Origin of the sequence: Streptomyces sp. NPDC020742 (genome assembly GCF_040641675.1) — a bacterium.
Taxonomy (GTDB): domain Bacteria; phylum Actinomycetota; class Actinomycetes; order Streptomycetales; family Streptomycetaceae; genus Streptomyces.
The window spans coordinates 1-56,438 of record NZ_JBFAEA010000025.1; the positions used below are offsets into that span (position 1 = coordinate 1).

Annotated in this window: 52 protein-coding genes (1 of these 52 running past the window's edge); 26 read left to right on the top strand and 26 right to left on the bottom strand. The window is 71.9% G+C overall.

The window, feature by feature from the left end; all coding sequences use genetic code 11:
• From AB0G84_RS29785 to AB0G84_RS29830, 10 genes are all read right to left on the bottom strand, one after another.
• Positions 1–4,140 (bottom strand): amino acid adenylation domain-containing protein (locus tag AB0G84_RS29785; RefSeq protein WP_361327469.1); only part of this gene is annotated, 4,140 nt, incomplete at its 3' end.
• A gap of 130 nt (positions 4,141–4,270) precedes the next feature.
• Positions 4,271–5,188, bottom strand: coding sequence for an ornithine carbamoyltransferase (locus AB0G84_RS29790; protein WP_361327472.1), 918 nt, complete (start codon positions 5,186–5,188; stop codon positions 4,271–4,273).
• Between the two features lie 12 nt (positions 5,189–5,200).
• Positions 5,201–8,053, bottom strand: a complete 2,853-nt coding sequence (locus tag AB0G84_RS29795) for an amino acid adenylation domain-containing protein (protein WP_361327475.1) — start codon at positions 8,051–8,053, stop codon at positions 5,201–5,203.
• Positions 8,050–9,546 (bottom strand): argininosuccinate lyase, encoded by a 1,497-nt coding sequence (argH, locus tag AB0G84_RS29800; protein WP_361327478.1) that lies wholly within the window; start codon positions 9,544–9,546, stop codon positions 8,050–8,052. The genes AB0G84_RS29795 and argH overlap by 4 nt, the downstream gene beginning before the upstream one ends.
• Positions 9,543–10,784, bottom strand: coding sequence for an ATP-grasp domain-containing protein (locus AB0G84_RS29805; RefSeq protein ID WP_361327481.1), 1,242 nt, complete (start codon positions 10,782–10,784; stop codon positions 9,543–9,545). The genes argH and AB0G84_RS29805 overlap by 4 nt, the downstream gene beginning before the upstream one ends.
• Positions 10,781–11,839, bottom strand: coding sequence for a cysteine synthase family protein (locus AB0G84_RS29810; RefSeq protein ID WP_361327484.1), 1,059 nt, complete (start codon positions 11,837–11,839; stop codon positions 10,781–10,783). Before AB0G84_RS29810 ends, AB0G84_RS29805 begins: the two co-directional genes overlap by 4 nt.
• Before the next feature lie 25 nt (positions 11,840–11,864).
• Positions 11,865–12,614 carry a hypothetical protein gene (locus tag AB0G84_RS29815; RefSeq protein WP_361327487.1) on the bottom strand — a complete coding sequence of 250 codons (750 nt, stop codon included), beginning with the start codon at positions 12,612–12,614 and terminating at the stop codon, positions 11,865–11,867.
• A 202-nt stretch (positions 12,615–12,816) separates the two neighbouring features.
• The gene (locus AB0G84_RS29820; protein ID WP_361327490.1) at positions 12,817–15,834 is read right to left on the bottom strand and encodes a condensation domain-containing protein; all 3,018 of its coding nucleotides are present in this window, start codon (positions 15,832–15,834) and stop codon (positions 12,817–12,819) included.
• Positions 15,835–16,097: 263 nt separating this feature from the next.
• Positions 16,098–17,888: a phosphatidylglycerol lysyltransferase domain-containing protein gene (locus tag AB0G84_RS29825; protein ID WP_361327493.1), complete on the bottom strand. Its 1,791-nt coding sequence runs from the start codon at positions 17,886–17,888 to the stop codon at positions 16,098–16,100.
• Positions 17,889–18,113: 225 nt separating this feature from the next.
• The gene (locus AB0G84_RS29830; RefSeq protein ID WP_361327496.1) at positions 18,114–18,443 is read right to left on the bottom strand and encodes a hypothetical protein; all 330 of its coding nucleotides are present in this window, start codon (positions 18,441–18,443) and stop codon (positions 18,114–18,116) included.
• Positions 18,444–18,502: 59 nt separating this feature from the next.
• On the opposite strand from AB0G84_RS29830, the gene AB0G84_RS29835 reads away from it, so the two are divergent.
• Complete coding sequence (locus AB0G84_RS29835; protein WP_361327499.1) at positions 18,503–19,633, top strand: FAD-dependent monooxygenase; 1,131 nt, start codon at positions 18,503–18,505, stop codon at positions 19,631–19,633.
• A gap of 156 nt (positions 19,634–19,789) precedes the next feature.
• On the opposite strand, the gene AB0G84_RS29840 is transcribed toward AB0G84_RS29835, so the two are convergent.
• The 5 genes from AB0G84_RS29840 to AB0G84_RS29860 all read right to left on the bottom strand — a co-directional run bounded on the left by AB0G84_RS29840 (position 19,790) and on the right by AB0G84_RS29860 (position 23,201).
• Entirely contained in the window at positions 19,790–20,218 is a 429-nt protein-coding gene (locus AB0G84_RS29840; protein ID WP_361327502.1) for a lasso peptide biosynthesis B2 protein, read from the bottom strand.
• Positions 20,215–20,466 carry a lasso peptide biosynthesis PqqD family chaperone gene (locus tag AB0G84_RS29845; RefSeq protein WP_361327505.1) on the bottom strand — a complete coding sequence of 84 codons (252 nt, stop codon included), beginning with the start codon at positions 20,464–20,466 and terminating at the stop codon, positions 20,215–20,217. The genes AB0G84_RS29840 and AB0G84_RS29845 overlap by 4 nt, the downstream gene beginning before the upstream one ends.
• Positions 20,450–22,285 carry a lasso peptide isopeptide bond-forming cyclase gene (locus AB0G84_RS29850; protein WP_361327508.1) on the bottom strand — a complete coding sequence of 612 codons (1,836 nt, stop codon included), beginning with the start codon at positions 22,283–22,285 and terminating at the stop codon, positions 20,450–20,452. The genes AB0G84_RS29845 and AB0G84_RS29850 overlap by 17 nt, the downstream gene beginning before the upstream one ends.
• 33 nt (positions 22,286–22,318) lie before the next feature.
• Positions 22,319–22,453: a lasso RiPP family leader peptide-containing protein gene (locus tag AB0G84_RS29855; RefSeq protein WP_361327511.1), complete on the bottom strand. Its 135-nt coding sequence runs from the start codon at positions 22,451–22,453 to the stop codon at positions 22,319–22,321.
• 238 nt (positions 22,454–22,691) lie between these two features.
• Complete coding sequence (locus tag AB0G84_RS29860) at positions 22,692–23,201, bottom strand: hypothetical protein (protein ID WP_361327514.1); 510 nt, start codon at positions 23,199–23,201, stop codon at positions 22,692–22,694.
• 577 nt (positions 23,202–23,778) lie between these two features.
• Between AB0G84_RS29860 and AB0G84_RS29865 the strand changes: the two genes are divergently transcribed.
• Both AB0G84_RS29865 and AB0G84_RS29870 read left to right on the top strand, forming a co-directional pair.
• Complete coding sequence (locus AB0G84_RS29865; protein ID WP_361327517.1) at positions 23,779–24,660, top strand: glycerophosphodiester phosphodiesterase family protein; 882 nt, start codon at positions 23,779–23,781, stop codon at positions 24,658–24,660.
• Positions 24,661–24,962: 302 nt separating this feature from the next.
• The gene (locus tag AB0G84_RS29870) at positions 24,963–26,243 is read left to right on the top strand and encodes an acyltransferase family protein (RefSeq protein ID WP_361327520.1); all 1,281 of its coding nucleotides are present in this window, start codon (positions 24,963–24,965) and stop codon (positions 26,241–26,243) included.
• A gap of 184 nt (positions 26,244–26,427) precedes the next feature.
• On the opposite strand, the gene AB0G84_RS29875 is transcribed toward AB0G84_RS29870, so the two are convergent.
• Together AB0G84_RS29875 and AB0G84_RS29880 are read right to left on the bottom strand one after the other, a co-directional pair.
• Positions 26,428–26,853, bottom strand: coding sequence for a RidA family protein (locus tag AB0G84_RS29875; RefSeq protein WP_361327714.1), 426 nt, complete (start codon positions 26,851–26,853; stop codon positions 26,428–26,430).
• A 413-nt stretch (positions 26,854–27,266) separates the two neighbouring features.
• Positions 27,267–27,986 (bottom strand): spheroidene monooxygenase, encoded by a 720-nt coding sequence (locus tag AB0G84_RS29880; protein ID WP_361327523.1) that lies wholly within the window; start codon positions 27,984–27,986, stop codon positions 27,267–27,269.
• Between the two features lie 137 nt (positions 27,987–28,123).
• Here AB0G84_RS29880 and AB0G84_RS29885 point away from each other — a divergent pair, with 137 nt between their 5' ends.
• A complete protein-coding gene (locus tag AB0G84_RS29885) occupies positions 28,124–28,735 on the top strand; it encodes a TetR/AcrR family transcriptional regulator (protein ID WP_361327526.1) in 612 nt (203 codons plus the stop codon).
• Positions 28,736–28,840: 105 nt separating this feature from the next.
• Here AB0G84_RS29885 and AB0G84_RS29890 read toward each other — a convergent pair whose 3' ends face one another.
• The gene (locus tag AB0G84_RS29890; RefSeq protein ID WP_361327528.1) at positions 28,841–29,860 is read right to left on the bottom strand and encodes an alpha/beta hydrolase; all 1,020 of its coding nucleotides are present in this window, start codon (positions 29,858–29,860) and stop codon (positions 28,841–28,843) included.
• 192 nt (positions 29,861–30,052) lie between these two features.
• Positions 30,053–31,732 carry a bifunctional 3'-5' exonuclease/DNA polymerase gene (locus AB0G84_RS29895; RefSeq protein ID WP_361327529.1) on the bottom strand — a complete coding sequence of 560 codons (1,680 nt, stop codon included), beginning with the start codon at positions 31,730–31,732 and terminating at the stop codon, positions 30,053–30,055.
• A gap of 387 nt (positions 31,733–32,119) precedes the next feature.
• Here AB0G84_RS29895 and AB0G84_RS29900 point away from each other — a divergent pair, with 387 nt between their 5' ends.
• The 8 genes from AB0G84_RS29900 (at position 32,120) to AB0G84_RS29935 (ending at position 37,834) form a co-directional block, all read left to right on the top strand.
• Complete coding sequence (locus AB0G84_RS29900; RefSeq protein ID WP_361327531.1) at positions 32,120–32,365, top strand: chaplin; 246 nt, start codon at positions 32,120–32,122, stop codon at positions 32,363–32,365.
• A gap of 243 nt (positions 32,366–32,608) precedes the next feature.
• On the top strand, positions 32,609–33,019 hold the full coding sequence (locus AB0G84_RS29905) for a rodlin (protein WP_361327534.1): 411 nt from the start codon (positions 32,609–32,611) through the stop codon (positions 33,017–33,019).
• A 405-nt stretch (positions 33,020–33,424) separates the two neighbouring features.
• Positions 33,425–33,616: a chaplin gene (locus AB0G84_RS29910; protein ID WP_361327716.1), complete on the top strand. Its 192-nt coding sequence runs from the start codon at positions 33,425–33,427 to the stop codon at positions 33,614–33,616.
• Between the two features lie 266 nt (positions 33,617–33,882).
• Positions 33,883–34,170 (top strand): hypothetical protein, encoded by a 288-nt coding sequence (locus AB0G84_RS29915; protein ID WP_361327537.1) that lies wholly within the window; start codon positions 33,883–33,885, stop codon positions 34,168–34,170.
• Positions 34,171–34,504: 334 nt separating this feature from the next.
• The gene (locus tag AB0G84_RS29920) at positions 34,505–34,915 is read left to right on the top strand and encodes a rodlin (protein ID WP_361327540.1); all 411 of its coding nucleotides are present in this window, start codon (positions 34,505–34,507) and stop codon (positions 34,913–34,915) included.
• A gap of 518 nt (positions 34,916–35,433) precedes the next feature.
• Positions 35,434–35,844 carry a rodlin gene (locus AB0G84_RS29925; RefSeq protein WP_361327543.1) on the top strand — a complete coding sequence of 137 codons (411 nt, stop codon included), beginning with the start codon at positions 35,434–35,436 and terminating at the stop codon, positions 35,842–35,844.
• Between the two features lie 142 nt (positions 35,845–35,986).
• Entirely contained in the window at positions 35,987–36,589 is a 603-nt protein-coding gene (locus AB0G84_RS29930; protein ID WP_361327546.1) for a chaplin, read from the top strand.
• Between the two features lie 399 nt (positions 36,590–36,988).
• Positions 36,989–37,834 (top strand): nitrilase-related carbon-nitrogen hydrolase, encoded by an 846-nt coding sequence (locus tag AB0G84_RS29935; RefSeq protein WP_361327549.1) that lies wholly within the window; start codon positions 36,989–36,991, stop codon positions 37,832–37,834.
• An 18-nt stretch (positions 37,835–37,852) separates the two neighbouring features.
• On the opposite strand, the gene tatA is transcribed toward AB0G84_RS29935, so the two are convergent.
• Positions 37,853–38,050, bottom strand: coding sequence for a Sec-independent protein translocase subunit TatA (gene tatA, locus AB0G84_RS29940; protein WP_361327552.1), 198 nt, complete (start codon positions 38,048–38,050; stop codon positions 37,853–37,855).
• A 417-nt stretch (positions 38,051–38,467) separates the two neighbouring features.
• Here tatA and rpmG point away from each other — a divergent pair, with 417 nt between their 5' ends.
• The 5 genes from rpmG to AB0G84_RS29965 all read left to right on the top strand — a co-directional run bounded on the left by rpmG (position 38,468) and on the right by AB0G84_RS29965 (position 41,027).
• Positions 38,468–38,632: a 50S ribosomal protein L33 gene (gene rpmG, locus AB0G84_RS29945; protein ID WP_361327555.1), complete on the top strand. Its 165-nt coding sequence runs from the start codon at positions 38,468–38,470 to the stop codon at positions 38,630–38,632.
• A gap of 7 nt (positions 38,633–38,639) precedes the next feature.
• Positions 38,640–38,891: a type B 50S ribosomal protein L31 gene (locus AB0G84_RS29950; protein ID WP_361327558.1), complete on the top strand. Its 252-nt coding sequence runs from the start codon at positions 38,640–38,642 to the stop codon at positions 38,889–38,891.
• Positions 38,891–40,042, top strand: coding sequence for a GTP-binding protein (locus AB0G84_RS29955; protein ID WP_361327561.1), 1,152 nt, complete (start codon positions 38,891–38,893; stop codon positions 40,040–40,042). Before AB0G84_RS29950 ends, AB0G84_RS29955 begins: the two co-directional genes overlap by 1 nt.
• Positions 40,043–40,167: 125 nt before the next feature.
• Positions 40,168–40,404, top strand: coding sequence for a 30S ribosomal protein S18 (gene rpsR, locus AB0G84_RS29960; RefSeq protein WP_361327563.1), 237 nt, complete (start codon positions 40,168–40,170; stop codon positions 40,402–40,404).
• 383 nt (positions 40,405–40,787) lie between these two features.
• Positions 40,788–41,027 (top strand): DUF397 domain-containing protein, encoded by a 240-nt coding sequence (locus tag AB0G84_RS29965; protein ID WP_361327566.1) that lies wholly within the window; start codon positions 40,788–40,790, stop codon positions 41,025–41,027.
• An 83-nt stretch (positions 41,028–41,110) separates the two neighbouring features.
• Here AB0G84_RS29965 and AB0G84_RS29970 read toward each other — a convergent pair whose 3' ends face one another.
• The gene (locus AB0G84_RS29970; protein ID WP_361327568.1) at positions 41,111–41,593 is read right to left on the bottom strand and encodes an ATP-binding protein; all 483 of its coding nucleotides are present in this window, start codon (positions 41,591–41,593) and stop codon (positions 41,111–41,113) included.
• A gap of 314 nt (positions 41,594–41,907) precedes the next feature.
• Between AB0G84_RS29970 and AB0G84_RS29975 the strand changes: the two genes are divergently transcribed.
• The 4 genes from AB0G84_RS29975 to AB0G84_RS29990 all read left to right on the top strand — a co-directional run bounded on the left by AB0G84_RS29975 (position 41,908) and on the right by AB0G84_RS29990 (position 45,827).
• Entirely contained in the window at positions 41,908–42,771 is an 864-nt protein-coding gene (locus AB0G84_RS29975) for a helix-turn-helix transcriptional regulator (RefSeq protein WP_361327571.1), read from the top strand.
• 84 nt (positions 42,772–42,855) lie between these two features.
• On the top strand, positions 42,856–44,313 hold the full coding sequence (locus AB0G84_RS29980) for an aldehyde dehydrogenase family protein (protein WP_361327574.1): 1,458 nt from the start codon (positions 42,856–42,858) through the stop codon (positions 44,311–44,313).
• Positions 44,314–44,541: 228 nt separating this feature from the next.
• Entirely contained in the window at positions 44,542–45,096 is a 555-nt protein-coding gene (locus tag AB0G84_RS29985) for a DinB family protein (RefSeq protein ID WP_361327577.1), read from the top strand.
• Positions 45,097–45,161: 65 nt separating this feature from the next.
• A complete protein-coding gene (locus tag AB0G84_RS29990; protein ID WP_361327580.1) occupies positions 45,162–45,827 on the top strand; it encodes a PadR family transcriptional regulator in 666 nt (221 codons plus the stop codon).
• 149 nt (positions 45,828–45,976) lie between these two features.
• Here AB0G84_RS29990 and AB0G84_RS29995 read toward each other — a convergent pair whose 3' ends face one another.
• The 3 genes from AB0G84_RS29995 to leuE all read right to left on the bottom strand — a co-directional run bounded on the left by AB0G84_RS29995 (position 45,977) and on the right by leuE (position 48,933).
• Complete coding sequence (locus AB0G84_RS29995) at positions 45,977–47,392, bottom strand: glutamate decarboxylase (protein ID WP_361327583.1); 1,416 nt, start codon at positions 47,390–47,392, stop codon at positions 45,977–45,979.
• 14 nt (positions 47,393–47,406) lie between these two features.
• Positions 47,407–48,030, bottom strand: coding sequence for an NAD(P)H:quinone oxidoreductase (gene wrbA / locus AB0G84_RS30000; protein ID WP_361327586.1), 624 nt, complete (start codon positions 48,028–48,030; stop codon positions 47,407–47,409).
• Positions 48,031–48,264: 234 nt separating this feature from the next.
• Positions 48,265–48,933, bottom strand: a complete 669-nt coding sequence (gene leuE / locus AB0G84_RS30005) for a leucine efflux protein LeuE (protein ID WP_361327588.1) — start codon at positions 48,931–48,933, stop codon at positions 48,265–48,267.
• A 115-nt stretch (positions 48,934–49,048) separates the two neighbouring features.
• Between leuE and AB0G84_RS30010 the strand changes: the two genes are divergently transcribed.
• A complete protein-coding gene (locus tag AB0G84_RS30010; protein ID WP_361327591.1) occupies positions 49,049–49,807 on the top strand; it encodes a MerR family transcriptional regulator in 759 nt (252 codons plus the stop codon).
• A gap of 40 nt (positions 49,808–49,847) precedes the next feature.
• Here AB0G84_RS30010 and AB0G84_RS30015 read toward each other — a convergent pair whose 3' ends face one another.
• Complete coding sequence (locus AB0G84_RS30015) at positions 49,848–50,216, bottom strand: YbjQ family protein (protein ID WP_361327594.1); 369 nt, start codon at positions 50,214–50,216, stop codon at positions 49,848–49,850.
• Between the two features lie 198 nt (positions 50,217–50,414).
• On the opposite strand from AB0G84_RS30015, the gene AB0G84_RS30020 reads away from it, so the two are divergent.
• Both AB0G84_RS30020 and AB0G84_RS30025 read left to right on the top strand, forming a co-directional pair.
• A complete protein-coding gene (locus AB0G84_RS30020) occupies positions 50,415–51,131 on the top strand; it encodes a VTT domain-containing protein (protein ID WP_361327597.1) in 717 nt (238 codons plus the stop codon).
• Between the two features lie 188 nt (positions 51,132–51,319).
• Positions 51,320–53,026, top strand: a complete 1,707-nt coding sequence (locus tag AB0G84_RS30025) for a threonine/serine exporter family protein (RefSeq protein WP_361327600.1) — start codon at positions 51,320–51,322, stop codon at positions 53,024–53,026.
• A gap of 140 nt (positions 53,027–53,166) precedes the next feature.
• On the opposite strand, the gene AB0G84_RS30030 is transcribed toward AB0G84_RS30025, so the two are convergent.
• Positions 53,167–53,658 carry an inorganic diphosphatase gene (locus tag AB0G84_RS30030; RefSeq protein WP_030567880.1) on the bottom strand — a complete coding sequence of 164 codons (492 nt, stop codon included), beginning with the start codon at positions 53,656–53,658 and terminating at the stop codon, positions 53,167–53,169.
• A gap of 125 nt (positions 53,659–53,783) precedes the next feature.
• Between AB0G84_RS30030 and dacB the strand changes: the two genes are divergently transcribed.
• Positions 53,784–55,322 (top strand): D-alanyl-D-alanine carboxypeptidase/D-alanyl-D-alanine-endopeptidase, encoded by a 1,539-nt coding sequence (gene dacB, locus AB0G84_RS30035; protein ID WP_361327603.1) that lies wholly within the window; start codon positions 53,784–53,786, stop codon positions 55,320–55,322.
• A 120-nt stretch (positions 55,323–55,442) separates the two neighbouring features.
• On the top strand, positions 55,443–56,438 hold the 5' portion of the coding sequence (locus AB0G84_RS30040) for a zinc-dependent metalloprotease (protein WP_361327606.1). 150 nt of this gene lie beyond the right edge of the window; only the first 996 of its 1,146 coding nucleotides appear in the window; it begins with the start codon at positions 55,443–55,445; the stop codon falls past the right edge of the window.

Genomic DNA, 56,438 nt, shown 5'->3' on the forward strand with positions numbered 1-56,438 from the left:
GCCGACCAGGTCGGTGAGTCCTTCGTCGGTGCGGCCGGCGACGGGGACGCCCACGGGTATGTCGGTGCCGGCGCCCACGCGGTTGAGCAGTGCGGTGAAGGCGGCCTGGACGACCATGAAGACACTGACGCCGCACGCACGGGCCAACTCCGCGACCTGCCGGTGCGTGTGCTCGTCGAGCCGTAGGGGGACCACTCCGCCGCGGTGGCTGGGTGTCGCTGGGCGGGGACGGTCGAGGGGGAGGGTCAGCAGGTCGGGGCTGTGGTGGAGTTGCTGTCGCCAGTAGGAGAGTTGGCGGGCGGCGAGGCTGTCGGGGTCGTCCTCGTGTCCGAGGAGTTCGCGTTGCCAGAGTGCGTAGTCGGCGTACTGGACAGGCAGCGGCTCCCAGTCGGGCTGCTCGCCGGCGCATCGGGCGGCGTAGGCCTGGGAGACGTCGCGAACGAGGGGAGCCAGGGACCATCCGTCACAGGCGATGTGGTGGATCACCAGCAGCAGCACATGCTCGGTGTCGGAGAGCGCGAACAGCCTGGCCCGCAGCGGGAGATCCGCCGACAGGTCGAAACCGCGACCACCCTCGGCGGTCAGCAGCCCGGCCAGCTCCTCCTCACCGGCGACCGGCAGCACCCGGAAGTCCATCGCCAGCTCGGACGCGTCCACGATCCGCTGAACCGGCTCGCCGTCGACCGCGGCGACGAGCGTGCGCAGGCTCTCGTGGCGCAGGACCACATCCTGGAGTGCCGCGCGTAACGCATCGCGGTCCAATGCCCCCGACAGGCGTAGGGGCATGGCCATGTTGTAGGTGCCGCTGATTCCTTCCAGGCCGGAGAGGAACCACAGTCGTTGCTGTGCGAAGGAGACCGGCAGGACTTCCGGTCTGGGGGTGGTGGCGGTCAGGGCCGGGCGGGTGCCGGCGCCCGCTTCGACGAGGGTGGAGAGTGCGGCCACGGTCGGTGACTGGAACAGGGCCCGTACGGGTACGTCCACGCCGAACACTCCGCGGATGCGGCTGATCAGCCGGGTCGCCAGCAGTGAATGCCCGCCCAGTGCGAAGAAGTCGTCATCGATGCCCACGCGGGACGCACCCGACGTACCCGATGCGCCCGACGTACCCGATGTGCCCGTTGTGCCGTGTGCGCCGTGCAGTCCCAGGACTTCGGCGAACAGGCCGCAGAGGATCTCTTCGCGCGGGTTGCGTGCGGTACGTCCTCCGATGGCGCTGGCATGGTCCGGTGCCGGGAGGGCTCGTCGGTCCAGCTTGCCGTTGCCCGTGAGCGGGAGGGCGTCCAGCACCATGAACGCCGAGGGCACCATGAAGGCCGGTAGCGCCCCTGCCGCGAAGGTCCGCAGCTCGGCGACGTCCAAGGCGTCCCTGGTATCCGCAGCGTCCACGGCATCCCCGGCGGTGGGGACCACGTACCCCACCAGCCGGCGGTCCCCGGCGCGGTCTTCGCGTACCACCACGGCGACTTGGCCGACGTCCGGGTGTCGGGACAGGACGGCTTCGATCTCGCCGGGTTCGATGCGGAAGCCGCGGATCTTCACCTGGTCATCGGCGCGTCCGAGGAATTCCAGTTCGCCGGTGGGCGACCAGCGCGCCACATCGCCGGTGCGGTACATCCGTGCACCGGAGCCCGTGAAGGGGTCGGCCACGAAGCGTTCGGCGGTCAGGCCCGGACGCCCGAGGTAGCCCCGTGCCAGCCCCGCACCCGCCACGAACAACTCACCGGCCACCCCCACCGGCACCGGACGCAGACCCGCATCCAGCACATAGACCCTGAGGTCGGGAAGGCCGACGCCGATGACGCTGCCCGGGGTGCCGGCGGCGTCGTCCTCGGTCAGCGGGCGATGGGTGACGTGCACGGTCGTCTCGGTAATGCCGTACATGTTCACCAGCGCGGGTGCGTCGTCGGCGTGCCGGGCGTACCACGGGGCCAGCTTGGCGGGCTCCAGGGCCTCCCCGCCGAAGATCACGTACCGCAAGGTGAGGGCGGCGTCGCTGTGCTCCTGGTCCGCCTGGATGAGCTGGTAGAAGGCGGACGGGGTCTGGTTGAGCACGGTGACCCGGTGGGCGGCCAGCAGCTTGCGGACCTCCGCCGGTGAGCGGCTGGTGTCGTAGGGGACCACGACGAGACGTCCGCCGGTGAGCAGGGATCCCCAGATCTCCCACACCGAGAAGTCGAAGGCGTAGGAGTGAAAGAGCGTCCAGACGTCGTCCGGCCCGAAGCCGAACCAGTGTTCCGTGGAGCGCAGCAGGCGGATGACGTTGCGGTGCGGGACGACCACGCCCTTCGGCCGGCCGGTGGAGCCCGAGGTGTAGATCACGTAGGCGGCCTGGTCGGGGGACCGCCGGACGTCCGGCCGGGTGGCGGGCCGGCGGTCGAGGTCCGCGGTGACCGCGTCGTCGTCGAGGCGTACGGGCTCGGTGGCCGCCGGCAGCCGGGACGCCGTGGAGCCGTCGGCCAGCACCACGACCGGCCCGGTGTCGGCCAGCATTCCGGCGATCCGCTCCGCCGGGTAGTCCGGGTCGAGGGGCAGGTAGGCCGCGCCCGACTTCAGGACGGCCAGGATCGCCACGACCTGCTCGGCCGAGCGTGCCAGGGCCAGGGCGACGAACCGCTCGGGTCCCGCGCCGCGCTCGATGAGGTGGTGCGCCAGCCGGTTGGCCCGGGCGTCCAGCTCCCGGTACGTCAGCCGGACGTCCTCGAAGACCAGCGCGGTCGCGTCGGGGGTCCGCCCGGCTTGGGCCTCGAACAGCTCGGTGATCGTGCGGCGTTCCTCGTCGTACGCCGTCCCGGGCTGCCGAGCGGCTCCGCTCCACTCCTCGAGGACCTGGTGCCGCTCGGCGGCCGAGAGCAGCTCGACCTCGCCGACCGCACGTCCCGGGTCCTGCGCGAAGCGCCTCAGGAAGTCGAGGAAGCGACGCTGGTGCGCCGCCACGTCGTCGGCGGTGTATCCGGCGCGGTTGCCCTTGAAGTCGAAGCGCAGGCCGCTCTCGTCGGGCAGGACGGTGACGTCCACGGACAGGTCGGGGACCGGTCCGGCGAACACCGGGGACAGGGTGCCCTCGCAGTCGCCGAACGGAAGCCTCCCGGCGATCGGCATGATGTTGATCCGCGGCCCGCCGGTGTGCTGCGGCCAGTCCTCCCGGGCCCCTCTCAGGTCCCGGCGGATGTCCTCGGGGCGGTAGCGCTGGTGGCGGAGCAGCCGGCGCACCTCTCCGGACACCGCACGGACGCATGCGCTGACCGTTGCCCCGGGGTCGACGGTCAGGAGGAGCGGCAGCACGTTGGACATCATGCTGGGGGTGCGCCGGCTCACCGCGCCGCTGCGCGCCGCCACCGGGAACTCGACCGTGACGTCGGTCGATCCGGTGAGGCGGTGGAGGTAGACCGCGTAGGCGGCGGTGAGCAGGCCGGACCAGGTGGACCTTTCGGCGCGCGCGGTGACGGCGAGCCGCCGGAAGTCCTCCTGCGACAGGTACCCCGTGGACTGGTGGATGTCGCCGTCGCTGGCGCGCCCGGTCTTCCCCGAGAGGGTGGCCGGGGCCGGTGCGTCGACCAGCCGCCCCCGCCAGAACTCCCGGTCCTCCTGGAACCGGTCGCTGGCCCGGTAGGCGGTGTCCTCCTCCAGGACGTCCTGCAACGCCAGGAAGGGGGACGGCTCCGGCTCGTCACCCTTGCACAGCGCGGCGTAGACCTGGGAGATGCGCTCGACCACCATCGGGGCGCTGAACCCGTCGCAGAACAGGTGGTGGCCGTGGAGGACGAGCACATGGTGGTCGGCCGCCAGCCGGAACAGGGCCACTTCGGAGGAGAGGTCCGACAGGTCGACCCGCCGCCTCCGCCGCGCTTCCGTCAGCTCGCGCACCGCCCGCACCGGGGATTCCTCGGCGCTGACATCGGTCATCCGCACCGGGAACGCATCGAGCGGCCGGACGGTCTGCAGCGGGCCGTGCTCGCCCTCGACCAGGACGGTGTGGAGGGTCTCCGCCTCCCGGAAGGCCTGGTGCGCGGCCCGCTCCAGCAGCGGGACGTCGAGCCGGCCGCGGAGGGCCAGTTCGTAGCAGACGTTGAATCCGTTGTCCTCCGGAGTCACCTGCTGGGCGAGCCAGACGCCCATCTGGGCCGATGACAACGGCATGGTTCGACGGAGCTGTTCCTGCATGACGGTGACGTCCCCCCTGCGCATACTGACAACGTGCTGAGGCGGCCCGATCCCGGGCCGTCCTGTGGTGCCGTGCTCCGCGCCGGTCGCGGAGCGGATCGGTGTGCTACTCGGCCGCACACCATTCGAGGACGGCCATGGCGGAGGTCATCTTGTGGAACGCCTGCCGCCAGGCCCGGCTGCGTGGGCCGTCCAGCACCTCATCGACGACCTCCTCGCCCCGCATGGCCGGCAGGTCGTGCAGGAAGATCGTGTGCGGTGCGCTCAGGCGCTCCAGGAGGTCGGACGTCACCCGGTACGGCAGGAAGTCGGCCCTCCAGTCGGCGTTCTCCTTCTGCACGCCCATGGTCTGCCAGCGCGCCGTGTACACGGCGTCCACCTGGCGGTCGACCGCCGCGAGGTCGTGCAGCTGCTGCACGCCGGCCGCCCCGTCGCCGAGCTTGTCCGCACGGGCCAGCAGCTCGTCGGGCAGCCCGTAGCCGGCCGGCGTCACCACGGTCAGCCGGAAGTCGGGGACCAGGGCGGTCGCCAGCGCCAGCGCCGCGGCGGTGCTGTTGCCCTCGCCGACGTACAGCAGCTCGCGCCCGGCCAGGCTGCCGAACTCCTCGGTGAGCAGGGCGAGATCGGCGAGTGCCTGGGTGGGGTGTTCATCGGTGCTCAGCGCGTTGACCACGCTCAGCGCGCCGCTGCTGGCGAGCAGCCGCATCTCCTCGACGTCGTCGTTGGTCCGCGCCACCAGGATGTCCAGGTAGTTGCCCAGCACCCGGCCGGTGTCCTCGAGGGACTCGCCGGTCACCAGCTGGAGTTCGTCCGGACCGTAGCCGATGGTGTGGGCGCCGAGCCGTGCGGCCGCCGACCAGAACGCGGTGCGGGTGCGCGTGGACGAGCGCCGGAAGTAGATGCCGACGGACTTTCCGGCGAGGGTCTGCTCCGGCCGGTCCGTCGCGCCCAGCTCGACTGCCCGGGCGACCAGGCCGGCGAGGGTGCCGGCGTCGAGCTCGGTGAGGGACAACAGGCTCTTCATCACTGCTTCCTTTCAGGAGTGCGTTACGGGGAGGCGGCCGGACAGCTGTGCCAACTTCCGTCGGTCCAGGCGGCCGTTGGGGGTGAGCGGCAGCGGAAGTGCCTTGCGGTCGACCTTTCCGGTCGGGGCGAGCGGAATGCGCTGCAGCGGAATGACGAGGGAGGGGATCATGTAGGAGGGCAGCCGGTCGGTCAGGAAGGCGCGCACCTCGCCGGGGGTCGGCGGGGCGGCCCCCTCGTCGGGCACCAGGTAGGCGATGAGCTGCGGCCCGCTCCCGGCGATCTCCCGGGCCACCACCAGCGCGGCGCTGACCGCGGGGTGGGCGCGCAGCGCGGACTCGACCTCACCGAGTTCGATCCGGAAGCCGCGGATCTTCACCTGGTCGTCGACCCGGCCGAGGAACTCCAGCGACCCGTCCGCACGGAAGCGCGCGAGGTCGCCGGTGCGGTAGAGCCGGCCCGGCCCGAACGGATTGGGCAGGAAACGCGTGGCGGTCAGCCCGGGCCTGCCCAGGTACCCCAAGGTGACGCCGTCCCCGCCGATGAAGACCTCGCCGGGCACCCCGGAGGGAACCGGACGCAGGTGGTCGTCCAGGAGGTACATCGTGGAGTTCTCGATCGGCGTGCCGAGCGGGACGACGCCGTCGGACAGGTCGTCCGGGACCACCTGGACGGCGTTCCACACGGTGGTTTCGGTGGGCCCGTACACCTGCATCAGCCGGGCCGGAGCGGACGCGTCCCGCACCCGCGCGACCGCCTCGGGGTTGGCCTGCTGCCCGCCGAACAGCAGCACCCGTAGCCCGGCCGCGAAGTCCGGCACCTCCAGGGAGAGCTGCTCCAGCAGCGCCGCCGTCATGTACATCACGGTCACACCGGAGGTGCGCAGGGCGCGGGCGAGAGCGCCCGACGACAGCAGCACGTCCTTCGGGATCACCACCAGCCGGGCACCGTGGGTCAGCGCCACCCAGCACTCGAAGGTCAGCGCGTCGAACGACGGGCTCGACGCCAGCGCCACCACATCGTCCGGGCCGGGCCGGAGGTAGCCCACATTGCCCGCGAACCACGTCAGCGCCGCATGCGGCACCACGACGCCCTTGGGCGTGCCGGTCGACCCCGAGGTGTACACCAGGTACGCGCTGCTGTCGGGCAGCGCCCGGCCCGCCGGCTCGAACTCCGCGCCGGCCGGCCGGTCCGTGCCCTCGCCCGGCACCGTGCCGTCCGGCGCCAGCACGAGGACCGACCGGTCGGCCGTGTCCGGCAGGTGTCCGGCGGTCCGTGGTTCGGCCAGCACCAACCGGGTCCGGGTGTCGTCCATCATCAGGCGCAGCCGCGACTGCGGGTAGGCGGGGTCCAGCGGCAGATAGCAGCCCCCGGCCTTGAGCACCGCGACCATCGCCACGACGAGTGCGGCCGACCGCTCGAAGCAGGTGCCCACGGTGTGCTCCGCCGCGATCCCGCGCTCGACCAGCAGCGCGGCCAGCGCCGAGGACCGCTCGTCCAGCTCGGCGTAGGTGAGCGTCAGCGCACCGTCCTGCACGGCGACGGCGTCGGGTTGCCGCTGCACCCATGCGGTGAAGCGGTGCAGCACGGTGCCGGCCCGGTCGTACGGGGCCTGCGTGTCGTTGAACCGCCGTACCAGGTCCTCGTGTTCGGCGGCGTCCAGCAGGTCGAGTGAGCCCAGCGGCACCGCGTGCCGGCCCTCGTCGGCGAGCACGCCCAGCAGCTGCACGTACTGGCGGGCGAGCTGCCCGGCGGCCTCGTCGGAGACCGCCGCGGGGTCGTAGCGCAGTTCACCGCGGAACTCCCGGCCACCGCGCAGGCCGAGGCTCAGTGCGCAACCGGCCTCCGTCCCCGCCGATGCCAGCACGGACACCCCGGGCATACCGGGTCCGGAGAACAGCGCCTCCGGTACCTCCACGAACTCCACCACGGAGTCGAACAGGGGGTGCCCGGACGCGCCGCACTGCCGGATGTACGACAGCGGGGCGGGCCGCTCGGCGTTCCGCTGCGTCGCGAACTCCCGCAGCCAGTCGCCCAGCCGGACGTCCGGGGCGACCCGGGTGCGCACCGGGACCGTACCGGCGAGGGAGCCGACCATGGCCGATGCGCCCGGCACCTCGGGCCGGCGCCCGCTGCGGACCGCGCCGAAGACCACGTCCTCGCCCTGCGCGTAGAGGCTCAGCAGGAAGGCCCAGGCCGCCTCGGCGAGCACCGCCGGGGCGGGTGCACCGGCCTGCTCCGGAGCGGTCAGGCGGGCGGCGAGCCCGGCGGGAAGGGCCAGCGGCACCGCCGCGGTGCCCTCCGCCGTCGCCCGCCCACTCGCCAGCCTGACCTCCGTGGGCGTCTCGGCACCCGCCAGGCGCCGGCGCCAGAACCGCCCGGCCGCCTGAAGGTCCTGCCGCTCCTGCCACGCCAGGTACCCCTCGCGGGACACCGGCTCGGTCGGGGGCGCGCCGGCCAGGCAGGACAGCACCCGGTGGAGCAGCAGGTCCGCGCTCCACGGGTCCAGCTGCATCCGGTGGTAGGTCCAGCAGAGCTGGTGGGAGGCCGGACCGCAGCGGACGAGCGCCACGGCCATCGGGCCGGTCGCGCCCTCGGTCACCCTCGCCCGCTGTTCGGCCAGCAGGTCGTGGACCACCCGCAGCCGTTCCTCCTGGGTGCCCTGCGGTACGTCCCTGAGGTCCACCCGGACCTCGCCGATGCCGGGTACGTCATGGTGCCCGGCCACCTCCCGCCAGGCGTCGGCGAACGCCTCCGCGTCCAGGGGGCCGTCCAGCAGGTACCGGTCCTGACGGACGTGGCGGCCGGGATCCTGCGCCGCCGCGGCCGCCATGTCCTGCTGGGCCCAGGTGTGCCGCCCGGTCATCCCCGCAACACCTCCTCGACCGACGCCTGCAACTCCGAGGCGGCCGCGGCCCACCGCTGCCGGCGCTCCGCGGAGCGCTGCCGCAGTCGGGCCAGTTCGGCCTCCAGCGCCCGCAGTGTCTCGTCCATCGCCTTCGGGCCGGGGCCGCCGCCGAACTCGGCGGCGGACACGACGGCTTCGGGGGAGAGCGCGCCGGGGGCCAGCCCCGCGTGCGCGGACCGCCCGGCGAAGTACTCGCTCGCCACGTCATCGAGCGGCCGCCGGCCGGCCAGGCCGTCGAGGACCAGCCTGCCGACCTCATGGTGCGCGGTCCGGAACGGCATCCCCTCGGACACCAGGTGTTCCGCAAGGCGGGTCGCCGCGGTGTATCCGGCGGTCGCGCGCTCCGTCATCCGGTCCGGCACCGGACGGGCGCCGTCGGTGAACAGCCGCAGCAGCACCACCGCCTCGACGCTGTTGCGCAGCGCGGGCCACAGGTGGCTCACCGCCTCGGTGCCGACCGCGATCGCGTTGGTGTAGCCGGCGGTGAGCATGGCGGAGGCCGCACCGACGAAGCCGCCGATCGGTGCCGCCGCCTTGCCCTGGATGTGCTCCAGCACGAAGGGGTTGCGCTTCTGCGGCATCATCGAGCTGGACCCGACCAGGTCGTCCGGGACGAACAGCAGCCCGGACTCCTCCGTGGTCCACACCGAGAGGTCCTGCGCGGCCCTGGCGACCGTCACCCCGAGCACCCCGAGAGCCGACAGCAGCCGCAGTACGAAGTCCCGGGACGCCACCGCGTGCACCGAGTTGGTCACCGGTGCGCAGAAGCCGAGCAGCCTGGTGGTGCGGTGCTGGTCGACCGCCACCGACGTCCCCCCGACCGCGCCGGCGCCCAGCGGATTGACCTCCATCTCCGCACCGGCGTGCAACAGGCCGTCCAGCCCGCGCAGGACGGCGGTGGCCAGGCCGGCCAGGTAGTGGCCGTAGGTGATGGGCACGGCCGGCTGCCGGTGGGTGTACGCGGGCATCACCACGTCCCGGTGCTCGGCCGCGCGGGTGTGCAGCACCGTGGCGAGGCGCTCGGTCTCCGTCAGCAGCGCGGCACAGGGGCGCCGCATGCGGAGCCGGATCGTGGTCGCGTTGAGGTCGTTGCGGGACCGGCCGGTGTGCAGGACGCCGCCGACCTCCGCACCGAGCTTCTCGATGAGGTAGGACTCGTAGCTCATGTACAGGCCGCGGGGTGCCGGGCGGTTGTGCAGCTCGGCGAAGCCGCTCGCGCGCAGCGCGGCGATCTCGCCGAGCAGCAGGCGGACCGTGCCGATGTCCGCGATGCCCTGCTGCGCCAGCATCAGTAGGTGGGCGCGGTCCACCTCCGTGATGGCGTCCAGCTCCGGGCCGGGGCCGAAGTCGTCATCGGCCTGGCCGGCGCTGAAGAGGATCCGCTGCGCGGTCTCGGACAGCGGTGTGGTGAGCCTGCCGGTGTCCACTTCCGAAGGGCTGTTGGTGCTCATGCCTGCTTCCTGTCCTCGTCGTACCGCAAGGTCGCTCGGAGCCGGTCGATTCCGGCTTCCGCCGCGGCGCCGGCCTCGTCCGGGTCGTCCGCCACCGCCGTGACGTGACCCAGCCGGTCCCGGAAGTCCACCGGCGGGCCCGCCGCCGCGCCCGTCGCCCGGTACAGGGCCGCGTCCACCACCCCGGGCACCGCATGCGCACCGCGCACCGCCTCCTCCGGGCGTCCGACCGTGCAGGGCCCGTCGGCGGTGAGGAACCGGATCGCGGAGTGGCGTCGGTGGCGGGGCTCCGTCGCCACCGCATCGCCCAGGGCCGCACCGATCTGCGCCTGCACCAGGTCCACGCCGAGGGCGTGTCCGACCAGGTCGGGGATCCGGCCGCCGGCCAGCCGCGGGTTCACCTCGACGACATGGCCCCGGCCCCCGTCCAGCCTGATCTCGGTGTGCGACGCCCCCCAGCCGAGTCCGAGCGCCCGTACGGCCCGCTGGGCGAGGGAGCCGAGCAGGTCACGCTCCTCGGGCCGGAGCCCGGCGGGTACGTCGTGCCCGAGCTCGACGAAGTGCGGCAGCGGACCGATGTGTTTGCGCACGACCGTGACCACCCGCGACCCGAACATCTCCACCGAGAACTCCCGGCCGCGCACATACGACTCGACGAGCACCTCGCGGGGCAGGCTCATGCCGCGCTCATTGGTGGTGTGCGCGAGCAGCTCCGCGGCGTGCTCGGCCACCGCGCGCTCGTCCGCGCACAGCCGCACCCCGAGGCTTCCCGAGCCCAGCACCGGCTTGACCACGACCGGCAGGCCGAGCCGCGTCGCCGCCGAGGCCGCCTCGGCCTCCGAGGTGACGACCTCGAAGGCGGGTACCGGCACCCCGGCCTCGTGCAGCACCCGGCGCTGCGCACCCTTGTTCCGGCACCGGGACACCTGCTCCGGGGCCGGCCCGGGCAGGCCGAGCGAGCGGGCGACCGCGGCGGCCGTCGGGACGTAGTACTCGGAACTGGACGTGACGCCCCGCACCGTGCCGTCCCGCTGCAGCTCGGCGGCGACCCGCAGCACCTCTTCGGTGACCGAGGTGTCGGCGACGATGTGCCGCAGGCCGTCCGCGCGCACGTACGGATAGCGGTCGGGGTCGGTGGTCACCAGCACCGGAACGGCGCCCAGCGACGCCGCCCGGCGGGCGAACTCCCGCCCCGTGCCGGTGGTGTTGCTTTCGACGAACAGCACCAGGTCGCTCATATCGCCGCTCCCGACGCCAGCAGGCCGCTGCCGGAGGAGTGCCCGGGCAGCACCTCCGCGAGGGTCCGCCGCCTCCACTCCAGGTACGACCAGCCGGTCCCGGCGGAGCCGGGGTCGCCGACCTGCTGCGGACGGTCGGGGAGCGCGTCCTGCCACGCGCCGCTCGCCCGCAGCCAGTCGTCGGAGTAGACCGTGTCCTGGTAGCGGTAGCCCTCGTCCGGCATCAGCACCACGACCTTGGCGTCGGGATGGCGGGCGGCCCACCACTTCGCGACCAGATACGCCGCGCCGCTGGTCGGTCCCATGAACAGGCTCCGGGTTCCGTGGAGTTCACGCGTGGCGCGGAAGGTCTCGGCCGCGTTGACCCAGTGGACCTCGTCGTACGCGTCGTGCTGGACGTTGGCCGGCATCAGGCTGTTGCCGAGGCCGCGGACGAGGCGCGGTGCGTCCGGCATGCCGAAGATCACGCTGCCGTGGGTGTCCACGCCGACGAGCCGCATGTCCGGTTCGGTGAGCCGCAGGAACGAGGCCATCCCGCCGGTGGAACCGCCGGAGCCCACCGGGCCGACCAGGCAGTCGGCGCCGCCCAAGGTGGCGGTGATCAGCTCGGCCGCGCTTCCGTAGGCGTGCGGGTTGTCCTTGTTGTCGTACTGCCCCGGGACGAAGTGGTCCGGATACTGCTCACACACCTCCGCCACCCGGTTCAGCCGGGCGCGCTGGTAGCCGCCGGTCTCGCCGACCGACTCCACGATCTCCACCTCGGCGCCGAGGCCGCGGAGCCTGGCCCGCAGGTTCTTGTCGATCGCCGGATCGCCGACGATCCGCAGCCGGTAGCCGCGCATCCTGCACACCATGGCGAGCCCCAGACCGAACGTCCCGGACGAGGTCTCGATGACCGTGGTCCGCGGATTCAGCGCTCCGCTCGCCTCCGCCCGGTCGATCATGAAGCGCGCGGGCAACAGCTTCATCAGACTGAACACCGCGCCGTAGAGGTTGTCTTCGAGCCGGATGATCCGTGGTAATTCGGTGGCTTCTACGATGGATTGGTACAGCATGGGTCAACTCCCCCGGAACGGAACGCTATTTGTCCGTACGAAAACGCCATGTCGTGGTGATGCCATGGCGGGTGAGCAAGGCGCTGGCCGCTTCGGCCCGCTCTTCCACATTCGGGTCCTCGGCGTCGAACAGCAGACCGGCCACATCTCCGCTGTGCGCCACCTGGACCCCTACTCCTCCGGCCTGCCGTGCGAGTTCCTCCAGGCAGTCGAAGTCCTTGACCGGCAGATGACGCTGATTGAGCCGCGCGCTCGCGGTGGCCACTCTCCCCAGCATCTCCGGATCGACGTTCCGTACCGCGTTGCGCAGCATGGCGCGCAGGGTCCGGAACGCCTCGATCTCCCAGGACGAGTACCGGGCGGGAGGTAGCGCCAGCGTGTCCACGCCCCGACCGTCGGAGCTCGTGCCGAAGCCGATGACCTCCAACGGCGCCAACCGGCCCTCGAACTCCTCGATGACCCCGCCCTCGCGGTGGGCGAACAGGGCCACCCGGTCCCCCAGCATCAGTGAGTCCGAGGCCTGTTCGGCCTCCACCGCGAGTCGGGAGACCACCGGGGTCGGTAGGGCGGCGCCCACGGCGTCCTGCACCGCCGCCATCGCTGCGAGCACATCGCAGGTGGACGAACCGAAGCCACGGCCGGGCGGGATGTCCTCCCGGATCAGCAGGTGACCGCCGAGGTCGGGACTGCCCAGCTCGCGCAGTGCCAGTACGGCCGCACGGTGCGCCTTGGCCTTCCACGCGGGCTCCACGGTGACGGCCGTCGCGTCCGTCACCGTGAACGACGCCTGCGAGCAGTGGAGGCTGCACGGAACCGACACCAACCCGCGCTTCAGCGAGCGGCCTTCGGCAAACACCCCTTGCAGGAACTCGCCATGATGCGCTGCCGTCCACCCCTTTCCCGCCCGTAACGGCTCGTTCTCAGCGCGCTGGCCGACCCGAGTCTTCATGTCCCCGTTTCCCGTCGGTGCGCGTTGGTCAAGGCTGTTCCGCGAGCCATGCCGCCATGGTCTGCCCGATCACTTCGAGTGGCTCGGGCCGCATCATGTCCTTGTGCAGGCACGGGACATCGTGGTTGTGGAGGCGGCCGGTCACATGGGGCCGCCACTCGTCCACCGTGCCGATGTCGTCCTCGGCCGCGGTGAAGAACACCACGTCGCCGTCGAAGCGCCCGGGCCGGTGCGCGTTGAGCAGGTTCACATTGTTGGTCTGCACGGTGGCGATGGCCTGCACCCGGCCTTCGGTGAGTCCCGGGAAGCCGGTGCCCTGAGCGGCCAGGATCTCGCCGACCCGCTGAGTGCTCAGCGGGCCGTCGGCCTCGGGCGCGTCCTGCCCGAAGAAGTCCAGGATCGTCCGCAGGACCTCCTGCTCACCGATCTCGACCCGCTCCGGCTCGTCGTCCGGCCCGACCGGATAGGCATCGAGCAGGGCGAGCGTCGCCACCTCTTCCCCGGCCTCCCGCAGCCGGATGGCCATCTCCTGGGCGACCACCCCGCCGAACGACCAGCCGAGCAGGTGGTAGGGGCCGTGCGGCTGGACGGCCCGGAGGTGGTCGACATAGGCCGCGGCCATCGCCTCGACCGTGGCGGCCGGTTGCCGGACGCCGTCCAGACCGTGTGCCTGGAGGGCGTGGAGCGGCCGGTCGGGGTCGATGTGCCGGAGCAGTCCGGAGTAGGCCCAGCCGATGCCCGCCCCGGGGTGGACGCAGAACAGCGGCAGCTTGTTGCCGGTGGCGCGCAAGGGGATCAGCGGTCGGAGCGGATCGTCGTCCGCCGTCCTCTGCAGGTGCTCGGCCAGGGCCGCGGGTGTCGGGGCCTTGAAGAGCGCCTGGAGGGACAGCTCCACGCCGACCTGCTCGCGGACGCGGCTCAGCAACCGCATACCGAGCAGCGAGTGGCCGCCCAGGTCGAAGAAGTCCTCCCAGTCCTCGACCTCGTCCATGCCGAGGACCTCGGCGAAGATCTCGCACAGCGCGGCCGTCCGCTCGGCCTGGGCCTCCGGTGCGGCCTCGCCGCCCCCGCGTGGGCCGTCGGCGGGGAGGGGGAGCGCCGGCTGCCGGCCGGAGCCGACGGACAGGGCCGCCAGCGCCGCCCGGTCCGGTTCCCCGTCGGCCGTGACCGGCATCCGGTCCAGCGCGACCACGGCGGCCGGCACCATGAACTCCGGCAGGGCCTCCCGGGCGAATCCCAGCACCGCGCTCGGGTCGAGTGCCGCTCCGTCGACGGTGACGGCGAAGGCCACCAGATCGCGCTGCCCCGATGCCTCCTCCCGGACGGCCACGGCCACCGCGTCCAGGGCGGGGTGCCGGCGCAGTCCGGCTTCGACCTCGTCGGGATCGATCCGGAACCCGCCGACGGTGACCCGCCCTGCGGCCCGGCCCAGCGGCTGCAACCGCCCGTCCGCACGCCAGCGGGCGAGGTCCCCGGTGCGGAACATCCGGTCACCGCCGAACGGGCAGGCAACGGACGGCCCCAGGTCGACGCCGGTCACATACACCTCGCCGGCGACGCCGACGGGCACCGGCCGCAGGCCTTCGTCGAGCACGTACAGCCGGTCCGGGCCCGCCGGAACGCCGGTGGGCGTCCGGTGGTGCCTGCCCCAGGCTGCGACCGCCTCGCCGGACGTGCTCCACTCCTCGGTGATCCGCCGGCGCTCCTCGGGCGAGAGGTCCTCCACCTGACTGAGGCGCCTGCCCGGGTCGGTGAGGACCGCGGTGATCAGTCGTCGGAAGCGTTCTGTGAGGGCTTGGGCGGTGGTGTGGTCGAAGAGGTCGGTGGCGTACTCCAGCTCGCCGGTCAGGCCGGCGGGGGTGCCGTCGTCGGTGAGTCGTTCGTCCAGGGTCAGGCACAGGTCGAATTTGGCGGTGCCGTTGGGTGTGGGGTGGACGCTGACGTCCAGGCCGGGGAGCGGGAACCGTGTGACGGGGCTGCTCTGGAAGGCCAGCATGACCTGGAAGAGGGGGTGGTGGGCGGTGGAGCGGGTGGGGTTGAGGGCTTCGACGAGGCGGTCGAAGGGGAGGTCTTGGTGGTCGAGGGCGGCGAGGCTGGTGTCGCGGGTGCGGGTGAGTAGTTCGCGGAAGGTGGGGTTGCCGGTGAGGTCGTTGCGTAGGACGAGGGTGTTGACGAAGAAGCCGACCAGGTCGGTGAGTCCTTCGTCGGTGCGGCCGGCGGCGGGGACGCCGACGGGTATGTCGGTGCCGGCGCCCACGCGGTTGAGGAGTGCGGCGAAGGCGGCTTGGACGACCATGAAGACACTGACGCCGCACGCCCGGGCCAACTCCGTGACCTGCCGGTGCGTGTGCTCGTCCAGCCGCAGCGGCACCGCACCCCCGCGGTGGCTCGGCACGTCCGGACGCGGACGGTCCAGTGGCAGGGGCAGTACGGCGGGGACGCCGCTGAGCTGTGCCCGCCAGTAGGTGAGCTGCTGGCTGGCCAAGCTGTCCGGGTCGTTCTCCTGCCCGAGGAGTTCCCGCTGCCACAACGCGTAGTCCGCGTACTGCACCGGCAGCGGCTCCCAGTCGGGCTCGGTCCATGAGCAGCGGGCGGCGTAGGCCAGTGAGACATCCCGGACCAGAGGGTCCAGGGACCATCCGTCGCAGGCGATGTGGTGGATCACCAGCAGCAGCACATGCTCGGTGTCGGACACCGCGAACAGCCTGGCCCGCAGCGGGAGATCCGCCGACAGGTCGAAACCGCGACCACCCTCGGCGGTCAACAGCCCGGCCAGCTCCTCCTCACCGGCAACCGGCAACACCCGGAAGTCCATCGCCAGCTCGGACGCGTCCACGATCCGCTGAACCGGCTCGCCGTCGACCTCGGCGACGAGCGTGCGCAGGCTCTCATGGCGCAGCACCACATCGCATAACGCCGCCTGCAGAGCGTCGTGGTCCAACGCTCCGGATAATCGCAGCGGCATCGTCATGTTGTAGGTGCCGCTGATCCCTTCCAGCCTGGCCAGGAACCACAGCCGCTGCTGCGCGAACGACAGCGGAATCACAACATCCCCCCGAAACACGGAGGCCTCGGCACGGCCCCCGCCTTGTGTTGAGTTGTCGCTCAGCCCCTTGGTCAAGGGGGTCGAGCAGACCGAGAAACGCATGTTCGATCACTCGTCACACTACAACTCAGCAGCCACAGGCGGCACATGAATCTCTATATCCTCCCTCACACCAAACGACTGGTCGTGCCGGGCAGGGGCGGGGGACCGCGAGGCGGCGGTTCCTCGGTGAGGCGGGGGAAACCGGAGGGCGCGCGGTGGCGTCAGCCGTCCCGGCGCAGTCGGGCCAGGGGCGCCGGCGTCGGAATGAACCCCTCCGCGCGGGCGCTGGCCAGGCCGATGCGTACCAGCTGTGCGCCCTTCTCGAACAGCAGGAAGCGGGGCTCCCAGATCGGGCGGTACTTGGCGTTGGCCCGGTACAGCGACTCCAGCTGCCACCAGCGGGAGAAGAACAGCAGCGCCGACCGCCACATCCGCAGTACCGGCCCGGCGCCCAGCCGGGCACCCTCCTCGAAGACCGACCGGAACATCGCGAAGTTCAGCGACAGCCGCTCGATGCCGGCGGACTTTGCGTACTCGATCAGCTCGATGACCATGAACTCCATCAAGCCGTTGTCCGACGTCCGGTCCCGACGCATCAGGTCCAGCGAGAGCCCCTTGGGGCCCCATGGGACGAAGCTCAGCACGGCACGCCGTTCGCCCTCCGCATCGAAGCACTCCAGCATCGCGCACTGCCCGTCGGCCGGATCGCCGAGGCGGCCCAACGCGGTGGAGAACCCGCGCTCGGTCTGCCCGTCCCGCCAGCGGTCGGCCACCTCGATCAGCTCGGTCATCTCCTCCGCGGGGATCTCCGAGTGCTGCCGGATCCTGGTGGTGTGGCCGGCCCGCTTGACGCGGTTGCACGCCTGGCGCACCCCGCGCATCGCACGGCCGTCCAGGCTGAACTCGGCGGGCTCCACGACGGCCTCGTCGCCCATCTCCAGGGCGTCCATACCGTGCCGGGCATAGACCGCGCCGGCCTCCTCGCTGGCCCCCAACACGGCGGGGATCCAGGCGTGTTCGCGGGCCTCCGCCAGCCAGGCGTCGATCGCGCCGGGCCATGCCTCGATGTCGCCGATCGGGTCCCCGGAGGCCAGTGACACCCCGCCCACGACCCGGTAGGTGACGGCCGCCTTGCCGGACGGCGAGAAGATCGCCGACTTGTCGCGGCGCAGCGCGAAGTAACCCAGCGAGTCCCGCGCGCCGTGCTTGGCCCACAGGGCCCGCAGCCGGTCCTCGTCGTCCCGGCTCAGCAGCTCACGGCCGCGCGGCGAGCGGAACAGCGCATAGAGCACGGCCAGGAAGAGCAGCAGACCGGTCAGGTTGATGCCGACGCTCACCCAGCGGGAGACGTACAGCGTGCTGAAATCCGGGTCGCGGTTGAGGGTGGCCAGCCGCAGTGCCACGTACCACACCCGGTCGCCGACGCTGGCCCCGTTCGGCCCGGCGGCGGTCACCAGCGTGGTGCCGACCAGCACCGAGACCAGGGCGCCGGCGCCCAGCACCGCGAGCGCCAGCTGGGGGTTGGTCGGGTCGCCCTTGGCATGGAACTCCCGGCGCCCCAGCAGCGCGAAGACCAGCACCACCAAAGTGACCGACAGCGACACCCAGTTGAACGGGTGCTGCCGGTAGAAGTCCAGGCTCAGCGCCGACACCGCCAGCGCCGCGTACCCGCCGCACAGCAGCACGAAGACGGTCCAGGCGATCCGTTTCCGGCGGCTCAGCATCATCGACAGGAACAGGGCAGCGGCCGCCGAGCTGAACCCCGCGAAGAGCATGAACGGGGTGAACAGTTCACCGCTGTTGTGCGCCTCCACCTTCTCCCGCAGCGTGAACGACACCGCGGTCAGCAGGTTCACCGCCCCGACCAGCCGCAGGTACCAGATGGGTACGGCGGCGCTGCGCCGGGACAGCGGTGACCGGGGGCGGGGCCGCCGTGGCTGCGGGCGTCCGGCCCCCGCAGCGGTGCCCGTGCCGGCACCTAAGCCGTCCTTGTCCTTGACAGCGTTGCTCATCCACCACACCTCTCGGAGATCTCTTCCGGTCCGCTGGACAGGGGGCCGGCTCAAGAGGCGCGGCCCGCCGCGCGACCGGAGGCGTCCTGGGGCCTACGACGCCCCGCGCCAGGGAGCCGACGATACCGACCACGAGCGGGCCCGGGGCGTCATCCGCGGCTTTCGGCAACCGGGCCCGGCTCCGCCCGTACGGGGCGGCGTCCGGGCCCGGGGCAAGGGAGCCGGTCAGAAGTCCTCGGTCTTGCTGACCTTGAGGTCCTTGGGGACCGCGGGAAGCAGGCGCTGGTGCGAGGAGACCTCGGGGATCCTGCGCGGATCGGTGAAGGTCGCCCGCGGGGCCGGGCGGAAGGTGACGGTGGGGCCGCCCTTGGTGAGGTTGCCGCCCTTGGGCGCGAGGCCCGCCACGGCCGGCAGCCGGTAGGCGGAGGCCCGGTGCAGGGCCTGCTGGAGGAAGGACGCGGTCAGCTGGGCGGTCTGGGCGCGGGCCGCGGCCGTTTGGTGGCGATGGCTGCCGCGCCCACAGTGGTGAGGCAGGCCGCACTCTCCGTGCGGCACGGCGGCCGTGCACCTGCGGCACGGCCGGTTGTCCCCTCGCCGAAAGGCTCGCAACGCACATGGTTGAGTCAGCCGAGAACACCACCGTCGTCATTGTCGGCGCGGGAGTGGCCGGGCTCACGCTCGGCAACTTCCTCCTGCGCAGCGGCGTCAGCTGCACCATCGTTGAGAAGCACAGCCGCGCATACGTCGAGAAGCGGCAGCGTGCGGGTACCGTCGACAGCCGCGGAGTACGGATGTTCCGCGAGTGGGAGCTTGCGGACGTCGTGAAGGGCGGCTCCTCCCCGAAGGAGATCGCCGGCGGCACCTGTATCGACGGGGTCAGGTACCCCCTCGGGCTCGGAGACGACGACACCGACGCCTTCCTGGGGGCCGGCGGCGACCTGCGCTTCGAAGCGCTCGACGTCGGCCTGGAAGACCTCGACAGCGAGCGCCCCACGGTGCGCTACCGCAACCCTGACGGCTCGGCCACAACCGTCACCTGCGACTACGTCGCCGGCTGCGACGGTTTCCACGGCGTCAGCCGGGCCTCCGTCCCCGCCGAGGCGCTCACCCGCTACTCCCACGCGTACCCGTACTCCTGGCTCAGCGTCCTGGCCGAGGTGCCGGCTGCCCCCTTCGGCATGGCGATCCACGACCGCGGCCTGGCCGCACGGTTCCCCCGCGGTGCGGACGCCAGCCGCCTCTACCTCCAGTGCCCGGCAGGCGACACTCCCGAGCAGTGGCCGGACGAGCGCATCTGGAGCGAACTGCGATCCCGCTTCGGCGCCGACGTGCCCACCGGCCGCATCGTCGACAAGCGGATCGTGCCGCTGCGGTCCGTCGTCTTCAGCCCGATGAGCTACGGCCGCCTCCACCTGCTCGGCGACTCGGCCCACCTCGTCCCGCCGATGAGCGCCAAGGGCATCCACCTCGCCCTCCACGACACCGAGGTGTTCGCCCGCGCGATCATCGCGAAGGTCCAGGAAGACGACGCGAGTCTGCTCGACGGCTACTCCGACACCTGCCTGAACCACGTCTGGAACTACCAGGCCTACGCGATCTGGATCACTGATCTGATGCACGACGCCGGCGATGCCTCCTACCAGGGAGCCTTCCGTAAGCAGATCGCCCGAGCCGAACTGCAGCGCCTGATCGACTCTCCCACGGCCAGCCGCCTGTACGACGAACTCAGCGGCGGGCTGCTCTAGACGACATCCCCCCAGGCTGGCCTGAACGCTCTCAGCGCCAACAGCGGTACCGATGTTCCCCGAGGCCGGGCTTCCGGCGGAGGAGGAAGCGGAAGCCGGACCGCTGGTGCCCGTCGGGCCGGTCCGCCCCGCCACCGCGCTCCGGGGCGGCCCGGCTCAGTCCGTGGTGCGGATGAGCGGAGGGATGGCGATCAGCGGTTTGTAGTGGCCTTTGGGGTGGGGTTCGCCGATGGGGTGGGCGTCGACCTCGACCCAGGCGTGGGCGGCGAACGGGTGGGTGCGGACGCCGGTGCACCAGGTGGGCCAGCTGCCACGGGCGCGGCAGAGCAGGGCGGTGGCGATCGAGCGCTGCAGACAGCCCTGGCCGGCGCAGCGCAGGCTGACCGAGACGACCGCCTCGCGGGCGCCGAGCGCCTGGTCGGCGGTGGCCGGTCGCGCGCCGCGGCGCGCGAACTCCAGCACCTTGCGCAGCCGGGCGGGCTTGGCCTTGGCCAGCAGGCGGGCGACGCCGACGGCCAGCAGGGGCACGAGGCGGCGGTGCAGGGGGAGCCGGCGCCGCTCGGCCAGGGCGACGGGCAGGCTCATGCGATCACCAGGTTCGCGGTCTTCAGCTGGTCGAGGACGGCCGCGATATCGCGCTCGGCCCGGGAGGCATCGATCCGGTGCCGGGCCGCGATCTCGGCGGCGATGAGGTCGGGAGCCGCGCCGTCCAGGATCCGGCGCAGCACCTCGGCGCCGGTGCCGTTGAGCTGCCAGTAGCGTCCGGTGCGTTCGTTGAGCAGCACCGTGCCGTCGTCGGTGTCCGTGGAGACCACGTCAGGATGCAGGCGCATGGGTGTCGAACCTCCAGGCAGGGGTGGGGCGGGTGGCGGCGCGCAGCCAGGTCTCGCAGCCGATCAGGGACTCCAGTGCGATGCCCATGGCGTTGTCCGCCTGGGGGGCGAGCAGCCGGGCGCGCAGTACGGCGGGGTCGATCAGGCCGCGGGCGGCCAGCACCGAATCGTCGAACATCGCAAGGAGTGCGGGGAGGTTGCGGCGGAGCCCGGAGCTGGCCTCCTCGCTGAACTCCCCCTTGGTGGAGCGGCCCAGCACCGTCGGGGGCACGATCCCGTGCATCGCGTCGGCCAGCAGCGGCTTGTACCGCCACGGGCCGGCGTGCTCATGGGCCCGGACCCCCAGGACGGCCTCGACGACACGGTCGTCGAAGAAGGGTGAGTCGAGCTGGACGCCGGCGTCGGCGAACGGGCGGGCCAGCAGCCGGTACCAGGGGGCGGCGGTGCGTACCGCGAGCAGCAGTTGGTGCTGCCCCAGGTCGGGGGAGAGCGGCCGGCTGTGCGCCGCCGTGTCCCGCAGGGCCGTGCGGGCGGCCTCGACCGCCGTGCCGGTGGCCCAGGACGGTGCGCGCAGCGACCACAGGCCCCAGCCCGTACTGGGACGGCGCTTGCGGGGTGGGGGATCGGTGAGGTGCTCGGCCTGGGCGCGCCACCAGGACGCCTCGTCACCGGGGCGGGTCAGTGCGGCCAGGGTGTGCAGCAGGGGCCAGCGCTTCAGCGCGGCGTACCCGCGGACGTGCCGCAGCGCGGTCAGCGGTCGGCGCCGGAGCAGCGGGTGCAGATAGCCGGGGAAGGGGGTGAACAGTTCGTCGCCGCCGTGGCCGGCCAGATGGCGGCGGGAGCCGCGGTCGGCGAGCAGCCGTGCGGTGTGGCGGGTGCGCGCGGCGGTACGGACGAAGGGGTAGGGCTCCTCGCTGTCCATCGGCGTCGCCGGGTCGGCGAAGAGGGCGGGCAGGTCGGCCGGCGGCACCACCAGGTGCTCGGCCCGGTCGAGCGCGTCGATGGACTCCCGGGCGAAGGCGGCGTCGTCATTGCCCGCCTCGGCCTCGCCCCACCGGAACGTCAGCAGGTCCGGGACGGTCCGGGCGGCGAGGAAGCACAGGGAGGTGGAGTCCATGCCACCGGACAGGTCCGAGCTGAGCCGGCCCTCGGCCGGCCCGCGGTCGTGCAGGGCGGCGCCGAGCGCCTCCCGGACCGCTTCGGCGCCGTCCGCCAGCGTCCGCTCGGGGGCGGGCGGCCGCCACCAACGGACCGGGCGGGCCCGTCCGTCGTCCCACACCAGGTAGTGGTCCGGGGCCAGTACGGAGACCCCCGTCCACAGGGGCAGCTCGCTCAGCGGCGGTGGGACCGGACCGCCGCAGGCCACCCGTACCGCCAGGGCGGTGTCATCGACTCCGGCGCCGGTCATCGCGGCCAGGACATCGGCCCGGTCCGCGGCCACCGTCAGGCCGTGCACCCGGGCGTGGAAGACCCGGCGGAGTCCGGTCACGCTGCCCTGGACCCGCACCGCGCCGTCGACCGAGGCAGCCACATGGCAGGCACCCGGCAGCGCCGCCGCCAGGGCGTCCACATCGGCCACCGTCCGTACCCGTGCGGTGAGTTCGGACAGCCGTGTGGCGGTGACCGGGCAGACCCCGATCACCGCCACGCGTACCGGGCCCGCGGTGGCCACCTGCAGTTCGTCAGGTGACCAGCGCCCCACCAGCCAGGGCCGGCCCGAGGCGTGCGAGAGCACCCGCGGCGCCGCCCAGGGCGCCACCGCACGGACCTCGGCTGCGGCCGCCTCGTCCGGCAGGACCACGAACCCGGCACCGGTCATCTCTGCCTGCTCCTGGGAGTCAGCCGTCGACGATCAGCCGCCGTAGTGGCCGAAGATGTCCTTGCCCCAGCCGATGAAGCCCAGGGTGTCCTCGTTGAACTCGCCGACCTCGATCAGCATCGGGGCGGCGTAGGGCTCGACGGTCGACAGCTCCGTCTGCTCTTCCATAACAGCCTCCTTCAGTACAAAGCGGTAGGCATCCGACTACCGGCCTCAAGTTAACACCGAGACCGACCAGTTGATCGAACTTTTTTACGATCTCGGCAACTGTGGGGTGCCATACCGGGTTTGACCAGGGAGGACGTCAGGAGGAGCGGGAGTGTCGGCCCGGTGGGACGGCGCGGCCGGAGCGGTCCGCGCCCCCCAAGAAGCCGAGGAGCAGCCGGCGTTGGCGCTCTCCGCCGCGTCAGCTGGTGGCCAGCGGCCGGGTGCCGTGGAGGTCCTCGGCGTCGTACGTGCCGGCGCCGCCGGCCAGCTTCAGGGTGAAGGACGTGTACACCTTCCGGCCGTCCACGGTGCGGGGGTTGGACAGCGTGACGGTCGCCTTCAGCGGCTTGTCCATGCAGGTCTCCAGGCACCAGCTGCCGGTCACCTCGCCGGTGCCCACGGCCCGCTTGGCGTCCCACTTCTTCCAGTCCACCGCGTTGATCGAGGTGAACTCGGAGAGCACCAGGTGGGCGGGGTTGCGCTCGGCGCGGCCCCGGTCGGCGTTCTCCTCGCCGTAGTGGTTGATGACGTAGGGGGTGCTGCCGGCGCGGGCGACGCTGGTGCTGTGCACCGCCTGGGCGGTGCGCTGCGAGGCGGTGGCGGCGTCCGCGGCCTGGGCGGTGGCGAACATGCCGAGGACGGCGACCCCGGCCAGGGCTGCCCCCATGGCCGTCCTGCTGCGCCGGGTCCTACGGGTGGTGCTGGGCATGGCTCTCGCTCCGGTTCGTGATGATCGTTTCGGTGCATCAGAAGCTATGCGCGGGACGTGTTGAGGGCCTGTCAGGTGCGTAACAGCCGTTCATCGACGGCTGTTACATGATCTTGATGTGCCGCGCTGGCTGCGCCGCCGGTGCCGCCCTGGCTGCGCCGCCGGCGCTGCCCCGGCCGCTCCGCCGGCGCTGCCCCGGCCGCTCCGCCGGTGCCGCCCTGGCCGCTCCGCCGGCGCCACCGCCGACGCGGAGGAGTCCCGGCGGATCGGGGGAGGCGGACCTGGGTGGGAGGGAGCGGCGGACGGGCCCCGCCGGCCGCCTCGCCCGCCCGCAGGTCGGCCCCCGGTGCACCCGGAAGGCGGGTGCCCGGGTCCGCCCGGATGGCGGGTGCCCCGGGGGGACTGGTCGGTGGCTTTCCACCCCTCCCCAGACCCACGCTGACCTGGGGAAAGGCGGCTGCGGTGGTGGGCGGGGCGGTGCGGCCGGCCGGCCCCTCGCGTGGCGGGAGCGCCCGGGCGCGGGCATGTTGAGGAGGCAGCCCGGCCGGCCCGCGGACGGGGTTCTGGAGGCCCCCGCATGCTTCGGAGATCGTTGCGGATCCCCGCCGCCGGAGTCGCCTATCTGGTGACCGCGGCAGTGTCGTCCTCCATGATCGCGTCCCGGCCGGAGGAGTCCGCCGACGGCACGGTGGGCCGCGCAGCCCGGACCGGTGCCGGTGCGGTGGCGCTGGTGATCGCGCACCGCGGCGCCTCCCGGTACGCGCCCGAGAACACCCTGGCCGCCGTGGACGCCGCCCACCGGCGGGGCCTGGTGTGGGTCGAGAACGATGTGCAGCGCACCAGGGACGGCCGACTGGTCGTCCTGCACGACACCACCCTGGAGCGCACGACAGACGCGGTGAAGGTGTTCCCCGGCCGGGCGCCGTGGCGGGTGGGGGACTTCACCGCCGCCGAGATCGCCCGGCTGGACGCCGGGAGCTGGTTCGGCAAACGGTTCGCGGGGGAGCGGATACCGACGCTCACCGACTATCTGCGCCGGTTGGACCGCAATGGGCAGCGCCTATTGCTGGAGATCAAGGCTCCCAAGAACTATCCCGGAATCGAGGCGGGCGTCGTCCGGGAACTACGGGCCCGCGGCTGGCTGGATTCCGCCCATGTCCGCAGCCGGCTCGTGGTTCAGAGCTTCTCGCCGGCCGCGGTGAAGCGGGTGCATGAACTGGTGCCTCAGGTGCGTACCGGAATTCTGGGCGCGCCCGGAGTGCACGAGCTGGCGTATTATGCGAGATTCGCCGATCAGATCAATCCCCGTATGACGGCCGTCAGTTCACGCTGGTTGGCGGCCGTGCACCGGCTGCGGGGCCCCCACGGGCGGCCGCTGGAGGTCTATGCGTGGGACGTGGCGAAGAACACGGACCGGCGGGCGGTGCGGGCGCGGGGGATCGACGGCGTTATTGAATAAGGGGGCGGGGGACGGGAATCCGGGAGATTGCCCGGATTCCGTCGGGCGCCGGGCAGTGCGCACGCACCCGTCGTGACCCCTGGCCCGTGAAGGAGCTGTGGAGGGCGGACGGGCGGCATGTGGCCGCGCAGAGCCGGGGTTTTACGGGATTCCCGCGGCACGGCTAAGGTGCCTGAGATGTTCGACGCCGCCACCTTTCCCGTAAGAGAAACAAGACGCAGGATGTGGCTTTTGGGTTCCGAAGTACGGCCCGGTGCGGGCCAGCGTCCAGTTCCTCCCCTGGCTGCGCTCCGGGAGGCTCCTTGAGCAACGACTTTCCGGCGTACGGCGAACGACGGGTACCGCTCCCCCCGCCTCGCCAGGCACCGCAGGACACGTCACACCGGCCCGGCACGCCGGGACCGGCCGAGTCCGGTGGCGCCACGGCCACGATGACGGCCACCGCCACGGCGACCAGGCCGCCCGCCACGGCCCCCGCTCCCGCCTCGCCCGCCGGACCCAAGGGCCGCGGCAGAGGTCGGGCCGCGCAGCCCGCCACGGCCGGTGCCACGGCCGCGGCCAAGCCGCGTGACGCGTTCTTCGACAACGCCAAGTTCCTGGCCATCGTGCTGGTGGCGATGGGGCACTGCTGGGAACCGCTGCGGGACGGCAGCCGGACCGCCGCGGCCCTCTACATCACCGTCTACGCCTTCCACATGCCGGCGTTCATCATCATCTCCGGCTACTTCTCGCGCAGTTTCGATATGCGCAAGGACCGGCTGCAGCGGCTGATCACCGGTGTCGCGGTCCCGTACATCCTGTTCGAGGTCGCCTATACGCTCTTCAAGCGGTGGGCCGACGACGACCCGCACTACCCGATCAGCCTGACGGACCCCTGGTACCTGACGTGGTTCCTGTTGGCGCTGTTCATCTGGCGGCTGACCACGCCCCTGTGGAAGATCGTGCGGTGGCCGGTCCCGTTGGCGCTGACCATCGCCGTGTTGGCGTCCGTCTCACCGGACATCGGTGACGACCTGGACCTCCAGCGGGTGCTGCAGTTCCTGCCGTTCTTCGTCATCGGCCTATCGCTGCGGGCGGAGCACTTCAAGCTGGTACGCCGCAAGAAGGCGCGCATCCTGGCCGTACCGGTCTTCGTCGCCGCCCTGGTCTTCGCGTACTGGGCGGCGCCGCGGATGAACGCCGCGTGGTTCTACCACCGCGACGCGGCGCAGGAACTCGCCGCCCCCTGGTGGAGCGGCGCGGTGATGACGCTGGCGATGTTCGGCTGCTCGCTGGTGTTGGTGGCCTGCTTCTTCGCCTGGATCCCGGGCCGCACCATGTGGTGCACGGCGCTGGGCGCGGGCACCCTCTACGGCTACCTGCTGCACGGCTTCCTCGCCAAGGGCTCCCGCTTCGGCAACTGGTACGACCACCCGTGGGTGCACACGCCCTGGGGCATGGTGCTGATCAGCCTGTTCGCCGGGACCGTCATCACCCTGCTGTGCACCCCACCGGTGCAGCGGGTCTTCCGGTGGGCGATGGAGCCCAAGATGACCTGGGCGTTCAAGAAGGACCCGGTCGACGAGGCCCGCGGCCGGAGCTGAACGACCGGAGCTCAACGGCCGGAGCTGAACGACCGGAGCCGCGCGGCGCGAGCCGTACGGCCGGGGCCGAACGAGTGGGGCGTCAGGGCGCCCGCACCACCGGAGAATCGGTGGAGCGGGCGCCCTTGCCACATCCCGGGCCCACGCCCGGGACGTGCACCCTCTCGGCCCGCTCCGCGCACGGCTACCGCACCACGGCGATGCCTTCGATTTCGACCAGCGCGGTTTCGTCCCACAACCGGGTGGCGCCGATCACCGCCATCGCCGGGAACGCACTGCCGACCAGCCGCTTCCACACCCGGCCGATCTCCCGGGCGTGCAGGCGGTAGTCGGCCACATCGACGGCGAAGACCGTGAGCTTGGCGAGGTCGGACGGGCCGGCCCCGGAGGCCGCCGCGACATCCAGCAGATTCGCCAGTGCGCGCTCGAACTGCTCGACGATGCCGTCCCCGACGATCCGCCCCGAGCCGTCGAGGGCGGTCTGTCCGGCGAGGAAGACCAGGGTGCCCGGGGCGGACCGGACGGCATGACTGAAGCCGGTCGGCGGCGCGAGATGCGGCGGATTGATGCGCTCCAGACCGCCCTCGGCCGCGACGCCCGAGCACGCCACACCCGCGGCCGCTCCGTCCGGGCCCCGTCCGCCCCACGGCGGCTCGCCCTCGACCGCTCCGTCCGGGACCGCTCCGTCCGGGACCGTTCCCTCCGCGACCGACCCGCCCTCGCCCCGTCCGCCCACGGCCGGCCCGGACCGGTCCGGGCCGCCCGCCTCCAGGCCCCGTCCGCCCTCGCCGCGCGTGGCCTTGGACTCAGCGCTCATTCCGCCCGCTCCCCTCTGTCGCCGACCCGTATCGCACACCCTGGGATTGAAGCGCGTCCCGCTCCTCGGGGAAAAGACCTTCCTCCCGGACGCGGCGGCCACGACCCACCGGCCCACCGACCCGCCGGCCCACCGACCCGCCGACCACCGACCGCCGATTCGCGGATCCGCAGGCCCACACTCAGCCGCCCCACGGTCCGCCGGCGCTACGGCGCGGGCCGGGATATCGCGGCGGCCGCGGCCGCCAGCGGCTCCCGGCCGTCCAGCGTGCCCAGCGCGCCGTACGGGCGGCAGCGCACAAAGGCCGCCCGGTGGTGGAAGGCGTTCGCCTGATGGGCTGCCACCACGTCCTTGTGCTGAGGCTCGGCGGAGCCGTACGCATAACGCCGCATGGCCGAGACGCTCCCCCACAGGGAGAAGGTGCCGACGAAGCGGGGCGGCCGGGCCAGCGCGAGGGACGCGACCAGCGCCGGGTCGGCGGCGGCCCGGCCGGCCGCACGGGAGTTGGCGCGCAGGAACGGCAGGGCCCGGCGCAGCCTCAGCTGCCCGAGGGTGAGGACGGCGACCGGGCCGTCCTCCGCGGTCAGCGCGGCGTCGGCGTCCGGATCGGTGCCCGGCGGCAGGTCACTCCACGCACCGGTGATCCGTACCGGCCGGAGCCGCAGCTGCCAGCCGTCGGCCAGTCGTTGGGCGAGCGGGCTCTCGGCGAGGAAGCGGTCGAGCGCGGCGTCGTCCTCCCACGAGGCGAGCAGCGCCACCCTGCCGGGGCGCACCTGGGGCGGACCGGAGGCGATGGCTCCGGTCAGCGTCATGTGCGCGGAGCGGAGCCCCGGGACATCGGCGCGCTCCGGATGCTCGCGCAGGACCGTATGGACGGTACGGAAGGAGCGGACGCCGAGGTCGGCGACGTGGAAGGAGAGGATCACGAGGGCCCCCGTAGCTCGGCCTTACTGGACCTTACTCATGCGTATACCAAGTGGTACACGACCTAGTATCCTTCAAGGCACCGGCGAGGGCGAGCCGAATGCACCAGCCGGAACAAGCCAGATCGCGAGGGGGCCGCATGAGTGGGATCGACCGGAGCCGCGCCGCGCGCGCCGAGACCAGGACGCGGATCGAGGACACCGCCGCCCGGCTGTTCGCCGAGCGTGGCTTCGCGGGGACGACGATCGGGGAGATCGCCGCCGAGGCCGGCCTGAGCAAACCGATGCTCTACCGCCACTTCGACTCCAAGCAGGAGCTGCACCTGGCGCTGCTGGAGCGCCACCGCGACGAGCTGGCCGCCGCCCCGATACGCGAACTGCTCGACGGAGAGGGGGACTTGGCGGCCCGGATGGCGGCCATGTACGACGCCTGGTTCGGGTATGTGCAGAGTCACCCGTACACCTGGCGCATGATGTTCCGCGACACCACCGGGGACGCGGAGGTGCAGGCCTTCCACCGCGAGCTCCAGCGCAGACAGCGGGAGACGGACGTCGCGCTGCTCCACGAGTTCGTGCCCGGCATCCCCGAGGCCGAGCTGGAGCCGCTCGGTGAGGCGATCCGCAGTGCGCTCTACGGCCTCGCCCTGTGGTGGCTGGACCGCCCCGACCGGCCCCGCGAACCGCTGGTCGCGGCCATGGTGCGGATCACCCGTGGCCTGATCGCTACGGCCGAGGCCCCGGGCGGCGCCTGAGCCCACGAGGACCCACACCGCAGCGCCCAGGGCCTGGATCGACGGTCGCAACAGCCCCTGGGGGATGACGGGACGGCCCTACTGCCACCGAATCTCTGACCCAGGTCACTGGTCCCGCTGGCCGGCCGCCGGGTACAGGGCCGCCCGCAGGTGGTCCGTCCAGTGCGCCGCCATCTCCTGTGCGGGCCGGCTGTCCGGCGCGTACAGCTCGAAACCGTGCCAGGCCCCGGGCACATTGCGGACCGTGACCTGGACCCCCGCGTCCATCAGCCGCCGGGCATAGGAAAGTCCTGCCTCGCGCAGCGGATCGAGGTCGCAGACCAGGACGTAGGCCGGCGGCAGCCCCGACAGGTCGGTGGCCCGGGCCGGCGAGGCGTAGGCATCCGCCGCCGCACCCTCCGGCAGGTAGTGCTGCCACGCCAGCCGGATCGTCCGCAGGCTGTGCACCCGCGGATCGGGCGTGGCGGTGTCCGTATCCGCGGGCACCGGCTGTTCGGCGACGCGGTCGTCCACATCCGGTACGCACATCGACTGGTAGGCCACGGCCGGGCCGCCGCGGTCGCGTGCCATCAGGGAGACGGCCGCGCTGAGCCCGCCACCGGCGGACTTGCCGGTGACCGCGATCCGCTCGGGGTCGATGCCCAGCTCGCCGGCGTTCCGCGCCGTCCACTCCAGCGCGAGATAGCAGTCCTCGACGCCCGCCGGGTAGCGGTGCTCGGGCGCGAGGCGGTACTCGACGGCGACGGTCACGGCGGGCAGCGCCCGGCAGAGCTCGATGGCCGTCTTGTCCTGGCCCGGCAGCGCCCGGCCGATGGCGTACCCACCGCCGTGGAAGTGCAGCACGGCCGGCAACGCACCGCCCGGACCGGCGCCCGCACCGCCGTCATCGCCCTGCGCACCGGCCGCCGGACGGTAGACCTCGACCGTCAGGGCGCTGCCGTCGGGCCGTGGCACGTCGTACCGCCGGCTGCTGACGCCCGAGCGGTCGGCCGGGGTCGCGGCCAGCAGCGCCCGGAACCGCTCACGGGTCGCCTCGATGTCCTCGTACGGATCGGCGAAGGGCGGCAACTCGGCCAGGTGCGGCTGGAGTTCGGGGTGGACGACTCGTTCCGGCGGCAGGGGCATCAGAGGTCTCCAGTGATCGTCGAGGAGCTACGCATTCTGCTCAGGCAGCACCCCTGCCCGCCAGCCCAGACCCCACACCGTCGACACCGCACCGCCCCCCCCAGCCCCAACCCCCGCACCGCCGCCGCCCCCCCCCGCCTCCGACACCACAGCACCGACACCACACCGCCGGCCCCTCGGCTTCCACTCCGCTCACTTCGCCTCCGCGTAGCACTCCACCACCGCGGTGGTGAATGGGAAGCGGACCGGAGTCTCCCCGAAGGCGATCCGTCCCGCCGCGGCGGCGGCCTGCGTGATCGCCTCGGAGACCGCTCCCGCCTCCTCCGCCGGGCAGTGCACGATCACCTCGTCGTGCTGGAAGAAGACCAGCTCGGCGCTGAGGCCGCCCTCCCACAGGGACCGGCGGAGCGCGGCGAGCACCAGCAACGCCCAGTCGGCGGCGCTGCCCTGGACGACGAAGTTACGGGTGAACCGGCCGCGGGCCCGGGCTGCCGCCGAACCGCCGTACCCCGACGGCTGCTCCTCCTCCTGCGGCAGGCCCGCCTCGTCGGGCGGCGTCACAGACACGGGCGGGCAGGTGCGGCCCAGCCAGGTACGCACCAGACGGCCCTCCTCGCCCGCCCGCGCCGCCTCGTCCACGTAGGCCACCGCCGCCGGATAGCGGCGGCGCAGATCGGCCATGTGCTTGAGCGCATCCCCCGACGTCTGGCCGTAAATCGCCCCAAGCAGGCCGAGCTTGGCCTGGGCGCGGTCGCCGCCGAAGGCACGGGCGGCCAGATCCGCGTACAGGTCCTCGCCGCTGCCGGCCACCTCCATCAGACCGCGGTCCCGGGAGACGGCGGCCAGCACCCGCGGCTCCATCTGGGCGGCGTCCGCCACCACCAGACGCCACCCCGGGTCCGCGCGCACCGCCTGCCGGATCACCTTGGGGATCTGCAGCGCACCGCCGCCGTTGGTCGTCCAGCGCCCGGAGACGGTGCCGCCCGGCAGATACTCGGGGCGGAACCGGCCGTCGTGCACCCACTGTTGGAGCCAGGACCACCCATGGGCGGTGTGCAGACGGTAGAGCTTCTTGTACTCCAGCAGCGGGGCCACCGCCGGGTGGTCGATCTGCTGCAGCTCCCACTTGCGGGTCGAGGTCAGGGAAATCCCGGCCCGGGCAAAGGCCTTGATGATGTCCTGCGGAAGGTCCGGACGCACCCGCGCGTCCGGCCCGAAGGCCCGCGACACCTCGTCCGCCAGCTCCGCCAGCCGGCGGGTCTCCAGCCCGCCGGGATAGCGCTCGCCCAACAGCTCGTCGAGCAGCCGGCGGTGCACATCCGCCCGCCAGGGCACCCCGGCCCGGTGCATCTCCGTCGCCACCAGCATGCCCGCGGACTCGGCGGCCAACAGCAGCCGCATCCGCTCGGGATGCCCGGCACGTTCCGTACGCGCCACCTGGTCTGCGTAGACCTCCACCAGCGCGGTCAGGTCGTCCGTACCGGGCGGCAGCGGCACCGGGCCCGGCTCGAACAGCGACGGCTGGGTCTCGGCCGCCCGCAGGGGCGCGTCCGACGGGACGGGCAGGCCGTGCAGCCGGGCCCAGGCCGCGGCCAGCGAACGGGGCTGGCCCGACTGCCCCTCCGCATGGCCGATCAGCAGCGCCTCGGCGGCCTCCACGTCGTAACACCGCTCGACCCGCACCCCCGCGGCGCGCAGTCGCCGGTAGAGCTCCGCGGTGGACCGCCACACCCACCGCTCGACCTCGGGGCGCCCGCGTACGGCCTCGGCGAGCGAGCGCTCCTGCACCACCGGTCCCGCGGGCCGGCCGTCCGGCGCGAGCGGGCAGAGACGCGCACCCCCGTCGCCCGTCTCCACCACCGCCCATCGCATGCCCCGAGTCTTGCACCAGGGACTGACAATCGCCCTGACCTGCACCGACGCCACGGACGACAAAGCCGCCAGCCCTCCACCGGCCAGCACCCAGCCACCACACACGACCCCACCACACACGACCCCACCACCCATGACACCCACAGCACACGACCCCCACCGCACACAACAGCCCATGGCCAACTCATCCTGCCCTGCGTAGCTTTGTGAGTTCATGCGGGGATAACAACTCATGGGCAGAAGTAGGATCGAATGTCCAGTTAGCGGGCATGGGTGGGCTATTCACCCGATTGAGCCGCCACTTCGGCCTGGTCGATGCGTTGAGCAGCTTGTCGCTCTAAGCGGCGCACACAGATGCCTGAATGCTGCTCAGTGAAGAGGTTCACCGTGAAGTTTGTCCCGAAGGCCGTCGTCCTGTCCGCTGCCGCCGGTATCGCCGTGGTGGGGGGAGCCGGTACGGCCGCCGCCGTCGGCGGCGCCAACGCGGCGGGGGGCGCCGTGAACTCGCCCGGCGTGCTCTCCGGCAACCTCATCCAGGTGCCGGTGCACATCCCGGTGAACGTCTGCGGAAACACCGTGAACATCATCGGTCTGCTGAACCCGGCGTTCGGCAACACCTGCCTCAACCCCTGATCCCCCAGGGGTGTTTGGGCCCGCCGTAGGGCGGATCCGGGCGTTCGGCGCCAAAGGCCGGCACGTATTTCCGTGCCGGCCTTTGGCGTACCGCCCGGAAGTCGCAGCGGGAAGGCGGTCCATAGGCAGTGATATGTGTTTATGGTTGCGCGGCATTCGGGTGAATGGGCGAAACCGCGCCCCCAGAAGCGAGTTGACCAGTGCGCTCCGGATACGGGCACTCCGCTTCGAGAAGGGTAAATCGTGATCAAGAAGGTCCTGGCCACGACGGCTGTAGCCGCGTCCGTCGTCGGCATCTCGGCGACGGCCGCCCCCCAGGCGATGGCGGTCGGCAACCACAACGGCACCTCGACGGTCAATGGCAACGGCACCAAGAGCGTGTTCGGAAACTCCGCCACCAGGGGCGCCATGAGCCCGCAGCTGGAACTCATCCAGGGCTCGCTGAACAAGCCGTGCGTCGCGCTGCCGGTCAAGCTGAACGTCGCTCACCTGCTCGGCGGTATCCCGATTTCGGTGCAGGACGTCAATGTGCTGTCCAACCCGCAGAACCAGCAGTGCACCGAGAACTCGACGCAGGCCAAGGGCGACGAGTCGCTGTCGCACATCATCGACGACATTCCGATCCTCTCCGGAAACGGTGTCGGCAACCACTGAGCCGGCTGTCGGCCGCAGGCCCGGACCGCCGGCTCTCACTCCTCAGCGGTCCGGGCGCTGCGGCGCCCCGTTGCGAGCCGTAGGGACATATTTTTCCGCTTCCCCTTTCGGTAGGAATTCGTATTCGGCGGGTACCTCTTCTGTTCGAACTCCGGTGTTTTTTCCGCCTCGTATGCGCGGTGGCAATCTTCCGAAACGCTCTTGCATCGTTCGGGCGATTCCTCCGAAAACCTCCCGGCAAGAGTTTCGTCCACGAGGAGCAATCGTTACCAATATCAGCAGCGGCGTTACGGGCGAGCAGTTCAGCGCCCGTGCGACACGAGGGTCGTGTTCGCTTCGGACCCGCTGCAGGAAGGGCTGAAAGTGAAGTACGCAAAGGTCGCAGCAGTCACTGCCGGAACCCTCATGGCAGTGGGCGCGGCCGCGCCGGCGTTCGCCGACGCGGGTGCCGCGGGCGGCGCCAAGAACTCGCCCGGTGTGCTCTCTGGCAACGCGATCCAGGTGCCGGTCCACATCCCGGTCAACCTGTGCGGCAACACCATTGACGTCATCGGTCTGCTGAACCCGGCGTTCGGCAACACCTGCCTCAACCACTGACTCGAAGGCATTCGAGCGGTGTCCATGTGACCCGGCCCCGGTGTGCGGTCTGCTGCGCACTGGGGCCGGTCGCCATTCACTCCCCGAAAAGACACCACGCCCTTGGCCTTTGGTGGTGCGGTCAAGAACGGCGGAACTCCGGAGTTTCTCCGGACGATGGCACTCGTTAGTCACGCTGAAGCGGTGGTCCGAGCAGCGAAGTGATTGCTCTTGCGGCAGGGGTGTCGCCGGATCGTCAAGCACCGCCCGAGAAGGGACAGTTGAAAGTGAAGTACGCAAAGTCTGCCGCGGTTGTCGCCGGTTCCGTCATGGCGCTGGGCGTCGCCGCGCCCGCTTTCGCCGCCCAGCCGGGAGCTCCGACGATGAGCCTCAACGGCGGGCTGACGGACGCGCTGCAGAGCAAGCAGCTGGACGGCCACCAGGTCGCCCCGCTGGTCAAGAAGGTGAAGACCACGGGGCAGAAGGTCAAGTCGGTCAACGCCAAGAGGCTGCTGGGCGGTGTCAGCGGCACCGCCAAGAGCATTCCGCTGCTCGGCGGCCTGCCGCTCAAGTAACGCCCGAGCACGCGGCGTCGGCCGCCGGCCGCGGACGGTGAAACCGTTCTGCCCGGAGCGGCGACGCAGCGGCCACACTGTCCCAAGGGCCCGGGCTCGATGAATTCGTCGCGGAAATCCATAAGATGCGGCACTGGCCGCTGATTTCGATCCCCGAAGAGGCCCTGCAACCCCGATTATTCATCGCCCTGGATTTCTGGGTGCCGTCCGTCGTACCGCTTGGCACTACGGATCGCAGCGCCAGCTCATTTGAGTGAATGAGGGCAACCAAAATCTCCCCTGTGAGTTGGGCACATTGCCCGGCCAAGGGCATCCCGAAACACGAAGGACCAACATGATCAAGAAGGCTCTGGCGACCGCAGCCGCGGCTGCGTCCATTGTCGGCGTGGCCTCTGCTGCCGCCCCCGAGGCGATGGCGGTCGGTAACCAGCACGGAACCTCTTCCGTCAACGGCAACGGTGCCAAGCAGTTCTACGGGAATTCGACCACCTACGGGTACATGAGCCCGCAGATCGGCCTGATCCAGGGCTCGCTCAACAAGCCCTGTATCGCCCTGCCGGCCAAGGCCAACATCGGCTCGCTGTTCGGCTTCATCCCGGTCTCGGTTCAGGACATCAATGTGCTGTCCAACCCGCAGAACCAGCAGTGCACCGAGAACTCCACCCAGGCCAAGGGCGACGAGCCGCTGTCGCACATCCTGGACAACATCCCGGTCCTCTCCGGCAACGGCGCCGGAAACCACTGATCGGCTGAGAAACCCGGGCCGCCCGGTCCTCCTTCTTCCGGGCAGCCCGGGTTTCTTCCTGTCCGCGGGCAGGGAGGGGGCGGGGGAGGGGCCGAGGCGCAACGCCCGGGCCGGGGCACGGAATTGTTATTCGCTCGTGACTGAGGTCCGGTGCACCGGCTCGTTAAGGAGGGCGTGTGGAGGGAAGCGTGCCAATGCCCTGGCGAGATTGATGGGGTTGCCAGGGCATTGGCGCGCCGGCCGGAGATGGCAGTGGGGCCTGTGCAGCCGTTCGGCGGCAGCGCAGGCCTCGTTCCGTATCCGGGAATTGCCGCGGCGGGGAGCCAAGTCACCTTTCAGGTAATTCAGTTGGAATGCCGGGGAATCCTGGGTGGGGGCGGAAGAGCATCGGCGGGCGGCGGCTTGCAGGATTTCGGGTACCGGCTGATCGGGTGAGGGTGCAGAACCCGGGGCGGTGTGGCGGGTTGTTCAAACAGGGCTCCCGTGCCGGGAGTTCGGTCTCCTGAAGGGTTTGCGTGATGAACAAGATGATCGCGGGCGCTGCCATTGCGGCGTCGCTGGTCGGGATTTCCGCTGCGGCCGCGCCGCAGGCCATGGCGGTCGGTGACCAGAAGGGCACCAGGACGGTCAACGGGAACGGTGCTGCGTCGGTCTACGGCAATTCCACCACGCACGGCCGTCTGAGCACCCAGCTCGGGCTCGTCCAGGGCAGCCTGAACGACCTGTGCCTCGCTCTGCCGGCGAAGGCCAACATCGCTTCGCTGTGGGGTCATCTGGCGGGGATCGCCGTCCAGGACATCAATGTGCTGTCCAACCCGCAGAACCAGCAGTGCACCAAGAATTCGACGCAGGCCAAGGGCGACGAGCCGCTGTCGCACATCATCGACGACATTCCGATCCTCTCGGGCAACGGTGTCGCCAACCACTGACGGCCGACGGCCTCGGCCGTACCACCGCTTGCGTCTCCGGGCGGTCGGCGCCGCGTATGCGCTGCCGGCCGCCCGGCCGTATGAGCACCACGGGGGTGCGGGCGGCAGCCCGTACGCAACGACTGCAGACGAGGGATGAGAGATGCGACAGAGTCTGAAGAGGTGCGTGCTGGTGGCGGCCGCGTCGGGCATGCTCGGCGCGAGCGGCGGCACGGCGTACGCGGACGCCGGTGCCGCGGGAGGCACCGCCCATTCCCCCGGGGTGCTGTCCGGGAACAACGTCCAGGTGAGCGTGGACACCCCGGTCAACGCGTGTGGGAACTCCGTGGACGGCGTCGCGGCGCTCAACCCGGCCATGGGCAACTCGTGCGGGAACGGCGGTATGCCGGTCGCGCCGCGGCCCCCGCTGGCCCCACCGCCCCCGGTGTCGTACGCCCCGGCCCCGGCCCCCGAGCCGGTGCAGCGCCACGTCGCGGGATCCGTGCACCACACCGACCACCGGCCGACCGGCCGCCACCGGGCCGCGGCCCCCGTGGAGCCGGTGCACCCGCAGGTCCACACGCCCGCCCCGCGGCACGCCCAGGACCCCCGGGCGCACGTGGTCGCACGGGCCGGGGAGTCCGCGGGCTCCGCGCTGCTGGCGTCCACCGGCTCCGACGAGCTGGCCGCGCTGGCCGGTGCGGGCGGCGGGCTGCTGCTGGGCGGTGCGCTGCTGCTGCGCAGGGCCCGTACGCGGCGGAGGTAGGGGCCGCGTCGGGGGTCGCGCCGGCGGCGTAGGGCCGGCCCCCGGGCGCGGGCTCGGCGGCCGACCGAGCGGATCAGGCGGGCCGCGCGGCCTGAGCCGCCCCGGTCGAGCCCGGCCGTCGGCATCGCCGGACGGTTCGACCGCGGGCCGTCGTACCGCGGCTCAGGGGTGGGGCCTGGCTTCCGGGGCGTTTGAAGCCCCCGCAGGTCGGGCCCCGCGGGCCGGGCCCCCGCAGGCCGGGCCCCGCAGGCCGGGCCCCGCAGGCCGGGCCCCCGCAGGCCGGGCCCCCGCAGGCCGGGCCCCGCAGGCCGGGCCCGCGGCGGGGCCGTGCCGGTCCCTGTGCCCTCTGGGAGAATGGCGATGAAAGCCGCAAAGGAGATATGTCGGTGAGGTGGGGACATGCTCATTGCGCTGGCGCAGACGGATTGTGTGCTGGGCGAGGTGGCGGAGAACCTCAAGATCGCCCACGAGCAGGTCGACCAGGCCGCGGCCCAGGGCGCCGACCTCGTCGTCTTCCCCGAACTCAGCCTGCACGGCTACCACTTGGGCGCGCTCAGGCGCGACGAATCCATCGAGGCGAGTGATCCCCGGCTGCTGGAGCTGAGCACCCTGGGCCCCGATGTGCTGGTCGGTTTCCATGAGCACACCAGCCTGCGCGCCTACAACACCGCGGCGCACTACGCGGGCGGCGCCCTGCTGCACGCCCACCGCAAGCTCTATCTGCCCAACTATCTGGCCTGGGAGGAGCGCAAGCACGTCAGCCCCGGACAGTCGCTGCGCTCCTACGAGCTGAAGCGGGCCAGGGGCGGCGGCCGGGGGGCGACCCTGGTCTGCAACGACGCCTGGCAGCCGGTGCTGCCCTGGCTGGCGGTCCAGGACGGCGCCGAGGTGCTGTTCGTACCGACCAACAGCGCGGCGAGCCTGGACCCCGAGGCGATGGACACCGGGATGTACTGGGACATGCTGCTGTCCTACACGGCGCGGATGCTGCAGTGCTGGGTGGTCTTCGTCAACCGGGTCGGCAATGAGCACGGCGCCACGTTCTGGGGCGGCTCACGGGTGGTCGACCCGCGCGGTGCGGTGGTGGCGCAGGCCCCCAAGTGGGAGCAGTCGCTGGTCACCGTGGAGATCGACCTCGCCGAGGCGCGCCGGCAGCGCCGCGCGGTGCCCCTGGTCGCCGAGGCCCGGCTGGGCCTGATCGACCGCGAGGTGCGGCGGCTGATCGAAGAGGGCGGGGACAGCTGACGGGCCGGCGGCCGGGTGTCACTGCCCGGCGGCGGACTCCGGGCGGGGTGCCTCGGTGGTCCGGTCGGCCTTGAGGGCCCCGGCCTCGGACTTCAGGATGCGCGCCGAGCGACCGAGGCCGCGCGCCATCTCAGGCAGCTTCTTCGAGCCGAAGAGCAGCACGACGGCCGCGATGATCAGGAGCAGGTGCCAGGGTTCCAGGGCGTTGCGGAGCACGGGCGCACTCGCTTTCGTCGGGGCCGGTGGACGCTCTGGCCAGTATTACCCGAACGGTCCGGCCGCCCGGGACGTGGGGCGCCTGCGGGGTCGGGTGGCCGGCGGTGGCGCCTGCGGGGGCGGCCCGGGTCGGGTGGCGGGGTGCTCCTCCCGTGGTGAGTGCGAGGTCCGGGCGACGGCCTGGAAGAGCGCGCGCCGAGCCGCGTAACAGGCGACGACGGCGCGCCGCCGGCCGTGGGTGAGTGCCGTCCGCCGGGTCATCGGGCCCTCCCTCCTCGCGTGCGGTGTGCGGTGTGCGTCGGTGGGGTCCGGTGGGTGACCGGTCGGGCGGGCGGGGCGGACATGGGCGGTCCCTTCGGTCGAAGGCCCTGGTCAGAGGCTATTGAAAATGGAAACCATTTCCGTATACTACTCGGCATGGCCCGCAACGAACTGCGTCCCGTCATCAAGCTCCGGTCCACCGCCGGTACCGGATTCACCTACGTCACCCGCAAGAACCGCCGTAACCACCCCGACCGCCTGGAACTGCGGAAGTACGACCCGGTGGCCGGCCGGCACGTCACCTTCCGAGAGGAGCGCTGAAGACCCCATGAAGCCCGGAATCCACCCCGCCTACGGGCCGGTCGTCTTCCGCGACCGGGCCGCGGGCCACGCCTTCCTCACCCGCTCCACCGCCACCAGCGACAAGACCGTCGAGTGGGAGGACGGCGGCACCTACCCCGTCATCGACGTCGAGATCTCCTCGGCGAGCCACCCCTTCTACACGGGCGCCGCCCGGGTGCTGGACACCGCCGGCCGCGTCGAGCGCTTCGAGCGCCGCTACGGCAGGCAGGCCCGTTGATGGAGCCGCTCAACGTCGTGCTGGTGGGCGGCCTGCATGCGGATGCCCGGCGGGCCGCCGTCGGGCAGCTGCTGCGCTCGGTGCCCGGCAGCGTCGCCCTCCACCACGACCTCACCCCGGCCGCCGTCGACGGCACCGTGCGGCGCACCGTGCGCGACGCCGGCGGCACGCTCGACACCGGCGAAGCGCCGCTGGTCAACGACTGCGCCTGCTGTGCGCTGCGCGAGGACCTGGTGCCCGAACTGGAGCGGCTCGCCGCCGGCCGGACCTGCCGGCTGGCGGTGGTCGAGCTGTGGGACTCGGTCGAGCCCAAGGCGATGGCCGAGGTCATCTGTTCCTGCGGCAGCGGGAACCTCGTCCTGACCGGAGTGATCACCGCGGTCGACCCGGCGCTGGTGCTGCCCTTCCTCGGCTGCGGCGACGACCTCGCCGACGGCGGCCTGGCCGCGGCCGCCGCCGATCAGCGGACGGTCGCCGACACCTGGGCGCGCCAGCTGGAGTACGCCCCGGTCCTGGCGCTCGCGACGGGGGAGGAGCAGGCGGACGCCGCCGACCTCGCCCTCCTCGATCAGCTCCACCCCACCGCACGCCAGATTCCGGTCACCTCGGGGGAGTTGGCCGCCGCCGCGACGGCCGGCTTCGACGTCGAGGCGGCCGCGGCCCGGCAGCACCCCGCCTGTGCGCTGCTGCCGCAGGAGGCCGACGCCGACGAGGTCGGCACGCTGGTCTGGCGACACACCCGGCCCTTCCACCCCGAGCGCCTCTATGCCGCGCTGGAGGACCTGACCTGTGCGGCAGCCCGCAGCCGGGGCCGGTTCTGGCTGGCCGACCGCCCGGACACCCTGCTGGCCTGGGACGCGGCCGGTGGCGCGCTGTGCGTGGAGAGCGCCGGGCCGTGGCTGGCCTCGCTCCCGGACGCGGCCTGGGAGATGGTCCCGCCGGTACGCCGGGCCGCCGCCGCACTGGACTGGCACCCCGAGCACGGCGACCGCGCCCAGCACCTGGTCTTCACCTCGCCCGGCCTGGACCGGGAGGGCCTGCGGTCCCTGCTGGATTCCTGTCTGCTCACCGACGCCGAGTACGCGGGCGGGCCGACCGCCTGGAAGGGCCTGGCCCCCGCCTTCGACGGCCTCCTCGACCCGGTGTCCTGACGCACCCGGGGTGCCCGCATGCCCCCTGCGCGGTGCCGCGGTGCACGCCCGGCACCGGGGCGCGTGCCCGCGCTCCGCGGCCGTCCCTCCGTCCCACCCGACCGCCCCGTACAAGGACGTCTCCCATGCCCCGTCGGCACGACCCGCACCGGAAGCCCACCGCCCGCCGCAATCCGCTGGATGCGGCCGGCATCACCTACATCGACTACAAGGACACCGATCTGCTGCGGAAGTTCCTCTCGGACCGCGGCAAGATCCGCAGTCGCCGGATCACCCGGGTCACCGCGCAGCAGCAGCGGCAGCTCTCCCGGGCGATCAAGAACGCACGGGAGATGGCCCTGCTCCCGTACGCGTCACGGTGACGGGCGCCGCCCGGTGACGGGTGCCCGTCGCGTGACGGCTGGGGGATTCCCTGCGAATGGCCCGCGGGGAATCCCCTTCGCACGTCCGGGGCGGGCTGGCCGGGCCGCGCCAGGCGCCGCCTCCCGCGGAACCCGACGGGCGTGGCACACGTCTCTTCCCCGTCCGTGAGGGCGCAGGCCCCGGCGATCCGTACCAGGTACCAGGGCGCCGCCTCGCGGGCGGTGGCCGGCGGTCGGTCGTGCGGGGGCGCTCGGGGGCGGTGTACGACGAGCTGTGACGGGCTCGGCACCCGCAGTCGTGCACGTGCATCTGCGCATGCATTCGCATGTGAACGCAGCTATGATCCGGGGCAGTTGACACCATTTATCACCGGGAGATCCCAGTGCCCCACGCATACAACGGCATGGCCGCAACGGATCTTCGCGATGTGGCCTGGCAGAAGAGCCAGCACAGCAACTCCCAGGGGTCCTGCGTGGAATTCGCCAAGCTCCCCGGCGGCGACATCGCGGTACGCAACTCGCGCTTCCCGGACGGTCCCGCGCTCGTCTACACGCCCGCCGAGGTCCGGGCGATGCTCCTCGGCGTCAAGGACGGGGAGTTCGACCACCTCGTACCGGACTGAGGGCCCGTCGTCCGCACCGCACCGCGCACGCCGGCGGCCGGGCACCGTCCACGACGGGTGCCCGGCCGCTGGTGCGAGGCCGGCTACGGCAGCCGGAACTGCGCCCACACGATCTTGCCGTGGGTGACACCGGTGAGCGGGTGCCAGCCCCAGCTGTCGCTGAAGGACTCCACCAGGTACAGCCCGCGCCCGGACTCCGCGGCGGAGTCGGCCTCACCGGCCACCGGGGAGTCGTCGCTCGGATCCCGTACGGCGCAGACCAGCCGCTGTGACCAGCGCATCAGGTGGAGCCGGGCCGGCGGGGTGGCGCCGGCGTGCTCGGGGGTCGCCAGCACCGCGTGCCGCAGCGCATTGGTGACCAGTTCGGAGACGACCAGGGCGACCGAGTCGAAGAGGTCCTCCAGCTCCCAGCCCTGCAGCGTCTCGCGGGTGAACCTCCGTGCGCAGCCCACCGATTCGTAGTGCGGTGGGAGGGTGCACGACGCGGATCCGGGGACGGCCAGGGGGTCGGCGGGAGGAAAGCCCTGCCATAACGGCTGGAGCATGGTCAAAACCTTGGTCCCCATGCGAGGCACTCCTGGCGTTCGCGGACGTCATGACCCTGGCCGGTCAGACGGATCTGACGGATCTTTCACGAGCGTGCATGCGTGCGTCGCCCATGGTTCCCAATGTGCGAGACAGATGCAAGGGCAGATGCACGTGCACGTGCCGCGATTGCTCCAACTCGCCTTGGTTTGCGGGGAATTATCGGTGTCGGTTTGTGTAAAGGGCTTGCGGGGGCCTCACGTATCCGTAACCGGATGAGCACGCAACGGAGCCCGGACATGGCAGACTGCGGCCCACTGTTGGACTGGTGGGGGTCACAGGAGGGGTCGCAGAGGTGTCCGGAAGTGAGTCGAGTGGGTCGGTGGTGCGGCGGATCCTGCTCGGGTCGCAGCTTCGCCGCCTGCGTGAATCCCGCGGGATAACCCGTGAGGCGGCCGGCTATTCGATCCGTGCGTCGGAATCGAAGATCAGCCGTATGGAGCTGGGCAGGGTGAGCTTCAAGGCGCGCGACGTCGAGGACCTGCTCGTGCTCTACGGCGTCACCGACGCACAGGAGCGCGAGGCGCTGCTCTCCCTGGCGCGCGAGGCCAACGTCGCCGGCTGGTGGCACAGTTACACCGATGTGCTGCCCGGCTGGTTCCAGACGTATGTGGGCCTGGAAGGCGCCACCTCGCTCATCCGGGTCTACGAAGTCCAGTTCGTCCACGGGCTGTTGCAGACCGAGGCCTATGCCCAGGCCGTCGTCCGGCGCGGTATGCCGGACGCCGCGCCCGCCGACATCGAGCGCCGGGTCGCGCTGCGGATGGAAAGACAGAAGCTGCTGGTGTCCGAACGCCCGGCACAGTTCCAGTGCATCCTGGACGAGGCCGCGCTGCGCCGCCCGTACGGCGACCGCCAGGTCATGCGCGAGCAGGTGCGGCACCTCATCGAGGTGTCCGAAAGCCCCAATGTGCGCCTTCAGGTCATGCCCTTCAGCATGGGTGGGCACGCCGGTGAATTCGGCGCCTTCACCATGCTCGGATTTCAGGAATCCGGTCTGCCGGACGTCGTTTTCCTCGAACAGCTCACCAGCGCGCTCTATGTGGACAAGCCCGAGGAAGTGGCGCAGTACGGACGGGTGATGGACCGCCTCCAGGAGGAAGGGCCCGGGCCGGCGGAGACCAGAGACCTTTTGCGCGGGCTTCTCCAACTTATGTGACGCGTCGGTAGGATGGCGCACCATCAGGAGTCAGCACCCCCCAACTTGGCGCCCTGTGTGCCCTGTTCTCCAGATCGGGATGGCATGTCCTACTTCGACGAGTTGGCCTATCAGTTCATCGACGGTGAGTGGCGCTCCGGAAGCGGCTCGTGGGACATCGTCGATTTCAATCCCTACAACGGCGAGAAGCTGACCTCCATACCCGTTGCCACGGTCGACGAGATCGACCAGGCCTACCGCGCCGCCGAGCGGGCGCAGCGGGAATGGGGCGCCGTCAATCCGTACAGCCGCCGGCTGGTCTTCGAGCGCGTGCTGCGGATCATCGACGACCGCGAGGAGGAGCTGGCCGACGCGATCGCCGCCGAGGTCGGCGGAACCCGCGCCAAGGTGGGCTTCGAGCTGCACCTGGCCAGGGAGTTCCTGCGGGAGGCGATCCAGCTGGCGCTGCGCGCCGAGGGCCGCATCCTGCCCTCGCCCATCGACGGCAAGGAGAACCGGCTCTACCGTCTGCCGGTCGGCGTGGTGGGGGTCATCAGCCCCTTCAACTTCCCCTTCCTGCTGTCGATCAAGTCGGTGGCGCCGGCCCTCGCGCTGGGCAACGCGGTCGTCCTCAAGCCGCACCAGAACACCCCGGTCTGCGGCGGCGGCCTGGTCGCCAGGATCTTCGAGGAGGCCGGTCTGCCGGCCGGTGTGCTCAACGTCGTGGTCACCGACATCGCCGAGATCGGCGACGCGCTGATCGAGCACCCGGTGCCCAAGACCCTCTCCTTCACCGGTTCGGAGAAGGTGGGCCGGCACGTCGCCACCGTCGCCGCCGCGCACTTCAAGAACACCGTCCTGGAACTGGGCGGCAACAGCGCCCTGGTGGTCCTCGACGACGCCGACCTCGACTACGCCGTGGACGCCGCGGTCTTCAGCCGCTTCGTCCACCAGGGCCAGGTCTGCATGGCCGCCAATCGCATCCTGCTGGACCGCGCGGTGGAGCGGGAGTTCACCGAGAAGTTCGTGGCCAAGGTGGCGTCGCTGCGGGTGGGCGACCCCACCGATCCGCAGACCCACATCGGGCCGCTGATCAACGAGGGCCAGGCCGAGGCCGTCACCTCGCTGGTCGACCGCGCCGTCGCCGAGGGCGCCTCGGCGCTCCTCCGGGGTGAGACGCACGGCACCCTCGTGGCACCCAGCGTGCTGACCGGGCTCCCGGCGGACTCGCCGCTGCTCACCCAGGAGATCTTCGGCCCGGTCGCCCTGCTGGTGCCCTTCGACGGCGACGACGAGGCCGTGCGGATCACCAACGGCACGCCGTACGGGCTGAGCGGCGCCGTGCACTCCGGCGACATCGAGCGCGGGGTGCGGTTCGCCAAGCGGATCGACACCGGGATGTTCCACGTCAACGACGCCACCGTGCACGACGAGCCGATCGTGCCGTTCGGCGGGGAGAAGAGCTCTGGCCTGGGGCGGCTGAACGGCGATGCGATGGTGGAGGCCTTCACCACCACCAAGTGGATCTCCATCCAGCACGGGCGGTCGCGCTTCCCGTTCTGAGGGGGCGTGCCCGCTGCGAGGTGCTGCCGCGGGGCCCGTTCCGTGGGCCCCGCTCCGTAGGCCCGTACTGAGGAGCCCGTACCGAGCAGCCGTTCCGTGGCGCCCGTTCGGAGGACACCTTCGTCATGGAGGACAGAGGGTGTCCTCCATGGCTTCTAGCGTCAGGGGTGTCGGAAGGGCGGCGGCGGGTGCGCCGGACGGCCCTTGGCACGGTGAAAGGCGGATGTCATGCCCACTCATGTTCTGGCCGAGGCCCACGGTGACGAGACCGGTGCGCTGCTGGCCTTCCTGGAGGCACAGCGCGGCGGGCTCCGGCGGGCGGTGCTCGGACTGACCGAGGCCCAGGCGGGGAAGCGGCCGAGCGCCAGCGAGCTGTCGCTGGCCGGGCTGGTCAAGCACGTGGCGCAGACCGAGCAGGGCTGGGTGGAGACCGCGCAGCAGCGGCCGCACTCGATCGAGCGGAACCAGGACACCTGGCACCTGAGCTTCCAGCTGGAGGAGGGCGAGACCCTCGCCGGAATGCTGGAGTTCTGGGACGGCGTCGCACGGCGGACCGAGGAGTTCATCCGGTCAGTGCCGAGCCTGGACGACACCTTCCCGCTGCCCGAGGCGCCCTGGTTCCCGCCGAACGCCCGGCAGTCGATGCGCTGGCTGCTGCTGCACCTGATCGAGGAGACCGCCCGACACGCCGGCCATGCCGACATCATCCGTGAGTCGCTCGACGGCAGGACGGCCTTCGAGCTGGTGGACGAGGAGCGCGCGGCCCGGAAGCAGGCGGACTGAGGCGGGCGCCCTGGGGCGTTGCTCCGAACGCAGCGCCCTACGGGGCAGCCCTTAGCCTGGACCGCATGTCAGCGATCCGTCTCCTGGTGCTCGGTGCCGTCCGCCAGCACGGCCGGGCCCACGGCTATCAGGTGCGCAACGACCTGGAGTACTGGGGCGCTCACGAGTGGTCCAACGCCCAGCCCGGTTCGATCTATCACGCGCTCAAGCAGATGGCGAAGCAGGGGTTGCTGCACGCCCACGAGACCGCGCCCTCCCCGGCCGGCGGTCCGCCGCGTACCGAGTACGAGATCACGGAGCGGGGCACACAGGAGTTCTTCGCGCTGCTGCGCACCTCGCTGACCGCCCACGACCAGAAGCCCGACGTGCTGGCGGCGGCGCTCGGGTTCCTGGTCGATCTGGGGCGGGCGGAGGCCCTGGAGCTCCTGGCGGAGCGGGTGCGGGGCATCGAGGCGTGGCGTGCCGAGGTGACCGGCTCCTACCTGCCGGAGGAGGGGCCGGGGCAGCTCGGCCACATCGGCGAGATCATGAACTACTGGGTCCACTCGGCGGAGGCCGGGGCGGAGTGGACCCGGGGTCTGATCGAGCGGATCAAGGGCGGGGCGTATGTCTTCGCCGGCGAGGGGGAGCCGTTCGTCGGCGTGCTCGCCAAGGGGCAGACGAACCCGTACGCGACGAAGCCGGCGCGGGGCCGCCGCCCCGTGGGCGGGCACTCAGCAGACGGGCACTGAGCAGACGGGCACTGAGCAGACGGGCGCTGAGCAGACGGGCAGTGAGCAGACGGGCACTGAGCAGACGGGCGCTGAGCAGACGGGCAGTGAGCAGACGGGCGCTGAGCGGGCCGGTACGGGCCCCGTCGCCGGCGGGGCGCCGGGGCGGCTCAGTGGTGGAAGGCGGTGGCCACGCCCTCGGGGCGGTCCATCGGGCCCGGCTGTTCGCGGAGTTCGGGCAGCAGCTGATCCAGGTCGGCCATGAAGAGGTCGGCCAGGTCGTGGGAGAAGCCGTTGCGGCAGACGATGCGCAGGACGGAGAGGTCCTCGCGGTCGGGCGGGAAGGTGTAGGCGGGAACCAGCCAGCCGCGCTCCTTCATCCGGCGGGAGACGTCGAAGACGTCGAAGGCCTTGATGTGGTCGGCGGTGGTGAAGGCGAAGACCGGCAGCTCGTCGCCCTGGGTGAGCAGCCGGAAGTCGTCCACGGCGCCGATGCGTTCGGCCAGTGAGCGGGCCACGTCCCGGGTCGCCTGCTGGACGGCGCGGTAGCCCTCCCGGCCGAGCCGCAGGAAGGTGTAGTACTGGGCGGCGACCTGGGCGCCGGGGCGGGAGAAGTTCAGGGCGAAGGTCGGCATATCGCCGCCCAGGTAGTTGACGCGGAAGACCAGCTCCTCGGGGAGGGCGGTCTCGTCGCGCCACAGCGCCCAGCCGACGCCGGGGTAGACCAGGCCGTACTTGTGGCCGGAGGTGTTGATGGAGGCGACCCGGGGCAGCCGGAAGTCCCACACCAGCTCCGGATCGAGGAACGGCGCGATCATGGCCCCGGAGGCGCCGTCCACATGGACGGGGATGTCCCAGCCCTTCTTCTCCTGGACCTCGTCGAGCGCCGCGCAGATCTCGGCCACCGGCTCGTAGGACCCGTCGAAGGTCGAGCCGAGGATGGCCACCACGCCGATGGTGTTCTCGTCGCAGAGGTCGGCGGCGGAGGCGGCGTCGAGGTGGAAGCGGTCGCCCTCCATGGGGACCTGGCGGGCCTCGACCTCCCAGAAGTTGCAGAACTTCTCCCAGCAGACCTGGACGTTGGCGCCCATGATGAGGTTGGGCCGGACGGTGGCCGGATAGCGGTCGGTGTTGCGCTGCATCCAGCGGCGCTTGAGGGCCATCCCGGCGAGCATGCAGGCCTCGCTCGACCCGGTGGTGGAGCAGCCGACCGCGGACGAGGGCTCGGGGGCGTGCCACAGGTCGGCGAGCATCGCCACACAGCGCCGCTCCAGTTCGGCGGTGCGCGGGTACTCGTCCTTGTCGATCATGTTCTTGTCCCGGCAGTCCGCCATCAGGACGCCGGCCTGCGGCTCCATCCAGGTGGTGACGAAGGTCGCCAGGTTGAGCCGGGCGTTGCCGTCCAGCATCAGCTCGTCGTGGACGAACTGGTAGGCCGCGTGCGGGGTGACCGGGCCGTCGGGCAGGGTGTGCCGCGGCGGCGAGGTGTCCATCCCGGCGACCGGGTCGGCCTCGCCGTAGAAGGGATTGACCGGGTGGCCCGCGCTCTTGCGGTCGGTTGCCGATGCGCCTTTGTGCAGAGTCATCTGTCGCGCCTACCTCAACTTGCCGGTGAAAGGCCGTGCTTGATGGCTTTGGTGAACTTCACCACGCGTTCCGCCTGGATCCGGGCGGCGGTGCGCGCGTCGTCGTCGGGCGGGACGTCCGGGCCGCCGACGTGGGAGGTGCCGTAGGGGTTGCCGTCGATGAACTTCGCCGGGTCGGTGTAGCCCGGGGCGATGAGGATGCCGCCGAAGTGGTGGACGGTCTGGTACAGCGCGAGCAGGGTGGACTCCTGGCCGCCGTGCCGGGTGGCGGACGCGGTGAAGCCGCTGTAGACCTTGTCGGCCAGGCGGCCCTGTTGCCAGAGGCCGCCCAGGGTGTCGAGGTACTGCTTGAGCTGGGAGGACACATTGCCGAAGCGGGTCGGGGTCCCGAAGATCACCGCGTCCGCCCAGAGCACGTCCTCGTGGGTGGCCTCCATGATGTCCGCGGTGGCCGCGGCGTTGGCGGCCCAGGCCGGGTGGGCGTCGATCGCCGTCTGGGGGGCGAGTTCGGCCGTTCGGCGCAGCCGTACGTCGGCGCCGGCGTGCTCGGCGGCGTCCGCGATCCGCCGCGCGAGTTCGGCGATGGTGCCGGTGGACGAGTAGTAGATGACGGCCACGTGGATGTCGTGGACGGGCATGGACCCACCTCCTGCAACCCGACAATACGGGCATAGGGGGTGAGTGGCCTCCAGGGTTCGCCCAGTGGAAGCGCACCGGGCGGGCCGCGCCCCGGAAGGCGGCGCTCACCCGGCCGGCGCGCGGGGCGCCGTCCACGCTGTCGCCGGCCGGCCGGCCGGCCGGCTGTCGCTCGCTCAGCCACCGCCGGCCCGGCCGGCGCTGACTCAGCTTGAGCCGCCTGAGCCTGCGCCGACTCAGCTCGCGCTGGCCAGCGACAGCTTGGCCGCGAACCCCAGGAACGCCGCGCCGGCGCCCGCGGACAGCCCGGCCGTCAGCCGCCTGCGCCGCCGGAACGTCGCCGCCAGATACGCCCCACTGAAGATCAGGACCGACAGGTAGGTGAAGCTGAACAGCTGCGCCCAGGCGCCCAGCGTCAGGAACGACAGCACCGGGTGCGCATACGCCGGGTCCACGAACTGCACGAAGAACGAAATGAAGAACAGGATCGCCTTCGGGTTGAGCAGGCTGACCACCAGCGCCCGGCGGTACGGCCGCTCGGCGGCCTCCTTCGGCGCCGCGGCCGCCCCGTTGCCGTCCCGTGCGGCCCGGCGGACCTCCCGCCCGCGCCACAGCGCCCAGGCGCCGCGCAGCATGCCCACCGCCAGCCAGGTCAGGTAGCCAGCGCCGGCGAACTTGACGAGCGTGAACAGCACCGGACTGGCCTGCAGCAGCGAGGCCACCCCGCCCGCCGACAACGTCATCAGCACCGTGTCCCCGCACAGCACACCGGCCGCCGCCCGGTACGCCACCCGCGGCCCGCGCCGCGCCGCCACCGAGACGACGTACAGCGAATTCGGGCCCGGCAGCAGAATGATCAGCGCGAGCCCCGCCAGATAGGTGGACAGATCCGTTATCCCCAGCATGAGCGGCAGGATCTCACCCGTCGCCCGTCCCCCCACCGGCTTTTTCACCATCCGGACTTGCACCTCACGCGGCGTGAGGAACCACGGTGGAACGCGTACCGAGAAGGGAGCGGAAGTGAGCCATTCGGTAGGCCAGGTCGCGGAATTCGCCGGAGTGACCGTGCGCACCCTGCACCACTACGACGAGATCGGGCTGCTCGCCCCGAGCGCCCGCAGCCATGCCGGTCACCGGCGTTACGACGACGCCGACCTCGACCGGCTCCAGCAGATCCTGTTCTACCGGGAGCTGGGCTTCCCGCTCGACGAGGTCGCGGTCCTGCTCGACGACCCGGACGCCGACCCGCTGGACCACCTGCGGCGCCAGCACGACCTGTTGTCCACCCGGATCGAGCAGCTGCGCACGATGGCCGAGGCCGTCGAACACGCCATGGAGGCACGGAAGATGGGCATCAACCTCACGCCCGAGGAGAAGTTCGAGGCCTTCGGGGAGTACGACCCGGACCAGTACGAGCAGCAGGCGCGGCAGCGCTGGGGCGACACCGAGCCCTACCGGCAGTCACAGCGCCGGGCGGCCGCGTACACCAAGGAGGACTGGCTGCGGATCAAGGGCGAGGCGGCGCGGAACACCGAGGCGTTCGCCGCCCTGATGGAGTCCGGCGCCGAGCCCGGCTCGCCGGCGGCGATGGACCTCGCCGAGGAGCACCGGCAGCAGATCAGCCGGAACTTCTACGACTGCACCTTCGAGATCCACACCGGGCTCGCCGAGATGTACACCGCGGACGAGCGCTTCACGGCCACCTTCGAGAAGATCAAGCCGGGGCTGGCCGCCTACCTGAGGCGGGCGATCCTGGCCAACGCCGCGCGGCACTCCTGAGCGCCGTACGGACCCTGGCCCCGCCGCCCGCGGCCCCTCATCAGGACCGCGGGGCCAGCACCACCGCGGTGCCGTACGCGCACACCTCGGTGCCCACGTCCGCGGCCTCGGTGACGTCGAAGCGGAACATCAACACCGCATTGGCACCCCGCGAGCGGGCCTGCTCCACCAGCCGCTCCATCGCCTGGTTACGGGTCTCCACCAGGGTCTTGGTCAGCCCCTTCAGCTCGCCGCCGACCAGCGATTTCAGGCCGGCGCCGATCTGGCTGCCCACATGCCGGGAGCGCACCGTGAGGCCGAAGACCTCACCGATCATCCGCTCCACCCGGTACCCCGGTACGTCGTTCGTCGTCACGACCAGGACGTCGGACTGCGCGTGCTGCCCGCCGCCGTACTCATCGATGCCCATGCGCGGTGCACCTCCTCACGGCCAGCATCACCCGACCCCGCCCGCCCGGCCAGCGGTCGGGGAGCGGTCGGGTGGAGGCCGGGGAGCCCGCCTGGAACCACCGGGGGTCATCCGGCGTTGATAGCTTTGGGCCGCACACGCGCCTGCTTCCCCGTCGCTCGCACGATCCGGCGCCCTCGACCCAGGAGCCTTCACCCCGTGAATACTCTCGCGCTCGGCCCGCAGTGGCTGGACCCGGACTATCTGATCGCGACGTTCGGCCTGATCGGCGTCCTGGTCATCGTCTTTGCGGAGTCCGGCCTGCTGATCGGCTTCTTCCTGCCGGGGGACTCGCTCCTGTTCACCACCGGACTGCTGGTGACCACCAACAAGCTGGACCGCCCCCTGTGGCTGGTGTGCTGCCTGGTCGTGCTCGCCGCCGTCCTCGGCGACCAGGCCGGCTATCTCTTCGGCCGCAAGGTCGGCCCCTCGCTCTTCAAGCGCCCCGACTCCCGGCTGTTCAAGCAGGAGAACGTCGAGAAGGCGCACGAGTTCTTCGAGAAGTACGGCCCCAAGTCGCTGATCCTGGCCCGCTTCGTGCCGATCGTGCGGACCTTCACGCCGATCGTCGCCGGTGTGAGCCGGATGAACTACCGCTCCTTCATCACCTTCAACGTCATCGGCGGTGCGCTGTGGGGCGCCGGTGTCACCCTGCTCGGCGCGCTGCTGGGCAACGTCGAGTTCGTCCACAAGAACATCGAGCTGATGCTGGTCGCGATCGTGCTGATCTCGGTCGTCCCGATCGCCATCGAATTCCTGCGGGCCCGCAGCAAGGCCAAGAAGGAGGGGCCGGTGCCGGCCGGGCAGGACCTGCCGGGCCGTCCGCACGGCGCCACCGCGGAGAGCGCGCGGCGGGGGCGGCACGCCAAGCGCTGAGGGCTGTCCCGTAGGGCGCTCCGAAAGCAGTGCCCCAACCCGCCCAGTCCGCCCGCCCAGTCCGCCCGCCTCGCGGTGCCCGCGGGCGGTAGCGGAAATTAGCGCCCCGCGCGCGCACCACGTCCGGCGATCAGGCATCGTGTCCTTGGACCACCCCCCAGGAGGCCAACAAGGAGCGAAGACCCGTGGTGTCGGACCCACATGCATCGGAGCAGGCCGGCGGTTCCCCCGAGGACCGCAAGCCGCCGGACGAGGCGCACAGCGCCTTCACCCCGCCGCTCGGTGTTCCCCACCCCCCGATCCCCGAGGACGAGCACCCCACCTCCGAGTTCGCCCTGCCGGCCGGTCTGCGCCCGGAGGCGCCCGCCGAGCCGGAGGGTTCCGCTTTCGTACGGCCCGGCAGCACCACCGGGCAGACCCCGCTGCCCACCCCCGCCGGCGCCACCGCCCTGAGCGCGGCCTTCACCCCGCCGCACGGCATCCCCGTCATCCACCTGACCAAGGAAGCGCCCTGGCAGGACCGGATGCGCACGATGCTGCGGATGCCGGTGGGGGAGCGGCCGGTACCGGAGCGGCTCGGGGGCGGCGACGAGGAGACCGGGCCCGCCGTCCCCCGCGTCCTCGACCTGACGCTGCGCATCGGCGAGATCCTGCTCGCCGGCGGTGAAGGCGCGGAGGACGTCGAGGCGGCGATGTTCGGCGTCGCCTACGCCTACGGGCTGGAGCGCGTCGAGCCGACCGTCACCTTCACCCTGCTGTCCATCTCGTACCAGCCCTCGCTGGTCGACGACCCGGTCACCGCGAGCCGGACGGTCCGGCGCCGCGGCGTGGACTACACCCGGCTGTCCGCGGTGTTCCGGCTGGTCGACGACATCACCTCCGAAGGCATCACCCTCGAAGAGGCCTACCGCGGCCTGGCCGAGATCCGCCGTAACCGCCACCCCTACCCGAGCTGGGCGCTGACGGTGGCCTCCGGGCTGCTGTCCGGCGCGGCCTCGATGCTCGTCGGCGGTGAGTCGCTGGTGTTCCTGGCGGCCGCGGTGGGCTCGATGCTCGGCGACCGGCTGGCCTGGCTGGCGTCCGGGCGCGGGCTGCCGGAGTTCTACCAGTTCGTGGTCGCCGCGATGCCGCCCGCGGCGGTCGGTGTCGCCTTCGGCCTGGCGCACGCCAATGTGCAGGCGTCCGCGGTGATCACCGGTGGGCTGTTCGCGCTGATCCCGGGGCGGGCGCTGGTCGCCGGTGTGCACGACGGGCTGACCGGCTACTACATCACCGCCGCGGCCCGCCTGCTGGAGGTCGGCTACCTCATCGTCGGCATCGTCGTCGGCGTGCTCAGCGTGCTGTATGTGGGGCTCCAACTGAACCCCGGCCTCCGGCGGCTCAACCCCGAGCAGGCGTTGCAGGTCTACAAGGCGCCGGTGGTGCAGACCATCGCGGCCATGCTGCTGGCGCTGGCGTTCTGCGTGCTGCTCCAGCAGGAACGTCACACCGTGGCCTTCGCGACCATAAACGGCGGGGTGGCCTGGGTGGTGTACGGCGCCCTCGCCCACGTCGCCGGCATCAACGCGGTGCCCGCCACCGCCATCGCGGCCGGACTGGTCGGCCTCTTCGGCCAGTTGCTCTCCCGCTACCGCTACGCCTCCGCGCTGCCGTACGTCACCGCGGCCATCGGCCCGCTGCTGCCCGGTAGCGCCACGTACTTCGGCCTGCTCAACTTCGCCCAGGGGCACCTGCCGCAGGGCCTGACGTCGCTGGTCCAGGCCGCCTCGCTGGCGCTGGCCATCGCCGTCGGGGTCAACCTCGGCGCCGAGGTCGCCCGGCTCGTCCTGCGCACGCCGGTCGTCCAGGAGGGCGGCCTCGGCCGCCGCGCCGCCAAGCGCACCCGGGGCTTCTGACCCCCTGGGCCCGTCCGGCCCGACACGCAGCGAAGGGCGGCACCCGACTGGGTGCCGCCCGTTCGCGTACGAAAATCAGAGCGCGGCCCACGGCGTGCGGGGCCGCGCTCGGCCCGCCATCGGGGGGCCGGGGCGCCGGATCAGTGGCCGCCCTGCGCCTCGAAGCGCTTGTACGAGGCCTCGATCTCGGCCTCGGCGTCGGTGCGGCCGACCCAGTCGGCGCCCTCGACGGACTTGCCGGGCTCCAGGTCCTTGTAGACCTCGAAGAAGTGCTGGATCTCCAGGCGGTCGAACTCCGACACGTGGTGGATGTCGCGGAGGTGCTCCACCCGCGGGTCGGACGCCGGGACGCACAGCAGCTTGTCGTCGCCGCCGGCCTCGTCCGTCATCCGGAACATGCCGATGGCACGGCACTTGATGAGGCATCCGGGGAAGGTCGGCTCGTCCAGGATGACCAGGGCGTCCAGCGGGTCGCCGTCCTCACCCAGGGTGTTCTCGACGAAGCCGTAGTCGGCCGGGTAGCTGGTCGAGGTGAAGAGTCGACGGTCCAGGCGGATCCGACCGGTCTCGTGGTCCACCTCGTACTTGTTCCGCGAACCCTTCGGGATCTCGATGGTGACGTCGAACTCCACGGGTGGCTCCTCCATGATCAACACATACGTCTGGTGATTAAGTGTCCCCCACGCAGGTGTGTGGTGGCGAAAGGGGCTGGTCCGAGGTGCCGGAGACCAGAACGTGGCAGGTCAGATGGCAGTCGTTGCAGCGTTCCGCGCGGACGGCGTCGCGCGCGGCGGGCCGCTCCGTACGGGCAGCGACCGACACCGCGCAGCAGGCCTGGGAGGCCACACCGCGCCACACCCGGCAGACCTGGCGGCTGACGGTGGTCTCCGCAGCAACCGGGCTGGCGGTCGCGACCGTCGCGGTGGCGGCGGCCGGCCCGTGGGACTCGGGTCAGCGTACGGCCGAGCGGGCGGAGGCGGCCGTGATGGACGGTGCCAGTGGCGAGCATCACGCCGGGGACCGGGTCCGGCCCGCGCCCAGCGCCCCGCCCGTCCTGCCCGCGCTGGGCGACCCCACGGCCGGTGCGGCCGGCCGTGGCGCGGCGCCGGTGCCCACCGGCGCGGGGCTCGCCGACGCCCTGGAACCGCTGCTGAAGGACCCGGCGCTGGGGCCGCTGCGCACCGCCTCGGTGCTCGATGTCGCCGCCGGCCGGCAGGTCTTCGGCGCCGACCAGGACAAGGCCGCCACCCCGGCCTCCACGGTCAAGCTCGCCACCGCCGTCGCCGCACTCGCCACCCGCGGTCCCGACCACCGCATCGACACCACCGTCGTCCGTGCCGGCAAGGACCGCATCGTCCTGGTCGGTGGCGGCGACCCCACGCTCACCGCCCGCGCCCCGCAGCCCGGCACCGTGGAACAGCCCGCCAGCCTCCGCACCCTGGCCGATGCGACCGCCCGCGCCCTGCGCAAGGAACACCGGACCACGGTGGAGCTCGGCTACGACACCTCCGCCTACTCCGGCCCGGTCGACCACCCCATCGGCCCCAACGAGAACCTCGCCCCGGTCACCGCGCTGATGGCCGACGAGGCGCGCCTGGACGACAGCGACCACGGCCCCGCGCCGCGTGCGGCCGACCCGGCCGACGACGCCGCCCGCGCCTTCGCCGACCTCCTCCACCAGCGCGGCATCACCGTCGACGGCGACCCGGCCGCCGCCAAGGCGCCCAAGAAGCCCGACCGCCTCGCCACCGTCCACTCGCTGCCGCTGTCCGCCCTGGTGGAGCGGATGCTCACCCACTCCGACAACGACATCGCCGAGGCGCTGGCCCGCCAGACCGCCCTGGGCTCCGGCCGGCCGGCGAGCTTCGCCGGCGCGTCCCAGGCGGTGCGCACCGCCCTGGCCCGTCAGCGGCTCCCGCTCGCCGGGGCCGTCTTCGCCGACGGCAGCGGCCTGGACCGCACCGACAAGGTCTCCGCCACCCTGCTCTCCCACCTCCTGGTGCAGGCCGCGAGCCCCGGCCAGCCCGCCCTGCGCCCGGTGGTCACCGGTCTGCCGGTCGCGGCGTTCACCGGCACCCTCAGCGGGCGCTACGCCGGCCAGAGCGCCGGCGCCGGGGCGGTACGCGCCAAGACCGGCACGCTCACCGGCGTGAACACCCTCGCCGGCACCGTCGTCGACGCCGACGGCCGGCTGCTGGTCTTCTCCTTCATGACCTCCGGCACCACCGACCCCCAGGGCGCCCAGAAGGCCCTCGACAACCTCGCCTCGGCGGTGGCGAACTGCGGCTGCCGCTGACGCGCCGGACGGTGCGCCCGGTGCCGCCGCCGTCGGGGCGGCGCGTACCGGGCGCGCGAAGGTGAAGCCCGAAGCCGCCGTCGGCTACCCCGGGCCCGGGCACCCACGTACGGTGAACTCATGACGAGCATCGGTGGGACCGAGATGGTCGACTGGAATCTCGCGGTCGCGACCGCGACCCGGTTCGTACGCCCGGGTCCGGAGGTGAGCCGGGACGAGGCGCGGGCGATCGTCGCCGAGCTGCGCCGGCACGCCAAGTCCTCCGAGGCGCACGTGCGCGCCTTCACGCGGCTGGCACAGCCCGACGCGGCGGGCGGGGCGCCGCACGACACCCCGGTGCTGGTCGTGGACCGGCCCGGCTGGATCCGGGCCAACGTGGCGGGCTTCCGCGCCGTGCTCAAGCCGCTGCTGGCGAAGATGGAGGACCGCCGCTCGACGGTCCCCGGCGGTGCGGTGCTCGGCGCGGTCGGCGGCAAGGTGACCGGCGTGGAGCTGGGCATGCTGCTGTCGTTCCTGGCGTCCCGCGTCCTCGGCCAGTACGAGACCTTCGCCCCGGCCTCCCGCGAGCTGCCGGCCGCGGCCCAGGGTGGCCGGCTGCTGCTGGTCGCCCCGAACATCGTCCACGTGGAGCGCGAGCTCGAAGTGGCGCCGCACGACTTCCGGTTGTGGGTGTGCCTGCACGAGGAGACCCACCGCACGCAGTTCACCGCCGTGCCCTGGCTGCGCGACCACATCGAGGGCGAGATCCAGTCGTTCCTCGGCGAGACCGACATCGACCCGGGCGCCCTCCTGGAGCGGCTGCGCCAGGCCGCCCAGTCGCTGGCCGGCGCCAAGCCCGAGGGCGAGGAGGGCGACGAGGACGGCCGGTCCCTGGTCGACCTCGTCCAGACCCCGGCGCAGCGGGAGATCCTCGGACGGCTGACCGCGGTGATGTCCCTGCTGGAGGGGCACGCGGACTACGTGATGGACGGGGTGGGCCCCGACGTCGTGCCGTCGGTCGCCGAGATCCGGGAGAAGTTCCAAAAGCGCCGGGCCAGCGGCGCCGGCCGGCTCGACCAGGCGCTGCGCAAGCTGCTCGGGCTGGACGCCAAGCTGCGGCAGTACCGCGACGGGGAG

What these genes read in the sequence shown, in the direction of transcription:
- AB0G84_RS29790 (WP_361327472.1), bottom strand. Translation starts at nt 5,188, where the DNA reads ATGAAGAGCCTGTTGTCCCTCACCGAGCTCGACGCCGGCACCCTCGCC.
- AB0G84_RS29795 (WP_361327475.1), bottom strand. Translation starts at nt 8,053, where the DNA reads ATGACCGGGCGGCACACCTGGGCCCAGCAGGACATGGCGGCCGCGGCG.
- argH (WP_361327478.1), bottom strand. Translation starts at nt 9,546, where the DNA reads ATGAGCACCAACAGCCCTTCGGAAGTGGACACCGGCAGGCTCACCACA.
- AB0G84_RS29805 (WP_361327481.1), bottom strand. Translation starts at nt 10,784, where the DNA reads ATGAGCGACCTGGTGCTGTTCGTCGAAAGCAACACCACCGGCACGGGG.
- AB0G84_RS29810 (WP_361327484.1), bottom strand. Translation starts at nt 11,839, where the DNA reads ATGCTGTACCAATCCATCGTAGAAGCCACCGAATTACCACGGATCATC.
- AB0G84_RS29825 (WP_361327493.1), bottom strand. Translation starts at nt 17,888, where the DNA reads ATGAGCAACGCTGTCAAGGACAAGGACGGCTTAGGTGCCGGCACGGGC.
- AB0G84_RS29835 (WP_361327499.1), top strand. Translation starts at nt 18,503, where the DNA reads ATGGTTGAGTCAGCCGAGAACACCACCGTCGTCATTGTCGGCGCGGGA.
- AB0G84_RS29840 (WP_361327502.1), bottom strand. Translation starts at nt 20,218, where the DNA reads ATGAGCCTGCCCGTCGCCCTGGCCGAGCGGCGCCGGCTCCCCCTGCAC.
- AB0G84_RS29845 (WP_361327505.1), bottom strand. Translation starts at nt 20,466, where the DNA reads ATGCGCCTGCATCCTGACGTGGTCTCCACGGACACCGACGACGGCACG.
- AB0G84_RS29850 (WP_361327508.1), bottom strand. Translation starts at nt 22,285, where the DNA reads ATGACCGGTGCCGGGTTCGTGGTCCTGCCGGACGAGGCGGCCGCAGCC.
- AB0G84_RS29855 (WP_361327511.1), bottom strand. Translation starts at nt 22,453, where the DNA reads ATGGAAGAGCAGACGGAGCTGTCGACCGTCGAGCCCTACGCCGCCCCG.
- AB0G84_RS29860 (WP_361327514.1), bottom strand. Translation starts at nt 23,201, where the DNA reads ATGCCCAGCACCACCCGTAGGACCCGGCGCAGCAGGACGGCCATGGGG.
- AB0G84_RS29865 (WP_361327517.1), top strand. Translation starts at nt 23,779, where the DNA reads ATGCTTCGGAGATCGTTGCGGATCCCCGCCGCCGGAGTCGCCTATCTG.
- AB0G84_RS29885 (WP_361327526.1), top strand. Translation starts at nt 28,124, where the DNA reads ATGAGTGGGATCGACCGGAGCCGCGCCGCGCGCGCCGAGACCAGGACG.
- AB0G84_RS29890 (WP_361327528.1), bottom strand. Translation starts at nt 29,860, where the DNA reads ATGCCCCTGCCGCCGGAACGAGTCGTCCACCCCGAACTCCAGCCGCAC.
- AB0G84_RS29895 (WP_361327529.1), bottom strand. Translation starts at nt 31,732, where the DNA reads ATGCGATGGGCGGTGGTGGAGACGGGCGACGGGGGTGCGCGTCTCTGC.
- AB0G84_RS29910 (WP_361327716.1), top strand. Translation starts at nt 33,425, where the DNA reads ATGGCAGTGGGCGCGGCCGCGCCGGCGTTCGCCGACGCGGGTGCCGCG.
- AB0G84_RS29920 (WP_361327540.1), top strand. Translation starts at nt 34,505, where the DNA reads ATGATCAAGAAGGCTCTGGCGACCGCAGCCGCGGCTGCGTCCATTGTC.
- AB0G84_RS29925 (WP_361327543.1), top strand. Translation starts at nt 35,434, where the DNA reads ATGAACAAGATGATCGCGGGCGCTGCCATTGCGGCGTCGCTGGTCGGG.
- AB0G84_RS29930 (WP_361327546.1), top strand. Translation starts at nt 35,987, where the DNA reads ATGCGACAGAGTCTGAAGAGGTGCGTGCTGGTGGCGGCCGCGTCGGGC.
- AB0G84_RS29935 (WP_361327549.1), top strand. Translation starts at nt 36,989, where the DNA reads ATGCTCATTGCGCTGGCGCAGACGGATTGTGTGCTGGGCGAGGTGGCG.
- rpmG (WP_361327555.1), top strand. Translation starts at nt 38,468, where the DNA reads ATGGCCCGCAACGAACTGCGTCCCGTCATCAAGCTCCGGTCCACCGCC.
- AB0G84_RS29950 (WP_361327558.1), top strand. Translation starts at nt 38,640, where the DNA reads ATGAAGCCCGGAATCCACCCCGCCTACGGGCCGGTCGTCTTCCGCGAC.
- AB0G84_RS29955 (WP_361327561.1), top strand. Translation starts at nt 38,891, where the DNA reads ATGGAGCCGCTCAACGTCGTGCTGGTGGGCGGCCTGCATGCGGATGCC.
- rpsR (WP_361327563.1), top strand. Translation starts at nt 40,168, where the DNA reads ATGCCCCGTCGGCACGACCCGCACCGGAAGCCCACCGCCCGCCGCAAT.
- AB0G84_RS29970 (WP_361327568.1), bottom strand. Translation starts at nt 41,593, where the DNA reads ATGGGGACCAAGGTTTTGACCATGCTCCAGCCGTTATGGCAGGGCTTT.
- AB0G84_RS29980 (WP_361327574.1), top strand. Translation starts at nt 42,856, where the DNA reads ATGTCCTACTTCGACGAGTTGGCCTATCAGTTCATCGACGGTGAGTGG.
- AB0G84_RS29985 (WP_361327577.1), top strand. Translation starts at nt 44,542, where the DNA reads ATGCCCACTCATGTTCTGGCCGAGGCCCACGGTGACGAGACCGGTGCG.
- AB0G84_RS29990 (WP_361327580.1), top strand. Translation starts at nt 45,162, where the DNA reads ATGTCAGCGATCCGTCTCCTGGTGCTCGGTGCCGTCCGCCAGCACGGC.
- AB0G84_RS29995 (WP_361327583.1), bottom strand. Translation starts at nt 47,392, where the DNA reads ATGACTCTGCACAAAGGCGCATCGGCAACCGACCGCAAGAGCGCGGGC.
- wrbA (WP_361327586.1), bottom strand. Translation starts at nt 48,030, where the DNA reads ATGCCCGTCCACGACATCCACGTGGCCGTCATCTACTACTCGTCCACC.
- leuE (WP_361327588.1), bottom strand. Translation starts at nt 48,933, where the DNA reads ATGCTGGGGATAACGGATCTGTCCACCTATCTGGCGGGGCTCGCGCTG.
- AB0G84_RS30015 (WP_361327594.1), bottom strand. Translation starts at nt 50,216, where the DNA reads ATGGGCATCGATGAGTACGGCGGCGGGCAGCACGCGCAGTCCGACGTC.